The organism is Streptomyces sp. NPDC048106 (assembly GCF_040706415.1).
GTDB lineage: Bacteria > Actinomycetota > Actinomycetes > Streptomycetales > Streptomycetaceae > Streptomyces.
The window spans coordinates 1-54,646 of the sequence record NZ_JBEZND010000002.1; the positions used below are offsets into that span (position 1 = coordinate 1).

Annotated in this window: 55 protein-coding genes; 20 read left to right on the top strand and 35 right to left on the bottom strand. The window is 73.0% G+C overall.

The window, feature by feature from the left end; all coding sequences use genetic code 11:
• Positions 1-174: 174 nt before the first annotated feature.
• The 8 genes from AB0927_RS02080 to AB0927_RS02115 all read right to left on the bottom strand — a co-directional run bounded on the left by AB0927_RS02080 (position 175) and on the right by AB0927_RS02115 (position 11,513).
• Positions 175-1,740, bottom strand: a complete 1,566-nt coding sequence (locus AB0927_RS02080) for an alpha-L-arabinofuranosidase B (protein ID WP_366665543.1) — start codon at positions 1,738-1,740, stop codon at positions 175-177.
• Between the two features lie 167 nt (positions 1,741-1,907).
• A complete protein-coding gene (locus AB0927_RS02085; RefSeq protein ID WP_366665544.1) occupies positions 1,908-2,924 on the bottom strand; it encodes an ABC transporter permease in 1,017 nt (338 codons plus the stop codon).
• Entirely contained in the window at positions 2,921-4,474 is a 1,554-nt protein-coding gene (locus tag AB0927_RS02090; RefSeq protein WP_366665545.1) for a sugar ABC transporter ATP-binding protein, read from the bottom strand. The genes AB0927_RS02085 and AB0927_RS02090 overlap by 4 nt, the downstream gene beginning before the upstream one ends.
• Positions 4,474-5,676 carry a substrate-binding domain-containing protein gene (locus AB0927_RS02095; protein ID WP_366665546.1) on the bottom strand — a complete coding sequence of 401 codons (1,203 nt, stop codon included), beginning with the start codon at positions 5,674-5,676 and terminating at the stop codon, positions 4,474-4,476. Before AB0927_RS02095 ends, AB0927_RS02090 begins: the two co-directional genes overlap by 1 nt.
• Before the next feature lie 651 nt (positions 5,677-6,327).
• The gene (gene araA / locus AB0927_RS02100; protein WP_366665547.1) at positions 6,328-7,833 is read right to left on the bottom strand and encodes an L-arabinose isomerase; all 1,506 of its coding nucleotides are present in this window, start codon (positions 7,831-7,833) and stop codon (positions 6,328-6,330) included.
• A 14-nt stretch (positions 7,834-7,847) separates the two neighbouring features.
• Entirely contained in the window at positions 7,848-8,552 is a 705-nt protein-coding gene (locus tag AB0927_RS02105; protein ID WP_366665548.1) for an L-ribulose-5-phosphate 4-epimerase, read from the bottom strand.
• A 114-nt stretch (positions 8,553-8,666) separates the two neighbouring features.
• On the bottom strand, positions 8,667-10,328 hold the full coding sequence (araB, locus tag AB0927_RS02110) for a ribulokinase (RefSeq protein WP_366665549.1): 1,662 nt from the start codon (positions 10,326-10,328) through the stop codon (positions 8,667-8,669).
• A 123-nt stretch (positions 10,329-10,451) separates the two neighbouring features.
• On the bottom strand, positions 10,452-11,513 hold the full coding sequence (locus AB0927_RS02115) for a LacI family DNA-binding transcriptional regulator (protein WP_366665550.1): 1,062 nt from the start codon (positions 11,511-11,513) through the stop codon (positions 10,452-10,454).
• Positions 11,514-11,864: 351 nt separating this feature from the next.
• Between AB0927_RS02115 and AB0927_RS02120 the strand changes: the two genes are divergently transcribed.
• Positions 11,865-12,722 (top strand): hypothetical protein, encoded by an 858-nt coding sequence (locus AB0927_RS02120; RefSeq protein WP_366665551.1) that lies wholly within the window; start codon positions 11,865-11,867, stop codon positions 12,720-12,722.
• A 205-nt stretch (positions 12,723-12,927) separates the two neighbouring features.
• Here AB0927_RS02120 and AB0927_RS02125 read toward each other — a convergent pair whose 3' ends face one another.
• The 5 genes from AB0927_RS02125 to AB0927_RS02145 all read right to left on the bottom strand — a co-directional run bounded on the left by AB0927_RS02125 (position 12,928) and on the right by AB0927_RS02145 (position 17,119).
• A complete protein-coding gene (locus AB0927_RS02125; RefSeq protein WP_366665552.1) occupies positions 12,928-14,004 on the bottom strand; it encodes a glycoside hydrolase family 11 protein in 1,077 nt (358 codons plus the stop codon).
• Positions 14,005-14,430: 426 nt separating this feature from the next.
• Positions 14,431-14,976 (bottom strand): flavoprotein, encoded by a 546-nt coding sequence (locus tag AB0927_RS02130; RefSeq protein WP_366665553.1) that lies wholly within the window; start codon positions 14,974-14,976, stop codon positions 14,431-14,433.
• Between the two features lie 91 nt (positions 14,977-15,067).
• Entirely contained in the window at positions 15,068-15,286 is a 219-nt protein-coding gene (locus AB0927_RS02135; RefSeq protein WP_366665554.1) for a ferredoxin, read from the bottom strand.
• A 12-nt stretch (positions 15,287-15,298) separates the two neighbouring features.
• Positions 15,299-16,525 carry a cytochrome P450 gene (locus tag AB0927_RS02140; protein ID WP_366665555.1) on the bottom strand — a complete coding sequence of 409 codons (1,227 nt, stop codon included), beginning with the start codon at positions 16,523-16,525 and terminating at the stop codon, positions 15,299-15,301.
• 150 nt (positions 16,526-16,675) lie between these two features.
• A complete protein-coding gene (locus AB0927_RS02145) occupies positions 16,676-17,119 on the bottom strand; it encodes a nuclear transport factor 2 family protein (protein ID WP_366665556.1) in 444 nt (147 codons plus the stop codon).
• Positions 17,120-17,309: 190 nt separating this feature from the next.
• Here AB0927_RS02145 and AB0927_RS02150 point away from each other — a divergent pair, with 190 nt between their 5' ends.
• Entirely contained in the window at positions 17,310-17,759 is a 450-nt protein-coding gene (locus AB0927_RS02150; RefSeq protein ID WP_366665557.1) for a nitroreductase family deazaflavin-dependent oxidoreductase, read from the top strand.
• Positions 17,760-17,825: 66 nt separating this feature from the next.
• On the opposite strand, the gene AB0927_RS02155 is transcribed toward AB0927_RS02150, so the two are convergent.
• A complete protein-coding gene (locus tag AB0927_RS02155) occupies positions 17,826-18,827 on the bottom strand; it encodes a cation diffusion facilitator family transporter (RefSeq protein ID WP_366665558.1) in 1,002 nt (333 codons plus the stop codon).
• Positions 18,828-18,963: 136 nt separating this feature from the next.
• Here AB0927_RS02155 and AB0927_RS02160 point away from each other — a divergent pair, with 136 nt between their 5' ends.
• Positions 18,964-19,980: a glutathione S-transferase C-terminal domain-containing protein gene (locus AB0927_RS02160; RefSeq protein ID WP_366665559.1), complete on the top strand. Its 1,017-nt coding sequence runs from the start codon at positions 18,964-18,966 to the stop codon at positions 19,978-19,980.
• 29 nt (positions 19,981-20,009) lie between these two features.
• Complete coding sequence (locus tag AB0927_RS02165; RefSeq protein ID WP_366665560.1) at positions 20,010-20,351, top strand: DUF4235 domain-containing protein; 342 nt, start codon at positions 20,010-20,012, stop codon at positions 20,349-20,351.
• A 27-nt stretch (positions 20,352-20,378) separates the two neighbouring features.
• Here AB0927_RS02165 and AB0927_RS02170 read toward each other — a convergent pair whose 3' ends face one another.
• Both AB0927_RS02170 and AB0927_RS02175 read right to left on the bottom strand, forming a co-directional pair.
• On the bottom strand, positions 20,379-20,843 hold the full coding sequence (locus AB0927_RS02170) for a pyridoxamine 5'-phosphate oxidase family protein (protein ID WP_366665561.1): 465 nt from the start codon (positions 20,841-20,843) through the stop codon (positions 20,379-20,381).
• Positions 20,844-20,950: 107 nt separating this feature from the next.
• Entirely contained in the window at positions 20,951-21,826 is an 876-nt protein-coding gene (locus tag AB0927_RS02175) for a hypothetical protein (protein ID WP_366665562.1), read from the bottom strand.
• A gap of 124 nt (positions 21,827-21,950) precedes the next feature.
• Between AB0927_RS02175 and AB0927_RS02180 the strand changes: the two genes are divergently transcribed.
• On the top strand, positions 21,951-22,901 hold the full coding sequence (locus AB0927_RS02180; protein ID WP_366665563.1) for an NADP-dependent oxidoreductase: 951 nt from the start codon (positions 21,951-21,953) through the stop codon (positions 22,899-22,901).
• Positions 22,902-23,027: 126 nt separating this feature from the next.
• Positions 23,028-23,408: an anti-sigma factor antagonist gene (locus AB0927_RS02185; RefSeq protein WP_366665564.1), complete on the top strand. Its 381-nt coding sequence runs from the start codon at positions 23,028-23,030 to the stop codon at positions 23,406-23,408.
• Between the two features lie 6 nt (positions 23,409-23,414).
• Here the strand turns inward: AB0927_RS02185 and AB0927_RS02190 are convergent, their stop codons facing one another.
• Genes AB0927_RS02190 through AB0927_RS02220 form a run of 7 tightly spaced genes read right to left on the bottom strand, consistent with a single transcriptional unit; the run spans position 23,415 to position 28,204 of the window.
• Complete coding sequence (locus tag AB0927_RS02190; protein ID WP_366665565.1) at positions 23,415-24,359, bottom strand: ribose-phosphate pyrophosphokinase; 945 nt, start codon at positions 24,357-24,359, stop codon at positions 23,415-23,417.
• A 36-nt stretch (positions 24,360-24,395) separates the two neighbouring features.
• The gene (locus tag AB0927_RS02195; protein WP_366665566.1) at positions 24,396-26,165 is read right to left on the bottom strand and encodes a complex I subunit 5 family protein; all 1,770 of its coding nucleotides are present in this window, start codon (positions 26,163-26,165) and stop codon (positions 24,396-24,398) included.
• Positions 26,165-26,512, bottom strand: a complete 348-nt coding sequence (locus AB0927_RS02200; protein ID WP_366665770.1) for a sodium:proton antiporter — start codon at positions 26,510-26,512, stop codon at positions 26,165-26,167. Before AB0927_RS02200 ends, AB0927_RS02195 begins: the two co-directional genes overlap by 1 nt.
• Positions 26,513-26,520: 8 nt before the next feature.
• Positions 26,521-27,261, bottom strand: a complete 741-nt coding sequence (locus AB0927_RS02205; RefSeq protein ID WP_366665567.1) for an MnhB domain-containing protein — start codon at positions 27,259-27,261, stop codon at positions 26,521-26,523.
• Positions 27,258-27,518 (bottom strand): hydrogenase subunit MbhD domain-containing protein, encoded by a 261-nt coding sequence (locus AB0927_RS02210; protein WP_366665569.1) that lies wholly within the window; start codon positions 27,516-27,518, stop codon positions 27,258-27,260. Before AB0927_RS02210 ends, AB0927_RS02205 begins: the two co-directional genes overlap by 4 nt.
• 42 nt (positions 27,519-27,560) lie before the next feature.
• Positions 27,561-28,013 carry a monovalent cation/H+ antiporter complex subunit F gene (locus tag AB0927_RS02215; RefSeq protein ID WP_366665570.1) on the bottom strand — a complete coding sequence of 151 codons (453 nt, stop codon included), beginning with the start codon at positions 28,011-28,013 and terminating at the stop codon, positions 27,561-27,563.
• Positions 28,010-28,204 (bottom strand): hypothetical protein, encoded by a 195-nt coding sequence (locus AB0927_RS02220; RefSeq protein WP_366665571.1) that lies wholly within the window; start codon positions 28,202-28,204, stop codon positions 28,010-28,012. Before AB0927_RS02220 ends, AB0927_RS02215 begins: the two co-directional genes overlap by 4 nt.
• A 280-nt stretch (positions 28,205-28,484) precedes the next feature.
• On the opposite strand from AB0927_RS02220, the gene AB0927_RS02225 reads away from it, so the two are divergent.
• Positions 28,485-29,741, top strand: coding sequence for a lectin (locus tag AB0927_RS02225; protein ID WP_366665572.1), 1,257 nt, complete (start codon positions 28,485-28,487; stop codon positions 29,739-29,741).
• A 9-nt stretch (positions 29,742-29,750) separates the two neighbouring features.
• Here AB0927_RS02225 and AB0927_RS02230 read toward each other — a convergent pair whose 3' ends face one another.
• Complete coding sequence (locus AB0927_RS02230) at positions 29,751-29,996, bottom strand: hypothetical protein (RefSeq protein WP_366665573.1); 246 nt, start codon at positions 29,994-29,996, stop codon at positions 29,751-29,753.
• Between the two features lie 53 nt (positions 29,997-30,049).
• Entirely contained in the window at positions 30,050-30,856 is an 807-nt protein-coding gene (locus AB0927_RS02235) for an SDR family oxidoreductase (RefSeq protein WP_366665574.1), read from the bottom strand.
• A gap of 158 nt (positions 30,857-31,014) precedes the next feature.
• Here AB0927_RS02235 and AB0927_RS02240 point away from each other — a divergent pair, with 158 nt between their 5' ends.
• Both AB0927_RS02240 and AB0927_RS02245 read left to right on the top strand, forming a co-directional pair.
• Complete coding sequence (locus AB0927_RS02240) at positions 31,015-32,055, top strand: PHP domain-containing protein (RefSeq protein ID WP_366665575.1); 1,041 nt, start codon at positions 31,015-31,017, stop codon at positions 32,053-32,055.
• Between the two features lie 51 nt (positions 32,056-32,106).
• The gene (locus AB0927_RS02245; RefSeq protein ID WP_366665576.1) at positions 32,107-32,766 is read left to right on the top strand and encodes an HAD family hydrolase; all 660 of its coding nucleotides are present in this window, start codon (positions 32,107-32,109) and stop codon (positions 32,764-32,766) included.
• Positions 32,767-33,045: 279 nt separating this feature from the next.
• Here the strand turns inward: AB0927_RS02245 and AB0927_RS02250 are convergent, their stop codons facing one another.
• Positions 33,046-33,906 carry an alpha/beta hydrolase gene (locus tag AB0927_RS02250; protein WP_366665577.1) on the bottom strand — a complete coding sequence of 287 codons (861 nt, stop codon included), beginning with the start codon at positions 33,904-33,906 and terminating at the stop codon, positions 33,046-33,048.
• A gap of 215 nt (positions 33,907-34,121) precedes the next feature.
• Here AB0927_RS02250 and AB0927_RS02255 point away from each other — a divergent pair, with 215 nt between their 5' ends.
• Together AB0927_RS02255 and AB0927_RS02260 are read left to right on the top strand one after the other, a co-directional pair.
• The gene (locus AB0927_RS02255; protein WP_366665578.1) at positions 34,122-35,159 is read left to right on the top strand and encodes an SDR family oxidoreductase; all 1,038 of its coding nucleotides are present in this window, start codon (positions 34,122-34,124) and stop codon (positions 35,157-35,159) included.
• A 23-nt stretch (positions 35,160-35,182) separates the two neighbouring features.
• A complete protein-coding gene (locus AB0927_RS02260; RefSeq protein ID WP_366665579.1) occupies positions 35,183-35,431 on the top strand; it encodes a hypothetical protein in 249 nt (82 codons plus the stop codon).
• A gap of 13 nt (positions 35,432-35,444) precedes the next feature.
• Here the strand turns inward: AB0927_RS02260 and AB0927_RS02265 are convergent, their stop codons facing one another.
• The 3 genes from AB0927_RS02265 to AB0927_RS02275 form a co-directional block, all read right to left on the bottom strand.
• Positions 35,445-36,737 carry an ROK family protein gene (locus tag AB0927_RS02265; protein ID WP_366665580.1) on the bottom strand — a complete coding sequence of 431 codons (1,293 nt, stop codon included), beginning with the start codon at positions 36,735-36,737 and terminating at the stop codon, positions 35,445-35,447.
• 137 nt (positions 36,738-36,874) lie between these two features.
• Complete coding sequence (locus AB0927_RS02270) at positions 36,875-37,756, bottom strand: GNAT family N-acetyltransferase (protein ID WP_366665581.1); 882 nt, start codon at positions 37,754-37,756, stop codon at positions 36,875-36,877.
• 175 nt (positions 37,757-37,931) lie between these two features.
• Positions 37,932-38,813, bottom strand: coding sequence for a DUF3626 domain-containing protein (locus AB0927_RS02275; protein ID WP_366665582.1), 882 nt, complete (start codon positions 38,811-38,813; stop codon positions 37,932-37,934).
• Positions 38,814-38,894: 81 nt separating this feature from the next.
• Here AB0927_RS02275 and AB0927_RS02280 point away from each other — a divergent pair, with 81 nt between their 5' ends.
• The 3 genes from AB0927_RS02280 (at position 38,895) to AB0927_RS02290 (ending at position 42,052) form a co-directional block, all read left to right on the top strand.
• A complete protein-coding gene (locus AB0927_RS02280; RefSeq protein ID WP_366665583.1) occupies positions 38,895-39,389 on the top strand; it encodes an FBP domain-containing protein in 495 nt (164 codons plus the stop codon).
• A gap of 137 nt (positions 39,390-39,526) precedes the next feature.
• Positions 39,527-40,777, top strand: a complete 1,251-nt coding sequence (locus tag AB0927_RS02285) for an aromatic acid exporter family protein (RefSeq protein ID WP_366665584.1) — start codon at positions 39,527-39,529, stop codon at positions 40,775-40,777.
• Between the two features lie 81 nt (positions 40,778-40,858).
• Positions 40,859-42,052, top strand: coding sequence for a lactonase family protein (locus AB0927_RS02290; RefSeq protein ID WP_366665585.1), 1,194 nt, complete (start codon positions 40,859-40,861; stop codon positions 42,050-42,052).
• A gap of 41 nt (positions 42,053-42,093) precedes the next feature.
• Here AB0927_RS02290 and AB0927_RS02295 read toward each other — a convergent pair whose 3' ends face one another.
• Positions 42,094-42,699 (bottom strand): TetR/AcrR family transcriptional regulator, encoded by a 606-nt coding sequence (locus AB0927_RS02295; protein ID WP_366665586.1) that lies wholly within the window; start codon positions 42,697-42,699, stop codon positions 42,094-42,096.
• A 119-nt stretch (positions 42,700-42,818) separates the two neighbouring features.
• Between AB0927_RS02295 and AB0927_RS02300 the strand changes: the two genes are divergently transcribed.
• Entirely contained in the window at positions 42,819-44,312 is a 1,494-nt protein-coding gene (locus tag AB0927_RS02300; RefSeq protein ID WP_366665587.1) for a cytochrome P450, read from the top strand.
• Positions 44,313-44,339: 27 nt separating this feature from the next.
• On the opposite strand, the gene AB0927_RS02305 is transcribed toward AB0927_RS02300, so the two are convergent.
• On the bottom strand, positions 44,340-45,215 hold the full coding sequence (locus AB0927_RS02305; protein WP_366665588.1) for a pentapeptide repeat-containing protein: 876 nt from the start codon (positions 45,213-45,215) through the stop codon (positions 44,340-44,342).
• Positions 45,216-45,428: 213 nt separating this feature from the next.
• On the opposite strand from AB0927_RS02305, the gene AB0927_RS02310 reads away from it, so the two are divergent.
• The gene (locus tag AB0927_RS02310) at positions 45,429-46,583 is read left to right on the top strand and encodes a glutathione-independent formaldehyde dehydrogenase (protein ID WP_366665589.1); all 1,155 of its coding nucleotides are present in this window, start codon (positions 45,429-45,431) and stop codon (positions 46,581-46,583) included.
• Between the two features lie 45 nt (positions 46,584-46,628).
• Here AB0927_RS02310 and AB0927_RS02315 read toward each other — a convergent pair whose 3' ends face one another.
• Positions 46,629-47,930: an alpha/beta fold hydrolase gene (locus AB0927_RS02315; RefSeq protein WP_366665590.1), complete on the bottom strand. Its 1,302-nt coding sequence runs from the start codon at positions 47,928-47,930 to the stop codon at positions 46,629-46,631.
• A gap of 315 nt (positions 47,931-48,245) precedes the next feature.
• On the opposite strand from AB0927_RS02315, the gene AB0927_RS02320 reads away from it, so the two are divergent.
• The 4 genes from AB0927_RS02320 (at position 48,246) to AB0927_RS02335 (ending at position 52,334) form a co-directional block, all read left to right on the top strand.
• Positions 48,246-49,001, top strand: a complete 756-nt coding sequence (locus tag AB0927_RS02320; RefSeq protein ID WP_366665591.1) for a (Fe-S)-binding protein — start codon at positions 48,246-48,248, stop codon at positions 48,999-49,001.
• Positions 48,998-50,473: a LutB/LldF family L-lactate oxidation iron-sulfur protein gene (locus AB0927_RS02325; protein ID WP_366665592.1), complete on the top strand. Its 1,476-nt coding sequence runs from the start codon at positions 48,998-49,000 to the stop codon at positions 50,471-50,473. Before AB0927_RS02320 ends, AB0927_RS02325 begins: the two co-directional genes overlap by 4 nt.
• Positions 50,470-51,114, top strand: coding sequence for an LUD domain-containing protein (locus AB0927_RS02330; RefSeq protein ID WP_366665593.1), 645 nt, complete (start codon positions 50,470-50,472; stop codon positions 51,112-51,114). Before AB0927_RS02325 ends, AB0927_RS02330 begins: the two co-directional genes overlap by 4 nt.
• 65 nt (positions 51,115-51,179) lie before the next feature.
• On the top strand, positions 51,180-52,334 hold the full coding sequence (locus AB0927_RS02335) for a betaine/proline/choline family ABC transporter ATP-binding protein (RefSeq protein WP_366665594.1): 1,155 nt from the start codon (positions 51,180-51,182) through the stop codon (positions 52,332-52,334).
• Positions 52,335-52,365: 31 nt separating this feature from the next.
• On the opposite strand, the gene AB0927_RS02340 is transcribed toward AB0927_RS02335, so the two are convergent.
• Genes AB0927_RS02340 through AB0927_RS02350 form a run of 3 tightly spaced genes read right to left on the bottom strand, consistent with a single transcriptional unit; the run spans position 52,366 to position 54,643 of the window.
• On the bottom strand, positions 52,366-53,298 hold the full coding sequence (locus AB0927_RS02340; protein ID WP_366665595.1) for an ABC transporter substrate-binding protein: 933 nt from the start codon (positions 53,296-53,298) through the stop codon (positions 52,366-52,368).
• The gene (locus AB0927_RS02345) at positions 53,295-53,966 is read right to left on the bottom strand and encodes an ABC transporter permease subunit (protein ID WP_366665771.1); all 672 of its coding nucleotides are present in this window, start codon (positions 53,964-53,966) and stop codon (positions 53,295-53,297) included. The genes AB0927_RS02340 and AB0927_RS02345 overlap by 4 nt, the downstream gene beginning before the upstream one ends.
• Positions 53,963-54,643, bottom strand: coding sequence for an ABC transporter permease (locus AB0927_RS02350; RefSeq protein WP_366665596.1), 681 nt, complete (start codon positions 54,641-54,643; stop codon positions 53,963-53,965). The genes AB0927_RS02345 and AB0927_RS02350 overlap by 4 nt, the downstream gene beginning before the upstream one ends.
• Positions 54,644-54,646: the final 3 nt, after the last annotated feature.

Genomic DNA, 54,646 nt, shown 5'->3' on the forward strand with positions numbered 1-54,646 from the left:
CAGCACCTGCTGGCCACCTGGACCGGCACTTGCCCCACCTGCCGACAACCCACCCCATGGCAGCCCTACGACACGACCTAACAAAGCACTACTAGGAGCATGGACCGCGGTAACAGGCACGGGTGCCGCCCCGGAGTGGGCGGCACCCGTGCGGTGGGTGTCAGGCGGTGCCGGTCACGCCCAGGGCGAGCCCACCACCCAGCTGGTGTCGTCGCTCCAGGACGTGGCACTGTCCCACGTGTTGGAGCCGCCGTTGCTCGCGAGGTAGACGGTGTAGTTGAAATGGCGCAGGTACTTGTCGGTGTAGTTGACGGACTGGAAGGAGTACCCCTGCCCGTTGTGCCCGGTCTGCGGGCAGAAGGTGGCGTCCTGCGCGAACTGCGAGGTGCCGTCGTTGGTGTTGAGCTGGAGTTTGAAGTTGCTGTGGCGCAGGTACTGGCCCGAGTCGTTGGCGGACTCGAAGGACACGCAGGAGCTGTTGGCCAGGCCGGCCCGCACCACCCAGGTCGCGTCGCCCTTGTCGGTGGCGGTGCTGGAGGAGGTGACCGGGGCGATCACCACGTTGCTGTCCGCAGCGTCGTGCTGGATGTAGTCGGAGGTGCAGCAGGAGGTGGTGGCCCGCAGCGAGATCTTCGAGCCGGGGGTCAGTGAACCCGAGCCGGTGGACGAGCCGTTGCCGTAGCCGACGGAGGTGATGTTGGCCTGTACGGCGTTCTCGGTGGCGTCGGAGGGGTAGCCCGAGGTCATCACGCCCTCGTAGAACGTTCCCGCCGCACCCTTGCTGTTGTCGCCGCCGATGCCCAGGATGATCGCCCCCTCCTTGTGCATGGGGTTGTAGCCCGAGACGTTGGGGCGCGCGCCGCTGTAGTAGGTCGACAGGCCTCCGGACGCCGCGTTGCCGCCCCGGATGGCCCACTGGTTCGGGCCGCCCTTGACGATGGCGGTCTGATACCTGTTGCTGACGCTGGGGTCGTTGGCGTTGTAGCCGGCGTTGACGCCGGAGAACAGGCCGTTCTCCAGATCCGCCATGATCCACGGCCCGTTGCCCGAGCCGTAGCCCCAGACCTTGATGTTGCCGAAGTAGATGGCCTCCATGTGACCGTTGCCGGTGTCGTTGTTGCTCGTCTCGGCGTTGCCGTAGTCGAAGCAGCAGCCGCCGTTGTAGTGCGTGCCGTCCAGGACGGCGTACATCCCCTCGGCCGCGTCACCGGTGGCGATCCCGGAGGTGTGGTCGTTGCGGTAGCCCGTGCCGGGGGCCACGAAGACGCCGTACGCCTCGTGGCCGCCGACCGTGGTCGGGGCCGCGGTGGCGTTGGCCAGGTTGTCCGGACCGCCGGCCGCGCCGCCGCCGGGGGCCTGGGTGAGGTTGTTGCCCTTGCCGGACTGGTCGTAGATGACGGTGATGACGCACGTGGTGCCGGAACAGAAGGAGTCCTGCGCCGCGGCGTTGGCGTATCCGCCGGCGCTCAGCACTCCGATGTCCTTGGTGGTGTTGTCGGAGGCGCGCCGGACCTGGTAGAGCGCGCCGTTGTACGAGGAGTACAGCGCGCGGGTGGTGCTGTGGGCGGCCACACAGGGGGTGCCGCCGGAGGCGTAGAGGTCGCAGGGCAGCGATCCGGCGGCCTGGGAGGTCTGGGCGCCGCCGACGAGGACGCCGGCGACGAGCGCTCCGGCGGCGGCGGTGGACAGCGCCCATTTTCTGAGCCTGCGGAGCAGGCGTGACGGTGCGGGTGCGGACACGGGTGTCCTCCTTCAAGGGGGGATGTGGGGGTCCCGGGCCGGTGCTCGGGCATGGAGTGCCGGCCCGGCGGCCGTCAGGGGCCGCCGGACGGCACGTTCTGGGGGTGGCAGGAGGACCGGTCGCGGGCGTGCCGGACGCCGCCCTGGGCGGGCTCGGGGACGGCGGCTCAGCCGCGGCGGGCGACGCCGCGAGCGCGCAGGCGGTCGGCGGTGATGGCCAGGGCGAGCACGCAACCGAGCACGATGTTGGTGTAGTTGGGGTTGATCTGAAGGGTCGTCAGACCGTTGTTGATGAGTTCGAGCAGGATGGTGCCCGCGACGATGCCGATGATCCGGCCCTGCCCACCGACCAGGCTGACGCCGCCGATCACCGCGGCGGCGATCGCCGACAGCTCCCAGCCGACGCCGACGCCGCTGGCGGAGCCGACCCCCATCCGGCCGAGCACGAGGATCCCGGCGAACGCCGACAGCAGCGAGCTGGTGACGTACATGGACACGATGCGCCGGTCACCGCGGATGCCGGCCAGCCGGGCCGCCTCCGGGTTGCCGCCGACGGCGTAGACCTGCCGGCCGGCGTAGGTGCGTTCCAGGAAGAACCAGGCGATCACCGCGACGACCACGAACAGGATGAGCGGGAGCGGCACCTGCGCCACGTACGTCTGGCCCAGGTCGCTGAACGTGCCGCCGACGCCGGTGATCGACGTGCCCGAGGTGATGGCCAGGGTGACGCCCTGCGCGACGGTGTAGGTCACCAGGGTCACCACGAACGGGGCCATCTTCAGCCGGGTGACGGCGAGTCCGTGTATCAGGCCGACGGCGCCGGCGATCAGCAGTGTCAGCAGGATCGCCACCACCGGGGGAAATCCGGCCCGGACGTTGAACCAGGACATCAGGATGACGCTGGTGCCCAGCAGCGCGCCCACGGACAGGTCGATGCCGCCGGTGAGGATCACCAGCGACTCGCCGATCGCGATCAGCCCGTACTGCGCCAGGTCGAAGCCCATGCCCTGGAGGTTGACCGCGCCGGCGAAGGAGGACTTGTCCAGCGCCAGCGCGACGAACACGACGACGCAGGCGGCCACCACCCCGACCTCGGGTGTCTCCAGCAGCAGCCGGACGAACGGCCGGCGTCCCTTGTCGTCGGCCACCGCCGCGGCCGGCACTGCGGCCGTACTGGTGTTCATGTGCTTGCCTTCCCCTGGGGGGCCGCGGCGGGCTGCGTCCCGGCCGCCGCCGTCATGATCACTTCCTTGCCGAACCGGTCGCGCGGGAGGTCGGCGACGATCCTGCCGTGGGCCATCACCACGATCCGGTGGCAGATCCACAGCAGTTCCTCTAGCTCCGAGGAGGCGACGAGGACGGCGAGGCCGTCCTGTGCGGCCTCGTCGATCAGCGCGTAGATCTCCGCCTTGGCGCCCACGTCCACCCCGCGGGTGGGTTCGTCGAGCAGCAGCAGCTTGGGCCGGGCGGCCAGCCAGCGCCCGAAGACCGCCTTCTGCTGGTTGCCGCCGGACAGGTCGGAGATCGGCTGCTCCTGGCTGCGCAGCCGCACTCCCAGGTCCTCGACGATGCGCGCCGCGTGCTCCTTGTCCCGGCGCGGCCACAGCACCCCTCGCCGGCTGATCCGGCGCAGCGTGGCCAGGGTGACGTTCCACCGCACCGAGTGCGCCGGCAGCAGCGACTGCACCTTGCGGTCCTCGGGCACCAGTCCGATGCCGGCCTCGACGGCGTCGGCCGGGTGGCGGGGCCGGAAGTCCGCTCCGTCGAGGACGACCTCGCCCGCGGTCCGCGGCTGGGCGCCCATGACGGTGTGGAGCAGCCGGCTGCGGCCGGAGCCCATGAGTCCGGCCACGCCCACGATCTCGCCGGCCCGCACGTCGAGGTCGACCGGGCCCAGACCGTCCGCCGTCAGGCCGCGCACGGACAGGGTCGTGGCCCGCTCGGTGGAGGAGGGCGGCGCGAGGTCGGCCCGGGCGAGCTCGCTGCCGACCATCTCCCGGATCATCCGCTCCTCGGTCGCCTCGTCCGGGGAGAGGTCGGCCACCAGCCGGCCGCCGCGCAGCACGACGACGCGGTCGGCGATGGCCCGTACCTCGTCCAGGCGGTGGCCGATGAACAGCACCGCTCCCCCGGCGGCGGCGTGCCGCCGGGCCAGGTCCAGCACTCGCTCGGTCTCGACCGGGCCGAGCGAGGAGGTGGGCTCGTCGAGGATGAGCACCACCGGGTGGTGGCCCCACGCCTTGGCGATCTCGATCATCTGCCGCACCGGCACCGGGTACCGCTCCACCGGCCGGTCCACGTCCACCTGCTCGATGCCGACCTCGGCCAGCAGCGCCCGGGCCTCGGCCCGGGTCGCCGAGCGGTCGACGACGACCCGGCCGAGCGGTCCGCCGCCCGCCCGCGCCGGGCGGCGGCCGAGCAGCAGGTTCTCCGCCACGCTCAACCGGCCCACGAGCGGGAACTCCTGGGCGACCAGCGCCACCCCGAGTTCGCGGGCGTGGTCGGGCCGGCCCGGGGTCAGCGGCCGGCCGGCCACCTCGATGGTCCCGGTGCTGGGGGTGACGGTGCCGGACAGCACGCCCATCAGCGTGGACTTGCCGGCCCCGTTCTCCCCCACGACAGCGACGATCTGCCCGCGCGCCAGGTCCAGCCGGGGGATGTCCAGCACCTTCACCGGCCCGTACACCTTGGTGACCTCGCGCAGGGAGGCGGCGGTCTCCGTGCCGGCGGCCATCAGCCGATGCCCAGCTGCTTCAGCTTGGCCTGGTAGTCCGCGAGGTTGGACTGGGTCACCAGGCCCACCCCGGAGCTGAGGGTCGTCCCGTCCGACTCCAGGTAGGGCTGGACGATCTTCATCGTGGCGTCCTTGCCCAGCACCGTCAGCGCGGCCAGCAGGTACGCGCCGGTGTACCCCTGCTGGTACGGCTGCTGGAGCACGGTGGCCTGGATGACGCCGGACTGGATGAACTTCAGCGTCTGCGGGTCGCTGTCATCGGAGATGATCTTCACCTTGCCGGTCTTCCCGGCCGCCTTCACCGCCTGTCCCGCGGACGGGCCGTCATAGGAGTACACGCCGTACAGCCCGTTGACGTTCGGGTTGGTCTGGATGACGGTCTGCGCGTTGGACAGGGCCTTGGAGGCGTCCATCCCGTCGCTCAGTTTCTGCACCACCTTCACGCCGGACCCCTTGAGGGCGTCCTCGAACCCGGCGATCCGCTCCACGGCGTTGGACGTGGTCAACGAGCCGACCAGGACGACCACTTGGCCCTTGCCGCCGAGCGCCTGCTTCATCGCCTCGCCGGCCTTCTGCCCGGCCTGGTAGTTGGGCGTGCCGAGGTAGAGGGCGGCGCCGTCCTCCTTGGGCAGCGGCGAGTCGATCGCCACCACCGGGATGCCGGCCTTGTTCGCCGAGCTGATCGGCGCCTTGATGGCGGTCGGGTCGATCGCGGACACGCTCAGGCCGGTGATCCCCTGGCCCCGGAGCGTCTGGATGATCGACAGCTGCTGGTCCAGCCGCCCGTTGGCCGGGGCCTGGTACGTGCCCTTGACACCGAGCGAGGACAGACCCTTGTTGAACCCCACTTTTCCGGCGTTCCAGTAGTCCACCGCGACGTTCACCACCATCGCCAGGTCCTGCTTCGACACGTCCTTGCCGGCGAGGGCGGCCTTCAGGGCGGCGTCGAGTTGGGCGAGTTTCGCGTCGTTGAAAGCGATGTCGCCCTTGATCGTCACCCCGGACGAGGAGGCCGACGCGCTCGACCCGGCGCCTGACCCCGATCCCGAGGAGGAGCCGCCGCCGGCGCCGCTCTTGCTGCACCCTCCGGTCGCCAGCAGCGCCACGGCGGCGGCCCCGGCGACTCCCCAGCGCACCGGCCGCGCCGCCAGGCCGACGCCCCGTCTCGTACCCGACCGCCGGGCGGACCGCACACCACGCATGTTCGACATCCTCTACAGAAGAGGCCTTGCGGCCTGTTAGCGCTAACATTCGGCCGACGGGAATCTGCCCGCGCCGGCCCCCGCCCCGGCCGCCGGGACCTTCCGCCGACGTACGGGCCCCACCGGAGCACGCCCTTTCCGGCCGCAGGCCGGGCCGGACGGGTCTTTCACCACAGGGCCGCACCGCCACGGCCGGAGCGGGAGGAATTCCTCCCACGCCCCGTTCACCGGGCGCCGCCGGACGCCGTCGCCGGCATTGCGGTCCTGTCCGTGCTCCCTTGCTTGCCAGAGATTGTTAGCGTTCACCGCTGCGACGTCAAGGTGTTACACCGAAGAAAAACGACGCCACTCCGCACCGCCCGTCCGGCCCCCGCGACCATCACCGACTCGACTTGCTCAAAGGCGAGTTGACCACCCGTCGAGCATGCTGACGAACAGTCAGTTCCGATACGCCAGGGTGCTGCCTGGCGGTCCGTCAGGCAGCACCCCAGAGCCCGCCGTCACATGCCCCCAGCGCCCGCCCGCAGCGGCGCGTACGGCGGCTGCGCGCAGGGCTGCGTGCGGCTACGGCTCCGGACAGGCGGCGCACGTCCGTCCCCCTGAGGGCGGCGGTCCGCGAGCCGGTGCTCGGGCAAGAGGGCCGGCTCGGGCTCACAGGCCGCCGGCGAGCCGGTAGTACGCCTGGTTCCAGCGGATCTCCTTGCTGAACTGCCGCGTGTCGGTGCTCTCGTCGATGAGCAGCAGCTCGGTGCGGAGCATGTCCGCGAAGTCGGCCAGTTCCTCCGTGCCCACCGCCGAGGTCAGCACGGTGTGGTGCGGGCCGCCCGCGGTCAGCCATGCCTCGGTCGCGGTCCCGAAGTCGGGCACCGGACGCCAGACGGCCCGTGCCACCGGGAGGCGGGGCAGCGGCTCGGGCGGCGGGACGACGTCGATCCGGTTGGCGACCAGCCGGAACCGGTCGCCGACGTCGACCAGGCCGACCACCGCGGCCGGGCCGGGCTCGGCGTCGAAGACCAGCCGGACCGGGTCCTCGCGCCCGCCGATGCCAAGGGGATGGATCTCGCAACTGGGCTGCCCCGCGGCGATGCTGGGGCACACCTCCAGCATGTGGGCGCCGAGGATGAGCTGCTCGCCGGGGACCAGGTGGTAGGTGTAGTCCTCCATGAACGAGGTGCCCCCGGGGCGGCCGGTGCCGGCCGCCTTGAGGGCGGCCAGCAGCGCGGAGGTCTTCCAGTCCCCCTCGGCACCGAACCCGTACCCGTCGGCCATCAGCCGCTGCACCGCGATGCCGGGCAGCTGCCGAAGGCCGCCCAGGTCCTCGAAGTTGGTGGTGAAGGCCCCGAACCCGCCGTCGGTGAGGAAGTCGCGCAGGCCCAGCTCGATGCGGGCGGCGTACCGCAGGGCGTCGTGCCGCCCACCGCCGCCGGCCAGTTCGGGGGCCATCCGGTAGGCGTCGGCGTACTCCTTGACCAGGGTGCCGACGGCCGCGTCCGTCACCGAGTCGACGGCTTCGACCAGGTCGGTGACGCCGTAGGTGTTGACCGAGACGCCGAACCGCAGCTGCGCCTCGACCTTGTCGCCCTCGGTCACGGCGACGTCGCGCATGTTGTCGCCGAACCGGGCCAGCCGCAGCCTGCGCAGCGCGTCGTACCCGAGGGCGGCGCGCATCCAGGCGTGGACGCGGGGGCCGGTCACCGGGTCGGAGACATGGCCCGCGACGGTCTTGCGGGCCACTCCCAGCCGCGCCTGGACGTACCCGAACTCCCGGTCACCGTGGGCGGCCTGGTTGAGGTTCATGAAGTCCATGTCGATGGTGGACCACGGGAGTTCGGCGCCGGCCTGGGTGTGCAGGTGGAGCAGCGGCTTGCGGAGCATGTCGAGGCCGGAGATCCACATCTTGGCCGGCGAGAAGGTGTGCATCCAGGCGATGAGGCCGACGCAGGCCGGATCGGCGTTGGCCGCCAGGACGAGGGAGAGGATGGCCGCGGAGTCGGTGAGCACGGGCTTCCAGACGATGCGGACGGGGGCGCCGGGTACGGCGGCGAGCCGGTCGCTGACGGACCGGGACTGCTCGGCGACCTGGCGGAGGGTTTCCTCCCCGTAGAGCCCCTGGCTGCCGGTGACGAACCAGACCTCGGAGGCGGCGGGCGGTGTCATGGTCTGACGGCTCCTCACTGAGCGGATGTGCCGGGTTGGCCGTAGGCGTTGCGGTAACGGTCGTGGAGCCGGTCGACGGCTTCGGGGTCGATCGGCAGCGGCCGGCCGAGCTGGTGCGAGATGTGCACGCTGCGGGCGACGTCCTCGCACATCACGGCGGCCTTCACGGCGGCGCGCGGGTTCGGGCCGATGGTGAACGGCCCGTGGTTGCGCATCAGTACGGCGGGCGAGCGGTGCCCGGCCAGGGTCTCCACGATGCCGCGGCCGATCGAGTCGTCGCCGATCACCGCGAAGGGGCCGACGGGGATCTCGGCGCCGAACTCGTCGGCCATGGCGGTCAGCACGCAGGGCACCGGTTCGCCGCGGGCCGCCCACGCGCAGGCGTAGGTGGAGTGGGTGTGGACGATGCCGCCCACTTCGGGCATGTGCCGGTAGACGTAGGCGTGCGCGGCGGTGTCGGAGGACGGCTTGAGTCCCCCGCCGTCGACCACCCGCCCGTCCAGGTCGCAGACGACCATGGACTGCGGGGTCAGCCGCTCGTAGGGGACACCGCTGGGCTTGATGACGAACAGGTCCTCCCCCGGGACGCGCCCGGACACGTTCCCGCCGGTCCACACCACGAGTTGGTAGCGGACCAGCTCCTGATGGAGCTCGCTGAGCTCCTCGCGCAGTGCGGCGACCGCGGTGGCGGTGCCCGGGGAGAGGGACCCTGCGTTCATGACCATGGCGACCTCGGCGTTCTCGGGAAGAGGGAGGAGCGGGACGGGCCGGGAATGCGGTGAGCGCTCGCCGTCAGGGTGCGAGCCGCGCTGTGAGCGCTCACATTTTTGGGTTTACGAGGACAAGGCGGCCGAGCGCAGCGCTCGCAGCCGGTGCATCACGTCGTTGCCGCCGCGCCCGAAGTGGTCGTGCAGCGCGCGGTACTCGGTGTGGAGGCGGTCGTAGGCGGCGGCCCGGGCCGGGTCCGGGGTGTAGGCGTTCTCCTCGCGGCGGCCCATCGCGGCGGAGGCGGTACGGATGTCCGGGTAGGCGCCGGCGGCGACGGCGGCGTGGATCGCGGCGCCCAGAGCCGGCCCCTGCGCGGAGGCGAGCACGTGGACGGGACGATTGAGCACGTCACTGTAGACCTGCATGAGGAAGCGGTTCTTCAGCAGCCCGCCGGCCGCCGTGAAGTCGGTCACCGGGACGCCCGCCGCCTCGAACGCGTCGACGATGGTGCGGGTGCCGAAGGCGGTGGCCTCGACCAGGGCCCGGTAGACGTCCTCGGGCCGGGTGTCGAGGGTGAGACCCAGGATCAGCCCGGACAGGTGGTGGTCGACCAGCACCGAGCGGTTGCCGCTGTGCCAGTCCAGCGCCAGCAGACCGTGCCCGCCCACCGGTTGGGCCGCAGCGCGCTCCGTCAGCAGCTCGTGCACGCCGATCCCCCGCCGGCGGGCCTCGACCGCGTACTCCTCCGGCACGGCGTTGCGCACGGCCCAGGCCAGGATGTCGCCGACGCCGCTCTGCCCGGCCTCGTACCCCCACAGCCCCGGCACCACCCCGTCCCGCACCACCCCGCACATGCCCGGGACCTCGGCGAGGACGTCGGAGTTGAGGATGTGGCAGGTGGAGGTGCCCATGATGGCGAGCATCCGGCCCGGATCGAGGGCCTGGGCGGCGGCGCTGGTGACGTGTGCGTCCACGTTGCCCGCGGCCACGACCGTGCCCTCGCGCAGTCCGGTGAGTGCGGCGGCCCCGGCGGTGAGCCGGCCGGCGGGGGCGCCGAGCGGGGTCAGCGGGTGTTCCAGTTTGGCGGTGAAGCCGGTGAAGCCGGGGTGCAGCCCGGCCAGGAACTCCTCGTCCGGGTAACGGCCGTCCTGGTGGATGCCCTTGTAGCCGGTGGTGCACGGGTTGCGGCTCTCGGCGCCGGTGAGCTGCCACACGATCCAGTCGGCCGCCTCGATCCAGCGGTCGGCGGCGGCGTAGACGTCCGGGTCCTCGCGCAGCACCTGCAGCGCCTTGGCGTACTGCCACTCGCTGGAGATCCGGCCGCCGTAGCGGGCCAGCCACGGCTGCCCGGTCCGCCGCGCGTTCTCGACGATGAGGTCGGCCTCCGGCTGGGCGGCGTGGTGGCGCCACAGCTTGGGGTAGGCGTGGGGGCGGTCCCCGTACTCCGGCAGCTCGCACAGCGGGGTGCCGTCCCAGGTGGCGGGGAGCACGGTGCAGGCGGTGAAGTCGGTGGCGACGCCCACGACCTGCTCGGGACTGACTCCGGCGTCCGCGAGCGCTCGCGGTACGGCGAGGCGCAGCACGTCACGCCAGTCCTGGGGGATCTGGAGCGCCCAGTCGGGCGGCAGCGGGGCTCCGCCGGGCAGCTCCCGGTCGACCACGCCGTGGGCGTACTCGTGTACCGCGCTGCCCAGTTCCGTGCCGTCCTCGACAGCCACGACCAGGGCCCGTCCGGAGAGGGTGCCGAAGTCGATGCCGAGGGTGACCGCGGGGGGGTCGGTGGTCAAGGTCTCCTCCAGTCGTGGCCCGGGCGGGTCGCGTACCGCGCCGGGCGCCGCCGTTTTCCGCGCCGCGGGTGCGGTGCGTCCACCGAGCGGGTCGCCCGGGTGTCGAAGGGTCGTGGAGCGCCGTCAGGAAGGGGTGCTGCTGCCGCGGACGATCAGCCGCGGCTCGATCACCACGCGCTCGTCGTCGTCCTGGGTGGTGCCGGACTCCAGTCGGCTGATCAGCAGCCGGATGCTCGCCTGGCCGACCGCGGCGAAGTCCTGCCGGACGGTGGTGAGCGGCGGGGTGAAGAACTCGGCCTCGGGGATGTCGTCGAACCCCGCTATGGCCACCTGGCCGGGGACCGACAGGCCGGCCTCGCGGAAGGCGCGCAACACCCCCAGTGCCATCTGGTCGTTGGCGACGAAGACGGCGGTCACCTCCGGGGAGCTGCGGCCCGCCGCTCCCGCGGTCACCCGGCCGGCCAGTTCCTGCCCGGCCCGGTAGCCGGACAGCGGGGTCCAGTCGCCCTGGATCGGCGGCGGTACGACGGCGCCGGCCTCCTCCAGCACCGAGCGCCAGCCGTTGGCCCGCGCCTCCGCCTCCAGCCAGCTCGGCGGGCCCGCGACGTGCCAGACCGTGCGGTGGCCGGCGGCCAGCAGATGGCTCGTCGCCATCCGCGCCCCGAGCCACTGGTCCACCGAGACCACCGGGATCGGCAGACTGTGCCCGCCCTCCACGGTCACCACGGGGAAGGGCAGCCGCAGTTCGGCCAGCGCGCTGACCGCCTCGCGGTGCGGGACGATCACCACGATGCCCTCCACCCCCCAGTCGCTGAGGTAGTCGATCGCCTCCCGCAGGGCGGCGGCCGAGTAGCGGCGCAGGGTGACCGTCGAGACCATGTATCCCTCGTCGCGCGCGGCCTTCTCCAGGCCGAACAGCGTGCTGGAGGGGCCGAAGAGCGTCGGATTGCAGGCCACCACCCCCAGGGTGAGCGTGCGCCGGGTGACCAGCGCCCGGGCCGACGAGTTCCGCCGGTACCCCAGTTGCCCGATCGCCCTGAGCACGTCCGCCCGGGTCGACTCGCGCACATTGGGGTGGTTGCTCAGCACCCGCGACACCGTCTGGTGCGACACGCCCGCGAGTTGCGCGACGTCCGCCATCGTGGGTGCCTTGCGGGGGCCGGTGCGGCCAGCGGTCTGCGACATGAGTCTCCGATCCGTGATGGGCATCATTGTTAGCGCTCACAGGTGAGCACGTCAAGGGACGTGCGCGGTAGGTCCCGGGCGCCTAAGTCGCCTGCGCCGAACCCGAGTTCAGCGGTCACGAAAGACCCTCCGGCCGTGCCCGCGCCACCGGACGGACCAGGCGTGGAGGCGGCGGAGGACCGGGAGCCGCCGGTCGGTATCGCCCAGGTCACCGGGAGCCGCCCGGGCGGTTTTGTTGCTGCCGCCAGGTGACCTTCCGGCGTGGGAGGCGGGGGGTGGTCGTACCGTCGGACGATCCTCGACGGCAGGCGACCGGTGCCCCGCCGGTCATGGCCGCCCGGGAGGAACACGGTGCCGACCCGTCAGACCACTCTGAGAGCACTGACCGGAGCGGCGCTGCTGCCCCTGGCCCTCGCGACCCCCGCCCGGGGCAACCCGGCCGCGGCCCCGGTCCCGGAGGCCGAGGAGCCGGCCACCCTGTGCGCGGTCGCCGGGACGCTGCGCGGCGAGCACGGACAGCACGCACTGGTCAGCCTGTGCGCGGGCAGCGGCACCCCGCAGTTCACCGTCTCCGCCCCGGCCTCCTGCGGCCGCGCCGGCACCCGGGTGCGCTACAGCTGCCGGACAAGCGGCACCTGGACCGCCAGGCGCGCCGGGAAGAGCGTGGCCGGCGGCCCGCTGCCCGGATCGGGCGACTACCCGGGGCCCGGGACGTACGACATCACGGCCACCGTGCGGGTCCGGTCCGCGCCCGCCGCGGTGGACCTCACGGGCCAGGTGCGGGCCACCCTCACGCTGACCGCGCCCAAGCCCCGGCCCACCCACGCCATCACCGTCGACCGGACGACGCTGCGCCGCGACAGCACCACCACCCTGACCTACACGGTGCGCCGGGACAGCACGGAGGGCGATGACAGCGCCCGGTTCGGGCTGATCGGCGAGGCGGGCAGCGGCGTCCGGATCACCACCTCCGACACCCGCTGCGTCAACCCGCTGGTGGGCCGGTACCCGTCGAAGACCCGGCTGCCCTACTCCCTGGACTGCGCGCTGACCGGGCTTCAGCCCGGCCACCCGGACCAGGTCGTGGTCCGCGTCACCGTCGGCGCCACCTGCTCCACGGTGGTCTCCAAGCTCGGCTACTGGATGCCGGACGGCCAGACCCTCTACACCGGCGGCATGCTGGAGGGGCCGCGACTGACCTGCGTCTGAAAAGGGACCGAGGGTCGCGGTGAGCCGTCCGATCGCACCCCCTCGGTCACGACCGGACGGACCCAAGCGGTAGCGCGGCCCGGCCGCACGAGGCGAGAGACTCGCCATCGACTGCCAGGCCGCGCCCCGCCCCGCCGCCGGACCGCCACGCCGGTCAGGACCGGTTCAGCGGCGGGTCGACTTCGGGCTGCGGTAAGGCGGTTGCTCAGCCGACGGTGCAGGACACCGTCGGAGCGCCGTTGCTGCCCGAGTAGTTGGCGTTGAACCCGAAGGTGGTGCTGGCGCCGGCGGCGATCGTGCCGTTGCTGCTCGCGTTCTTCACGGTGACCGTGTTGCCGGACTGGGTGTAGCTGCCGTTCCAGAGGCTGGTGACCGTCTGGTTGCCGGGGAAGGTCAGCTTGACGGTCCAGCCGTTGATGCTGGAGGAGCCGTTGTTCTTGACCGCCACCGAACTGGTGAAGCCGGAGCCCCAGTCGGAGGTGTTGCTGAAGGTCGCGGTGCAACCGCTGCCGCCGCTCGGCGGCGGGGTGGTGGTGGGAGGCGGGGTGGTGGGAGGCGTGGTGGTGCCGCCACCGTCGCCGCTGGTGACGGTGATGTTGGAACTGCCGCTGCTCTGGTAGCCCTCGGTGGCCAGGATCTCGTAGTTCGCGGTGCCCATCTTCAGGCCGAGGTTCTTCCAGGCGTTGAAGATGTTCGACACGGTGATGGTGCCGCCGGTGCGCTTCGCCTGGCGGACCGCCCAGTACTGGTCGAACGTCGAGCTGTCGCCCTCGATCGACGGGGCGTTGACGCGGGTCGTCTTGTACAGGTCGTACGTGCTGCCGTCACTGCTGACCGAGCCCAGCTTGGTGGCGCCCGAACTCGGGTTGTAATTGCCGTAGTTGTCGACGATGTACCACTCGACCAGCGGGTTCTGGAACCAGCCGTACAGCGACAGGTAGCAGTTGCCGTTGCAGTTCCACGTGCCCGAGTACGAGACGGGGTTGGTCTGGTTGCCCGGGTTCCAGCCGGTGCCGGCGACGACGTTCTGCGAGGCCGTGTTCCAGGTCAGGCTGTAGTTGCTGCCCGAGCCCAGGGTCATGGTGGCGCCGCTGGACTGCTCCCAGAACGAGTAGAAGTAGCCGTTGTTGGTGCCGGTGCTGTTCGAGGTGATCGTCGTGGCGGCCTGGGCCGAGCCGGGCGACGCGAAGGCGGCCAGGGCCGCCGCCGCCGTGAGGACGAGCCCGAGGATGGCGGCCACGAGGCCGCGTCTGCGGCCCATCTCGTGGGTCAGCGTGCTCATGGGGGGTGTTTCCTCCTTGTGCGGGTGTGGAGGGCCTGCGGTGCGCCAGGCCCGGGTCATCACCGGCCGAGGACGGCCAGTGGTGACATGGGCATGACATGCCCGGTCGCCGAGAGAGCCGCGACCGGGAGCCGGACCGGCGTGCGGTCCGGACCGCCGGCGACGGGCACCGGCGATGGCGAACAGTCTGGACGGCGCCCGACGAGTGTCAACAGTTTCGGTAGAAGTTTCGAAATCTTTCTGTCCGCCAGAATTCACCCGCCAGAACATTGTTACTGCTCAGAGGCATGTTCTAGCGATCCACCCGCTGAAATCTTCCGAGTCAGGTCAGGACTCGCGCATCTGACGGACCGACAGGCGGCTATCCGCTCGAAAGTTTCGAAAGCTGATTCGGCCCTCCTGCGGCTGCCTGGAGCCCATGCCGGTTCAGCCGCGCCGCTCCAGCAGGTCCAGGGCCGTCGTCCACCGGAATTCCGGGCGGCCGCCGTCCGGGCCCGGCTCGCCGGAGTACGGGTCGCCGAAGCGGACGCCCATCCCGCGCAGCCTGGCCAGGCTGTCCTGGTAGGCGGGGTGGGTGGCCAGCGCGTCGGCCACGCAGGGCAGCACGGCGATCGGCACGCCGAGGCCCGCGGCCTCGCACAGGGTGCCGAGGACGAGGGTGTCCGCGATGCCCGCCGCCCACTTGTTGACGGTGTTGAAGGTGGCCGGCGCGACCACCACGGCGTCCGGCGCCGGGAACGGGCGCGGATCGGCCGGGGAACGCCACGCCGACCGGACGATCCTGCCGGTACGGGCCTCGACCGCCGCGGTGTCGAAGAAGCCGCCCATCGCGACCGGCGTGGCGAAGACCCCGACCTCCCAGCCCCGTTCCTGCGCGGCCGCGATCAACTCGCCGACGCCGGCGGCGATTCCGGCCGCGCAGACGACGACGTACAGGAACGGCTTCTCGGGTGTCCCGGTGTGTTCGGTCATCCGGGGAGCCTATCGACCGGCCACCGTCCGGCCGTGTGCCGTGAGCAGGCCGGGCGGCGGCTCGCACCGCCGCCGCCCGGCCGCTCCCCGGTCAGTCCGCCGGCGCGTCCGCCGGGGCCGGTTCGGTCACGGTGATCGCGCCCACCGGGCACGCCCGCGCCGCCTCGCGGACATTCGGGTCGCCCGCGCCGTCCTCGCGGCCGGGGACCAGCATGCTGAACCCGTCGTCGTCCTGGGTGAACACGCCCGGCGCGGTCAGCGCGCACTGGCCCGCGCCGATACAGACGTTCCTGTCGATCTCGATGTGCATGAGGTGAGCCTCTTACCAGGTCACGGGGAGTTCCAGCATCCCCTGGATCGTGTCGCCGGGTTTGAAGGGGATCTCCTCGGCCGGTGCGGCGAGCCGCAGTCCCGGCAGCCGGGCGAACAGCGCCCCGAGGGCGATCTCCAGCTCCGCGCGGGCCAGGTTCTGGCCCAGGCACTGGTGGATGCCGAAGCCGAACGCCAGGTGGTGGCGGGCGGGGCGGTGGAAGTCCAGGGCGTCGGGGTCGTCGTACTGGCCGGGGTCCCGGTTGATCACCGAGGTGGAGAAGAAGACGCCCTCGCCGGCCCGGATGGTGGTGCCGTCGGTCTCGATGTCCTCAAGGGCCACCCGCACCAGCCCGTCGGCGATGGACAGCATCCGCATCAGCTCCTCGACGGCGGCGGGCAGCAGCGCCGGATCGGCCCGCAGCTCGGCCAGCCGGCCGGGGTTGCGCAGGAGGGTGAAGGTGCCGAGGGAGATCATGTTGGCCGTGGTCTCATGGCCCGCGACCAGCAGGATCACGGCGAGCGAGACGACGTCGGCGCGGTCCAGCGTGCCCTGGCGGAGCTGCTCGTGGACGAGGCCGTCGAGGACGCCGTCGCCGGGCTCGGACTGCCGGGCCTTGGCGTCGACGAGGTCCCCGAGGTACTCCTCCAGGCGGGCGCGGGCGGCCTGGGTGTCCTCGGCGACCGGGCCGCGCAGCAGCCGCCGGGACTGCTCCTCGAAGAACTCGTGATCGGCGTAGGGCACGCCGAGCAGGTCGCAGATCACCATCGACGGCACGGGCAGCGCGAAGGCGGAGACCAGCTCGGCGGGCGGGCCCTGGTCGGTCATCGCGTCCAGCAGTCCGTCCACGATCCGCTGGATGGCGGGGCGCAGTCCGGCGGCGCGCTTGACGGTGAACGACGGGATCATCATCCGCCGCTGCCGCTGGTGCTCGGGGTCGTCCTGGCCGAGCAGGGCCACCCGGCGGTCGCGGACTCCCGCGAAGCGCGCCGAGGGCATCGGGAATCCGGGGCGGCGGCGGTCGCTGGACAGCCGGGGGTCGGCGAGCAGCGCGCGGGCGGTGGTGTGCCCGGTGACCAGCCAGACCTGGCGTCCGTCGTACAGGGTGACGCGGGCGAGGGGCCGCTGCTCGCGCAGCGGGGCGTATCCGGTCGGTGGGTGGTAGGGACAGGTGCGGTCCTGGGGGAAGGCGACGGGGTCGGCCGGGATGGGGCCGGTGATGTCCGTCAGTTCCGTCATGGAAAGACCTCGCAGACGAAGAGGTGCGTCGTGCCGATCTTCATTAGATGCCTCGGGCATCTATGGGTCGACGACAAGTTCAGCCATTTCAAGGATCCTCCCGATCCACCCCTTTCGCCCAGGTATGGGCAACCGGTTCCGGCCAGCCGCTCACTCCTCGCGCGGGGCGAAGGCGCGGGCCACGGCGAGGCTGTCCTCGTACACGTGGTGGCGTACGACGACGCCGTCGCGGACCGTGAGGTGCAGGGCGAACCGGGCGGCGTAGGAGCGGCCGGTCGGTGCCGCCGTCTGCCGTATGACGCCGAGGACGACCGCGTCCTCGCCGTCGACCAGGACGCGCTCCACGACGGTGTCCGCCTCCCCGGGCACGTGGTGGGCACCCAGTTCCCGGAAGTGGGCGGCCGCGTCGGCCCGGGTGGCGCGGTGCCGGATCCAGGGGGTGTCCGGGCGGCCGTGCTCCTCCTCGGGCCAGTCGAAGCGCCAGTCGCAGTCGTCGGCGTACAGCTCGGCGATCCGGCCGGGGTCGCCCGCGCCGATCCTGGCGAGGAGTTCGCTGACGGTGGCGCGGGTGCTGGGGGCGGGGTCGGTCGTCATGGCGGGCGCTCCCGGAATCGATGTCGGTCTCGGACGGCGACCACTGTGCCAAGACCGGTGGGGTGACGCGATGACGTCCGGGGTAATGATCGCGACGGGGCGGGGAAGCACGGTACGGATGAAGCATGCGGGCACCGGTGTCGAAAGCGGTGCCGGCGCATGCGTCGGAGCGACGAAGGGGACGGATCCCATGCCTCTTGAGGGTGAGTACGAGCCGAGTCCGGAGCAGTGGGTGCGCGAGCAGGTGGAGTTGTACGAGAGTTCCGGCGGGACGAAGGGCAACACCCTGCTCGACACCGGGCTGCCGGTCATCGTCCTGACGACCCGGGGCGCGAAGAGCGGAAAGATCCGCAAGACGCCGCTGATGCGGGTGGCGCACGAGGGCTCTTACGCGGTGGTCGCCTCGCAGGGCGGCGCGCCGAAGCACCCGGTGTGGTACTTCAACGTCAAGGCCGATCCGCGCGTCGAGCTGCAGGACGGCCCGGTGCGGCAGGACATGCGGGCGCGTGAGGTCACCGGGGACGAGAAGGCCCAGTGGTGGGAGCGGGCGGTGGCCGCGTTCCCGCCGTACGCGGAGTACCAGCGCAAGACCGACCGGGAGATCCCGGTGTTCGTGCTGGAGCCCGTCGGGGGAAGCTGACCGGTCTCCCGGCCGGAAGTTCCGCCCGACAGGTGTGAACCGCCTCCAGGGCGGGCAGTCGTGCCGTCAGGCCCCGCCGCGTTCCCCCGTCGCGGCGGGGCTCTGCCGTGCCTCGGCGGCCGGGCCGTCGGTGACGTCGAGGAAGATCTGGTCGGCGGCCGGGAAGGTCGCGGCCAGCGAGCGTTTGACGCGGTCGGCGACCTCCTCGACGCGTTCGCTGTCCAGCCCCGGCGCGAGGTCGATGCGGGCGGCCACCAGGGTGGAGTCGAGGCCCAGTTTCATGGTGAACAGCGCCTCCACGCTGTCGATCTCCGGCTGCGCCCGCAGCAGCGCGCGGATGCGGCCGCTGAGCTCCGGGTCGGCGGCCTGTCCGATGAGCTGGTCGCGGGCCTCGCGGCCGAGCCGGTAGGCGACGTACACCAGCAGGACCCCGATGGCGAGCGAGGCGGACGCCTCCCAGACGACCTGCCCGGTGACCATGTGCAGGGCCATCCCGGCGATCGCGAACAGCACGCCGAGCACCGCCGTGCCGTCCTCGGCGACGACGGTGCGCAGCGCCGGATCGCGCAGCGCCGCCCGGCCGCCCCGGCGGCGCACCTGGTGCAGGGCGCGCAGCAGCGAGACGCCCTCGGCGAGCAGCGCCACGCCCAGCACGATCAGGCCCGTCACATAGCCGCGGGAGGTCTCCCGGGTGCCCTGGCGCAGGGCCTCGAAGCCCTGGAAGAAGGAGAAGCAGCCGCCCATCACGAAGATGCCGACGGCCGCGAGCAGCGACCAGAAGAAGCGCTCCTTGCCGTAGCCGAAGGGGTGCCGGGCGTCGGCGGGGCGGCGGCTGCGGCGCAGGGCGGCCAGCAGGAAGACCTCGTTGAGGGAGTCGGCGACCGAGTGCGCCGCCTCCGACAGCAGCGCGGGCGACCCCGCGACGGCGCCGCCCACGGCCTTGGCGACGGCGATCAGCAGATTGGCGGCGAGGGCGACGAGGACGGTGACCCGGGTGCGCCGGTCGGTGCGGGCGCTCGCCGGGGCGGCCTGGTGCTCCTCCTGTCGTTCCGGTGATGTTCCGCTCACGGAGGCCGACTGCCCGGGGCCGGGGGAATCACACCGTGCGCACGCCCGGAAACGGGGAAGTCGGTGCTCTGACGGAGAAGTCGGTGCTCCGGGGACCCGGCGATGAGCGTCCGAGACCCGGGGTCGAGGAGGAGACATGGGCGGTGACGGCAACCGCGCCTACGGCCACAAGACGTTCAGCCGTTCGCGCAGCCACTTCCAGGACCGGATCACGGCGGACGGCCGGGACGGCTGGCCGGTGGAGGCCGGGCGCTACCGGCTGGTGGTGTCCCGCGCGTGCCCCTGGGCCAGCCGGGCGGTGGTCTCCCGCCGGCTGCTGGGCCTGGAGGACGCGCTGCCGATGGCGGTCGCCGACCCGATCCAGGACGACCGCAGCTGGCGGTTCACGCTGGATCCGGACGGCCGGGACCCGGTGCTCGGCATCCGGTACCTCAGCGAGGCGTACGACCGCCGGGAGACCGGCTATCCGGGCGGGGTGAGCGTGCCCGCCGTGGTGGACGTGCCCAGCGGACGGCTGGTCACCAACGACTACCAGCAGCTCACCCTGGACCTCGCCACCGAGTGGACGGCTCTGCACCGCGCCGGCGCCCCCGACCTGTATCCGGCGGACCGGCGCGACGAGATCGACACGGTGATGGCCGAGGTGTACGAGGACGTCAACAACGGCGTGTACCGGGCCGGGTTCGCCACCGGCCAGAAGGAGTACGAGAAGGCGTGCGCGGGCGTCTTCCGGCGGCTGGCGCTGCTCGCCGAGCGGCTGGCCGGACAGCGGTACCTGGTCGGCGACACCCTCACGGAGGCGGACATCCGGCTGTTCACCACGCTGGTCCGGTTCGACCCGGTCTACCACGGCCACTTCAAGTGCAACCGCTGGAAACTGGCGGAGGACCCGGTGCTGTGGGCGTACGCCCGGGACCTGTTCCAGACGCCGGGGTTCGGCGACACCGTCGACTTCGACCACATCAAACGGCACTACTACCAGGTGCACACCGGGATCAACCCGACCGGCATCGTGCCGCTCGGTCCGGACCTCGCGTCCTGGCTGAGCCCGCACCACCGCGAGGAGCTGGGCGGCCGGCCGTTCGGCGACGGCACGCCCCCGGGCCCGGTGCCCGCGGGCGAACGGGTGGCCCCCGCGGGCCGGCCCGCATGAGGAACCCCCTGACGAGCAAGGAGTCGTCCATGTCCAAGTCGAAGAAGAACAAGCTCCCCTTCGTCTACCAGCCGATCGGTTTCGCGCTGAGCTGGGTGAGCGGCGCGGTCGCCGGTCTCGCCTTCAAGCAGGCGTGGAAGGCGATGCGGCACGAGGACGACGCGCCCACCGCCCTGGACGAGGACCGCCGCCTCGGCGAGATCCTGCTGGCCGCCGCCCTCCAGGGCGCGATCTTCGCGGTGGTGCGCAGCGCCGTGAACCGCACCGGCGCCAAGGCCATCGCGCGCTCCACGGGGGTGTGGCCGGTGGCCGAGGGCAAGGAGGACGAACCGCACCACGGCGGCGAGGGGGGCGGCCGCGGCCGGCACTGAGGGCGCCGGCCGCGTGCCCGGCCGGGGTCAGTCGGCGAGCAGCCACCGGCCGTCGCGCATGAGGTCCCGCCCGTCGAGCTCGTTCGCCTCCCGCCAGGCCTGGATGCGCTCGGGGAGCACCCGGAAGTACAGGTAGCGGGTGGCGAGCTGCCGGGGGTCGAAGCCGGTCTTGCCGGCGAAGACCTCGGCGTCCTCCTCGGGCAGGTCCTCCGGGGTCACCGCCTGCACGCTGCCGTCCACGAGGACGACGTCCCGGGTCGGCCCGATGCCGAGCCGGACCCGGCCGCTGTCGACGAGGTTGCGGCCGGTGGGGCTGTCGGCCGGGGTGGCGAACAGCAGGAGGGCACCGTCCCAGACGAACGACAGCGGCACGAGGTAGGGCGCGCCGCCGTCGGGGCCGGCCGTGGCCACCCAGGCGTCTTCGTCGTGGACCAGCCGGTGCAGGGTGTCCTTCTTGCGCTGTTCGGCGGTGCGGGCGGGCGGCGGGGTCATCGCGTTCGGCCTCCTGTCGGGTGCGAGTGCGCTCCAGTGTGCCGCCGGGGCCGTGCCCGCGCACGGGGCGTGTCCCCGACGGCGCGTCTCCCGCCGGCGCCGGGACCTCACTGGCAGTTGACCCCCGCCTTCAGACGGGGCCACGCCTCCACCCCGCGGGGCGTGCGGACGTAGGCCGTAGCCCGGCCGGGGGTGAGCCACAGCCGCTGGTCGCGGTAGCGGTACCCGGTGTCGTACGCCTCGGCGGGCAGGGCGCGCAGCCGGCCCCGGTACGGCGCGGCGAGGAGGCCGTCGCGGGCGAGGACGCCCTCGGGGTCGCGGGCGTAGATCCGGCCGCCGAGGTCGAGGAAGCGGGCGGACGCCCAGCCGCAGTGGTCCGGTCCGGGCGAGCTGCTGAGCCGGGTCACCGGCACCCTGCGGCCGTCGCGGCCGGTCCAGATCTCCCACTCGGTGGTGGCCGTGAAGCTCTGGGGCAGTTCGGCCGGGTCGCAGGAGGCGCTGGTCTCCGGTCCCCAGCCGGGCCGGTTCGGCTGGTCCTCGGCCACCACGACGGCCACCTTGGTGCGGCCGCCGACGTCGAAGGAGTACAGCACCCGGCCACGCTCCCGGCGCTCCACGCGGTAGCCGTAGGCGGGCAGCTCCGGCTTCGCCATGTCGAAGTAGAGCGCGAGCCCCTCCTCGGGGGTGGCGCCGCCCTCGGACGCGCTCCAGCCGTCCTCGGACCCGCTGCCGTCGAAGACGTCCCCGTCGCACTCCAGCGCCCGGCCGGCCGCCCCGGAGACCGCCCGCGGCGTCTGTGAGCTGCCGTCGCGGGCCTTCTCGGCGGGGAGGCGGAGCGGTCCGGGGTAGGGCGTCGCGGGCGGGGTCCCCCGCACCACCAGGCCCGGCCCGGGGTCCGCCACGGACCCCGGGCCGTCGCACCCCGCCACCGTCATGGCCGTCACCGTCGCCGCCAGCACCACCGCGACCGACACTCTGCGCATGTTCGAGCTCCCCGTCCTTCCCGGATCCTTACGACTCCTGGACGCGGGGGCGGGCCCGAACGTTCGGAACTCCGTCATGGTGTCGTTTTTCGCCGACGGGCACGGCGTGGCAGGCTGGGGGATCATGAACGATGTGACCACCATGCGAGCCATCCGCCAGGACGTCCTCGGCGGTCCCGAGGTGTTGAAGGAAGTACGGCTGGAGCGGCCGGAGCCGCGGCCGAACGAGGTGCTGGTCCGGGTGCGGGCCGCCGGGGTGAACCCCACCGACTGGAAGCACCGGGCGACCGGCCACTTCCTGGGCGAACCGCCGTTCGTGCTCGGCTGGGACGTCTCCGGCGAGGTCGCCGCGACCGGGGTCGGCGTGGCCGAGTTCCGGCCCGGCGACGAGGTGTTCGGCATGCTGCCCTACCCCTTCGGACACGGCTCGCACGCCGAGTACGTGATCGCCCCCGTGCGCGCCCTGTGGCACAAGCCGGCCTCGATCGACCACACCCAGGCGGGCGCGCTGCCGCTGGTGTCGCTGACCGCCTGGCAGGCGCTGACCGAGCGGGCCGGCCTGCGTGAGGGACAGCGGGTGCTGATCCACGCGGCGGCCGGCGGGGTCGGGCACGTGGCCGTGCAGATCGCCAAGGCCCACGGCGCGTACGTGATCGGCACGGCGAGCGCGGCCAAGCACGACTTCCTGCGGGAGATCGGCGTGGACGAGCCCGTCGACTACCGCTCCACCGACGTCACGGAGACGGTGCGGGACGTGGACGTCGTCCTGGACACCATCGGCGGCGAGACGGCCCTGCGCTCCCTGCGGACGCTGCGGCCGGGCGGAATCCTGGTGTCGATCCTGCCGGTGGGCTCCGGCGACCTGTACGACGAGGCCGAGCGGCTCGGCGTACGGGCGGTACGGATGCTGGTGGACGCCGACCGGGCCGGAATGCGGTCGATCGCGGAACTCGTGGAGTCGGGGAAGCTGAAGGCGACGATCGCCGGGACGTACCCGCTGGCCGACGCCGCGAAGGCGCACGAACAGGGGGAGACCGGGCACACCACGGGGAAGCTGGTGCTGCTGGTCGACTGAGCGGCCCGCGAACACGCGTCAAACCCGAAGACATATGTCAATCGAACATGCTCAAATTCCTTCCATCGAGGGTAACTTGACGGTCGGAGATCCGACGTCCGGGCGCGGGTGGGAGGTGATGCCGAGGTGCGACGGGAACCCGTGTCCCTCACCCGGCATCTGCGCGTGTACACATACCGTGCGCACACCGTCCTGGAGTTCCGGGGCGAGATCGACATCATCGCGGCGGCGGAGATCCTCCCGCTCCTGGACCGGATCACCGGCCGCCCCGGCGCCCAGGTCGTGCTCGACCTGCGGCCCGTGGAGTTCTTCGACTGCTCGGGGCTGCGCCTGCTCTACCGGGCGCGGGCCCGGGTCCTGGCGCACGGCGGGCGGCTGCACCTGGTGTGCACCCACCCGCTGACCCTGCGCGTCCTGCGGGTGACGGGCCTGTCCCGGCTGCTGCCGCCGCATGCCACACCGGACGCGGCCCTGGCGGAGGCCGGGGCGGCGTCCGGCTCGTGGTGAGGGGGCTCAGGCCCCCTCGAAGAGGGCGCTGACGGACTCCCCGTCGTGGATGCGGCGCACCGCCTCGGCGAGGGCCGGGGCGATGGACAGGACGCGCAGCTTGTCGGTGTGCTCGTCGGCGGGGACCGGCACGGTGTTGGTGCAGACGATCTCCAGCACGTCCGGCTGCTCGCCGAGCCGCTTGAGCGCACCGGCCGCGAACAGCCCGTGCGTGCACGCCACGCGGATCGACCGGGGACCCAACTCGCGTAGCCGGTCAAGGAGTTCGAGCACGGTGCTGCCCTTGGCGATCTCGTCGTCCAGCACGATGACGTCCCGCCCGGCGATCTCGCCGATGACGGAGCTGATGCTCACCTTGTCGTCCGCGTAGCGCTGCTTGGCACCGGCCGCCACCTGCGCGCCGATGAGCCGGGCGAAGGCGGCGGCCTCCTTGGCGTTGCCGAGGTCCGGGGAGACCACCGTGGTGCGCGACAGGTCGTACTGCCGGAAGTGCGCGGCCAGTTCGCGCAGGGCGTGCAGATGGTCCACCGGCACCGAGAAGAAGCCGTGCACCTGCGGGGAGTGCAGGGTCATGGCGAGGACCCGGCTCGCGCCCGCCGCCACCATCAGGTCGGCGACCAGGCGTCCGCCGATGGAGATGCGGGGCGCGTCCTTCTTGTCGGAGCGGGCGTAGGAGTAGTGCGGCATGACCACGGTGATCCGGGAGGCGGAGGCACCCCGGGCCGCGTCGCACATCAGCAGCAGTTCGACCAGGTGCTCCTGCACCGGCCTGACCAGCGGCTGGATCAGGAAGACGTCCCGTTCCCGGCAGTTGGCCTGGAGCTGCACCTCCAGGCAGTCGTTGGCGAACCGGCTGATCCGCGTCGGGCTCAGTGGCACCCCCAGATGGGCGCAGACCTCCTCGGCCAGTTCGGGGTGGGCACTGCCACTGAAGACGGCGATGTCTCGCACGATCTGCTCCTCGCATGATCATTCCGGCTGCCGCGCTCATGCTACTGGCACCCCGGGCAGGGCCAGCGCCGCCAGCACGGTCGCGCCCACCAGCAGCCAGGCGACGTAATCGCCGACGTGCCCGGACTGGAGGTGGCGCAGCGGCGCCGTCCACCCGGGGGCGGCCGGCCGTCGCCGCCGGGTGACGGCGGCGGTGGCGAGACCCACGGCGAGGGCGGTGGAGACCAGCCCGAGCAGCACGCCGTGCGGTGTCCACCCGGCCGAGGCCCGGGCGCCGCCCCAGCCCGCCTCGTTGACCGAACGGGCCACGAGTTCACCGAAGCCGGGCACGGTGCCCACGGCGAGCGCGGCCGCGAGCAGCACGGCCGGGACGGTCGTCATGGTGTCCGGGACCCGGCCGAGCAGCCCGGACGTCTCGGGCTCCTCCGCCGAGCCGCTGGTCTCGTACGGGTCGGTGTCTTCCGGGGGCGGTCCGAGGCCGAGGAACACCCGGGCCGTGACCCGCAGCACCGCGCCCGCCGTGACCGCGGAGACGGCCACGAACACCACGGTGAGCGGCCCGCCGACCGCCTCCTCGCTGACCGCCTTGCCGAGCCCGGTGCCGAAGGGCGGCAGGCCCGCGAGGGCGAGTCCGCCGAGGGCGAACAGCACGGCGGTCGCCCGCAGCCGGCCCGCCCGGCCGTGCAGCGCGTGCTCGTCCACGCTGCCGAACCGGTCCAGCAGCGCGCCCGTGCAGGCGAACAGGGCGGCCTTCACCCCGGCGTGCCCGATGATGTACAGGGCGGCCCCGTCGTCGCCCTCGGGGGTGAGGACGCCGACGGCGACGAGGAACAGACCGGTGTGCGCGATGGTGGAGAAGGCGAGCAGCCGTTTGATGTGCCGCTGGTACCAGCACATGACGGCGCCGGTCACTGCCGTGAGGACGCCGAGCGTCAGCAGGGCGCGGGTCAGGCCGGCGGCCGGGATGCCGCCGGGCCCGGCGAAGACGGTGCCGTAGACGCGCCAGACGCCGTACACGCCGAGTTCGACCATCACTCCGGACAGCAGCATGCACACCGGGGTGGGGGCGACGGCGTGGGCGTCGGGGAGCCAGAAGTGGAAGGGCACGGCGGCCGCCTTCACCAGCAGTCCGGTCAGCACCAGCACGAAGGCGGCGAGGACCAGCGCGTCCGGCCGGCCGTGCCCGGCCGGACCGGCCAGGCTCCGGCCGATCCCGGCCATCGACAGTTCGCCGGTCCGGGCGTAGAGCAGGGCGATGCCGGTCAGCATGCCGTACGCGCCAAGGGAGTTGACGACGCCGAAGGTCAACGCGCCCTGGACGGCCTTGGCCTCGTCGATGCGGTAGCCGGTCAGCGCGTACGCCACCACGCTCATCAGCTCGAAGAACACGAAGGCGTTGAACAGGTCGCCGGCGAGGGCGAATCCGCACATGGCGCCCTGGAAGACCAGTATCAGCGCGGGGAACGAACCGGCGTGGCCGCGCGGCGGTTCGTCGAAGTAGCGCCAGGAGTAGGCGAGCGCGGAGAGGGTGAGCAGGGAGACGAGGGCCGCCATGCCGAGCGAGGGGCCGTCCCCGATCACCTCGATGCCGACGCTCTCCCCGCCGACGGGCACCCAGCCGCCGACCCATTCCACCATCGGCGGCGAGGAGTGCGTCAGCAGCAGGAGGGCGAGCGCGGCCGTCGCGGCGGAGACGGCGAGGCCGGTCAGCTCGGCGGCGCGGCGCGGCAGCCTCCGGCCGGCGGCGACGAGCAGGGCGGCCCCGAGCAGCGGCACCGCGACGAGGAGCGGAAGCAGATGGCTCATCAGCCGCGCAGCTCCCGCAGCTCGTCCGGGTCGGCGGTGCCGTGCCGCTTGACGATCTGGAGGACCAGGGCGAGCAGCAGCGCGGTGACGGTGGCGCCGACGACGATGTCGGTGAGGGTGAGGGCCTGCACCACCGGGTCGACCACCGGCCGGGCGCCGGGCTTGATGTCCGAGAAGACGGGCGCGGTGCCGCCGGAGCGGTAGCCGACCGCCAGCAGCAGGACGTAGGTGGAGACCTGGCACACGGACAGGCAGCCGACGGCATGGATCAGATCGCGGCTGGTGGCGAGGCCGTAGCAGCCCGTCAGGAAGACGTAGACGGCGACCAGGTACGGCAGCACCTGCATCAGGGTGCTCATCCTCCGTTCTCCTCCTCGATCTCGACGGCCTGGTCCAGGAAGTTGGCGAGCAGGACGACGACCGCGCTCGCCACCTCCATGCCGACGGCCGCGTTCAGCAGCGGGACGGTGCCCCCCGAGGACAGCGTGTTGAACGTGCCGTACGGCAGCAGCGTGTTGGCGAGGAACGCGGTGCCTGCCAGGACCCCGGCGAGGCCCAACACCAGGTAGGCGCTGACGGACAGGGCGTCGGTGGTCTCGAAGACGCCGAGGGGGCGGACGCGTTCCAGCGCGCCGTAGTCGGCCCCGAGGTACAGCAGGTGCAGGGCGGTCGCGGCGACCACGCCGCCCTGGAAGCCGCCGCCGGGGCTGAGCTGGCCGTGGGCGACGACGTAGAGGCCGCACACCAGGGCGACGGGGACCGTGAGGAGGGCGTAGCGCCGTACCGGCCGGGCCACCTCGGCGGGTTGGGGCCGCTCCCGGTGTTCGTCGCGGGCCTGGCGCAGCAGCACCACGCAGCCGAGGACGGCGGCGAACAGGATGCTGATCTCGCCGAGGGTGTCGTAGGCGCGCTGGTCGAAGTTGACGGAGGCGATGGTGTTGGCGGTGTGCCGGGCGAGGGAGGCGTGCACGGCGCGGGTGCCGTAGGGGTGACGACGGCCGCCGAAGCCGGGCAGGTCGAGGCAGGCGGCGGCCAGCAGGGCGGCGAGACCGGCGCCGCCCAAGGCCAGCAGCCACAGCCGCAGCCGCCGGCTCATCGCGCGCCGTCCCGGTCCCGGCCGCGCCGCCGGATCTTGCGGACCGACAGCATGATCAGCAGCGGGGTGAGGACGGCCCCGACCGCGAGCTGGGACAGGCCGACGTCGGGGGCCTGGAGCACGGTGAACAGCACGGCCAGCAGCACCCCGAGCACGGACAGCACGAGCGCCTGCCGTGCGGGGTCGCGCTGGGAGACGGCGGCGGTGGCGCCGGCGGCGACGAGGAGCAGGGCCACGAGGATCAGGGCGTCGTCCACACGGCACCTCCCGCGACCCGCAGGGCACCGTCCCGCCCCGGATCAGCCACCCCGCACCCCCCGGAAGCCGCCGGACAGCGCCCGGGAGGCGATCAGGTTGCCGCCGATCAGCAGCGCGCCGATCACCAGCAGCTTCACCATGGCCCGCCCCGGCCCGGTGGCCGCGCACACCGCGATCACGACCGCGGCGCCCACCCCGGCCACCGCGTAGGTGAGCCCCCAGGCGCTCGGCCGCCGGCCCTCCAGGTCCTCGTGGAGCAGCCGGGCGAAGACCAGGGTGCCGACGGGTCCGAGGAGGGCGAGCAGCAGCGCGAGGTCGACGTAGGCCGGACGGTCGTACCCCTGGGCGAGCAGCAGCAGGGCCGGGCAGAGGGCGGCGGTGGTGAGGTTCTGGGCGATGACGCGGCGGGCGGTCGGGCCGGTGGTCACGCCCCACAGGGCGGCCGCCCCTCCCCCGCCCAGGTCGACGGTCGCCGCGACGATCCAGCCGTTCACCGCCAGGTCACCGCCCGTCGGCCGGCCCGCGCGAGCAGCGCGCCCACGGCGGCGACGCTCGCGCCCACGATCCGCTCCAGGGTGTCGACGGTGGTGATCAGCACCAGCCAGAGCAGGGCCAAGGCGGCCCACCAGGCGAGGAGTTCACCGGCGACGAGGAGGGCCGCACGAGGTGTCGCACGCCGCTCCATCCACCGCCTCCTCTTTTCCCGTTCTTTTCCTCTTTTTTATGGTTTGCAGCTATATGCCCGCTTCGCCGTCCGCTCGGTGCATCCAAGCACCGCCGAAGCCCGGGCGGAGTGGCGGCGCGCTGGTCCGCGGGCGGAGTGCCCCGGGAGCGTGAACGGAAACCGGCGGAGGCGCGGACCCCTCGGCAACTGGTCTGTACCAAGACCTTGACGCCCCCTTATCTCACTCCTTAAATCAAGAGGCATCGCTCCATCCGGAAGTCCCCCCACCGATCGGAGAGCCATGGCCTCCCCCCGCCTGCTCCGCAGATGTCTGTTCGCCGCCCTGTCCGCCGCGCTGGTCGGCGCGGCAGCCGTCGGCCCCGCGCACGCGCGCCCCGCCGACCGGGCCGCCCCCACCGCGGCCGCCCCCGCCGCGGCCGTGACCACCTTCTCCGACACCTTCGACGGGCCCGCGGGCTCGGCGGTCGACTCCTCGAAGTGGACCCAGGAGACCGGGGACAACGTCAACAACCACGAGCGGGAGTACTACACCTCGGGCACGAACAACGCGGCCCTGGACGGCCAGGGCCACCTGGTGATCACGGCCAGGAAGGAGAACCCGGCCGGATACCAGTGCTGGTACGGCAGTTGCCAGTACACCTCGGCGCGGCTGAACACGGCCGGCAAGTTCACCGCGCAGTACGGGCATGTCGAGGCGCGGATGAAGATCCCGCGCGGGCAGGGCATGTGGCCCGCGTTCTGGATGCTCGGCACACCGGTGAACTGGCCGGACTCGGGCGAGATCGACGTGATGGAGAACGTCGGCTTCGAGCCGTCGACCGTGCACGGCACCATCCACGGGCCCGGCTACTCCGGCTCGGGCGGCATCGGCGCCGCCTACAGCCTGCCGAACGGGCAGGCCTTCGCGGACGGCTTCCACACCTTCGCCGTGGACTGGGCGCCCGACTCGATCACCTGGTCGGTCGACGGCACCGTCTACGAGCGGCGCACCCCGGCCGACCTGGGCGGCAAAACCTGGGTGTACAACGACCGGCCGTTCTTCCTGATCCTGAACCTCGCGGTCGGCGGCTACTGGCCCGGTGACCCGGACGGCAGCACCCAGTTCCCAGCGCAACTGGTGGTGGACTCGGTCTCCGTGACGACCGGCGCCGGCGCGGCGGGGGTCCCGATCCGGGGGCTGGCCGGCAAGTGCGTGGACGTGGCCGGCGCGAACTCCGCGAACGGCACCCCGGTCCAGCTCTACGACTGCAACGGCACCGCCGCGCAGTCCTGGACGGTCGGTTCGGACGGCACGATACGGGCGCTCGGCAAGTGCCTGGACGTGACGGACAGGGGCACGGCGGACGGCTCGACCGTCCAGCTGTGGGACTGCACCGGCGGCACCAACCAGAAGTGGACCGTCACGGGCGCGCACGACATCGTCAACCCGCAGGCGAACAAGTGTCTCGACGTCACCGGGAACAACTCGGCCAACGGGACGCGGTTGCAGATCTGGTCCTGCACGGGTGGCGCCAACCAGAAGTGGACGGTCGGCTGAGCCGACGGCTCAGTGCAGCTTCCAGGTGTACTTGCCGCCGCCGACCCAGCGGACCACGTCCGGATCGTCGAGGTCGTGGATCGTGATCCCGCAGGCGGCGGCGACCTCCAGGACATCGGTGACGGTCCTGGCCGCGCCGCTCACCTCGCCGTCGATCTCCACGATCCTGAAGGGCGCCTCACCCGGCTTCCCCGGGCTCAGGCCCAGCACCATGACCCGTGGCCGGGAGATGTGGGGGGCTGCTTGTTCGGTCATGCAACTCAGGTTAGGACGGAACGCCCCGCGACGGGTCGGCGGACGCCGTCCGGTCAGGGCCGCCGCCAGTCGTCGCTGGTCAGGTGGGAGCCGGCCTGCGGCCCCATGCGGAGCATGCCGCCGTCCACGCTCCAGGAGGCACCGGTGACGTAGGAGGCGTCGGGGCTCGCGAGGAAGGCGATCACAGCGGCCACCTCGCGGGCGTCCCCCGGCCGCCCGAGCGGCACGCCGGGCCGGCGCACGGTGTGCACGTCGGTGTCCTCCTGCCCGGTCATCGGCGTGGCGATCTCCCCCGGCGCCACCGCGTTCACCGTGATGCCGTACTCGGCCAGCTCCAGCGCCATCACCTGGGTGAGCAGCCCGAGGCCGCCCTTGGCCGCGCAGTAGGGGGCGGCGCCGACCCGCGGCTGGTGCTCGTGCACGGACGTGACATGGACGATCCGGCCGCCGTCCCCCTGCCGGATCATGTGCCGGGCCGCACGCTGCCCGCACAGGAAGGGGCCGACGAGGTCGACGTCCAGGACGCGGCGGACGTCCTCCAGGGACAGGTCGAGATACGGGGTCATGGTGCCCGTACCCGCGTTGCCGACGACCACGTCGAGCCGGCCGAGCACGGCACACAGCTCGTCCACGGTGTCCGCCGCCGCTGGCAGGCGGGTGAGGTCCAGCCGGGCGACGGCGGCGCGGCGGCCCTTCGCGCGGACCTCCTCCGCCGTCTCCTCGGCGCCCTTCTCGTCCGTGTGCCAGGTGATGCCGACGTCCAGGCCCGCCTCGGCCAGCCGTACGGCGGTGGCCCGGCCGATGCCGGAGTCCGCACCCGTGACGAGCGCCGTGCGGCGCCCGGCCGGCGTCGGGGACATGGCCTGCCTCCTCGAAGGGGGTGGGTAAGGGGCTCGGACGAGTCACCGCAGTACCCGGGGGCCGGGCGGGCAAACGACACGGGCCGGGCACGGGTGGGCCCCGGCCGGTCACACGGTTCCCCGCGCCCCCGCGAAGTGCCGGTGCGAGCCTTGGTCCTATGGAACCCGTCGCCGCCCTGGAGCGGATCGCCTTCCTGCTGGAGCGTGCGCTGGCGCCCGGCTACCGGGTGCGGGCGTTTCGGACGGCGGCCCGGGTGATCGGGGAGCTGACCCCCGAGGAGGTGGCGGCGCGGGTGGCGGACGGGTCGCTGGAGGGGCTGAAGGGGGTCGGGCCGAAGACGGCACAGGTGGTGCGGGAGGCGCTGGACGGGGCGGTGCCGGGGTATCTGCGCAAGCTGGAGGAGGAGGGTGGCAGCGCCGGACGCGAGGGCCCGGGGGCCGCGCTCCGGGACTTGCTGCGGGGGGACTGCCACACCCACTCGGACTGGTCCGACGGGGGCAGCCCGATCGAGGAGATGGGGCGGGCGGCGGCCGCGCTCGGGCACGAGTGGACCGTCCTGACCGATCATTCGCCACGGCTGACCGTGGCCCGGGGCCTGTCCCCGGAGCGGCTGCGCGAACAACTGGACGTGGTGGCGGAGCTGAACGCGCGCTGGGCGCCGTTCCGGCTGCTCACCGGGATCGAGTGCGACATCCTGGACGACGGCTCGCTGGACCAGGAGCCGGAGCTGCTGGAGCGGCTGGACGTGGTCGTCGTCTCGGTGCACTCCAAGCTGCGGATGGACGCCCGCGCCATGACCCGCCGCATGGTCGCCGCCGTACGCGATCCGCACGCCGACGTCCTCGGGCACTGCACCGGGCGCCTGGTCACCGGACGGGGACGCCCGGAGTCGGAGTTCGACGCGGACGAGGTGTTCGCCGCCTGTGCCGAGTCCGGCACGGCCGTGGAGATCAACAGCCGCCCCGAGCGGCTGGACCCGCCGCGCCGGCTGCTGCGCCGGGCCGTGGCCGCGGGGACGCTCTTCGCCGTCGACACCGACGCGCACGCGCCCGGCCAGCTCGACTGGCAGATCCTGGGCTGCGCCCGTGCCGAGGAGTGCGGGGTGCCTGCCGAGCGGGTGGTCACCACGTGGTCGGCGCCGGAGCTGCTGGAGTGGACGCGCGAGGGGCGGGTGCCCGCGCGCGTGGCGGGGGCCTGACGTGGTACCCGGGACCGGATCGGGAGAGCCGGAGCCAGAGAGAGGGCCGGGATGGAACAGCGCGCCGCCGTCTTCGATGTCGACGGGACCCTCGTCGACACCAATCACCTGCACGTCGTCACCTGGTGGGAGGCCTTCCGGCAGGCCGGTCACACCGTCCCCATGCACGCCGTGCACCGGGCCGTCGGCCTCGGTTCGTCGGACCTGGTCGCGCACCTGCTCGGCGAGGACCGCGACCGCGACGAGGACGCCGCACTCGGCGCCGCGCACAAGGCGCTGTACGGCCAGTACTTCGACCGGCTCCCCGCCCTGCCGGGCGCCGGCGAGCTGCTGCGACGGCTGCGCCACGACGGCTGGACGGTGGTCCTCGCCACCTCGGCGAGCGGTTCGGAGCTGGGCGCGCTGCGCCGGGCGATCGACGCGGACGACGCCATCGAGGCCACCGCGAGCAGCGAGGACGTGCGGGAGGGCAAGCCCGCCGCGGAGCCGGTGGAACACGCGCTGGAGCTGGCCGGGGTGCCGGCCTCGCGGGCGGTGTTCGTCGGGGACACGGTGTGGGACATGCGGGCGGGCGCCAAGGCGGGGGTGCGGTGCGTGGGGGTGCTGTGCGGCGGGATCCCCCGGGCCGATCTGGAGGAGGCCGGTGCGCAGGCGGTCTACGCGGACCCCGCCGACCTGCTCGCCCGTCTGGACACCAGCCCGCTGACCTGAGCGTTCCGCCGTGTGGCGCAGCTCACGGAGGGTGGTGGAACAGCGGAGGACCCTCGCCCGTTGAACCATCCGTGGGTACGGACGGGACAGTGTCCCCGGGCCTCACCTTCTGCACACAGGGACGATCGTTCGGCTGAAGCCCTGTGGAGCGTCTCGCCGAGAGGCGACCGCCGTTCGCACCCACCTCAGACCGCCCCGGCCGTGCGTCCCCCCGTCACGGCCGGGGCTTTCCACGTGCGCCCGGGCCCGCGCGGGGCTCACCGCCGCGCCCGGCGGCCGTCAGACCCCGGCGGTGGCCGCCGTGGCCCCGACCGTGCCGAGGAACTCCCGCAGATCCGCGGTGAGCCGTTCCGCGTGCGTGAAGAACAGGCCGTGGCCGCCCCTGTCGTACACCTTCAGCGCGGCGCCCGGCACCAGCCGGGCCAGCCGCTCGCCCGTGTGGGCCAGGGGCGCGGAGGTGTCGTGGGTGCCGTGCACGACGAGCACCGGTACGTCCACGGCGGGCAGCTCGTCGGTGAGGTCGAGGCCGGTCACCAGGGCCCGAAGGCCGGTGGAGGCGCGGGGCGTGGCCCTCAGGCAGCGGTCGATGAGACGGCTGACATAGGCGTCCGAGACCTCGTTTCCCGCGCTGGAGACGGCGAAGAACGCGTCCGCGGAACGGGCGAACCACGCGGGCCGGTCGCGCCGGAAGAGCTCGTCGTCGGCGCGCGCGAGCGCCGGATCCACGCCGTCGGGCAGCCGCTCGGAACGCAGGATCCCGGGACTGACGCCGCAGACCAGGACGGCCCCGGCCACCCGGTCCGAGCCGTGCCGGGTCAGACAGCGCACCACCTCGGCGGTGCCGACGGAGTGCCCGATCAGGGTGACCTCGCGCAGGCCGAGATGGTCGAGCAGCCCCTGGAGGTCGTCGGCGAGGGTGTCGAGGTCGTACCCCCGCCAGACGTCGTCCGAGCGCCCGTGACCGCGCCGGTCCAGGCCCACACAGCGGTATCCGGCCTCCGCGAGCGGCAGCATCTGGTGCTCCCACATCTCGTGGCCCAGATAGGCGCTCGCGACGAAGACGGCGACGGCGCCGGAGGCGGGACCGTGGTCGGCGTAGTGCAGCCGGGTGCCGTCGACAGGGCTCTCGTAGTACGGCATGGGGGTCCTCCTCGGGATGCGGCTCGGATGCACCGGCGGGCCCACGGACCTCGGCCGGCCGGTGATCCCGATCGTGCCCGGAACGGACCCCGGGGTCGATTACCCGGCACGTCAAGCACGTGTGTCCGGGTGGGTGGCATGCGTGTGCGGGCCGGTCGCCCGGGTACCCGGCCGGTCGTCGCGGGACCTTCGCCCGAGGACGGAAGGAGCCGAAGGTGAGCAGCTCAGCGGGCAGCACGGTGGTGGTCACCGGGGCCACCGGAAATGTCGGAACGAGCGTGGTGCGCCTGCTCTCCCAGGACCCCGGGATCGCCTCGGTACGGGGCATCGCGCGCCGTAGGCCCGAGTGGTCGCCGCCGAGGACCGAGTGGTCCGCCGTCGACCTCTCGTCGGACCGGGCGGACCCGGACCTCGCCGAGCGGTTCGCGGGCGCGGACGCGGTGGTCCATCTGGCGTGGGCGTTCCAGCCGACGCACGATCCGGCGACCACGTGGCGGACCAACGTGCTCGGCAGCATCCGGGTGTTCGAGGCGGTCGCCGCGGCCCGGGTGCCGGTCCTTGTGCACGCCTCGTCCGTGGGGGCGTACTCGCCGGGGCCCAAGGACCACGCGGTGGACGAGTCCTGGCCGACGCACGGCTGGCCGGACGCGGCGTACTGCCGGGAGAAGGCGTATCTGGAACGCACCCTGGACGTGTTCGAGCGCGACCACCCGGAGGTGCGGGTGGTGCGGATGCGGCCGGCGTTCCTGTTCAAGCGGGAGTCGGCGAGCGAGCAGCGCCGGATCTTCGCGGGACGCTTCCTGCCCGGCCCGCTGGCCCGGCCCGAACTGCTGCCGTTCCTGCCGGACATCCCCGGGCTGCGCGTCCAGGCCCTGCACACCGACGACGCCGCCGAGGCCTACCGGCTCGCGGTGCACTCGGAGACGGCCCGCGGCGCCTTCAACCTCGCCGCCGACCCCCCGCTCGACGCCGCGGTCCTCGGCACCCTGCTGGGCGCCCGCCCGGTACGGCTGCCCCGTACGGCCGCCCGCTCGGCCATCGCCACGGCCTGGAGCCTGCGTCTGCTGCCGGCCTCGCCGCACCTGTTCGACGCGGTGCTGCGGCTGCCCCTGATGGACTGCGCGCGAGCGCACCAGGAGCTGGGCTGGCAGCCCCGGTGGACGGCGACGGAGGTGCTGGAGGAGTTCCTGGACGGGCTGCAGCGGGGCAGCGGACTGGACACCGCGCCGCTGCACGGCAGCAAAGTGGGCTGAACGGGGAGGAAGGCGAGAACATCATGGCCGCACAGCGCGAACAGGAACCCGGCAGGTCCCCGGACCCGGTGCCCAGGGACATGCCCGACCAGCAGACCCAGTCCGACGACCCCTGGGAGGTCCCCGCGGACGGCTCGCCGGGCGCCTCGGGCGAAAGCCCGGACGAGGACGGCGTGCCCGACACCGACGAGGCCGGCGCCGGCCCCCGCGGCGCGCCGCGCACGGGCACCGTGCACCCGGAGCACCCGGGTCCGGACGAGTCGCCCGACTGACGGCCGCGGTGGGTTACCCGCCCGGCGTCCGCTCCCGCAGCGCCGTCCGCCAGGCGGGCAGCGGGGTCTCGGGGGCCGGGGCGGGGCGGTGGCCGCCGCCGGCGAAGAAGTCGGCCAGGGGAAGGATCGCCGCGCCGACGGTCACGGCGTCCGGACCGAGGCGGCCGAGTTCGATGGTGACCTTGTCGGCGGGGTGGCGCAGGGCGTACGTCGTCGCGTGCCGGCGTACGGCGGGCAGGAACCGGGAGCCGAGCTGGAGTCCGGCCCAGCCGCCGACGATGATCCGCTCGGGCTGGAAGAGGTTGATCAGGTCGGACAGGCCCGCCCCCAGGTATTCGGCGGTCTCCTCCAGCACCGCCAGCGCCACCGGGTCCGCCGTGCCGCCCTCCGCCGGGTAGGCGGCGGCGAGCATGGCGGTGAGCGCGGTCTCCTCGTCGGCGTCGGCCGGCGGGCACCCGCCCGCCTCGCGCCAGCGGGCGAGCAGCGACTCGGCGCCCGCGTACGCCTCCAGGCAGCCCGGGGCACCGCAGCGGCAGCGGCGCCCGCGGACCCGTACCGTCAGATGGCCCCACTCGACGGCCCGTCCGCGTTCCACCTCGGGGGTCACCAGACAGGCGCCGACACCGGAGCCGAACAGCACGACGGCCGCGTTGCGGGCGCCCCGGCCCGCGCCGAACCACATCTCGGCCTGGCCGAGGGTCTTGGCGCCGTTCTCTATGAAGTACCGCACCGCCCGCGGCAGTCCGGCGGCGGACCGGAGCAGCTGCTCCAGCGGGACCGCGTCCCAGCCGATGGTCTGCCCGTGCACGACGGCGCCCCGGTCGGCGGTGTGCTCGACGATGCCGGGGACGCCGACGCCGACGCCCAACAGCCGTTCGGGATCGGCGGCTTGGGCGGCGAGGACCTCGGCGACCCCGTCGCGGATGTGCCCGGCGATGACGTCGGCGTCGTAGCGCTGCGGGGTCAAGGGCCGTTCGGTGCGGGCCAGTTCGGTTAGGGCGAGGTCGAACAGCTCGACCCGGACGCGGGTTTCGCCGACGTCGACGCCGATCATCTGTCCGCTGTCCGGGGCGACGCGCAGCAGGGTTCGGGGCCGGCCGCCGTCGGAGTCGACGCTGCCGGCCTCCTCGACCAGTCCGTCGGCGGCCAGGTCGGCGACCACGTTGCTGACCGAACCGGAGCTGAGACCGGTGGCCGGGCCCAGCTCGAAGCGGCTCAGCGGGCCGTCGAAGTACAGCCGCTGGAGTACGGCGGTACGGTTGCCCCGCCGGAGGTCACGCACCGTGCGCCCGTTCCGCCCCGCCATGCGGCTCCTTTCACGAACCATGCCCGACCTGCAACATACTCCTTCGGGCGACCGGAACGCGACTTTCCACCAACCCTTAGTTCATGCTGTGAGCTAAGGGACGGTCGCGCCCCGTGGTCCGCCGGGCGGGGCGGGGCTCAGAGGTCCAACTGGAACTCGTACGTGGTATGCGTCGGTATGTAGCCGAACGAGTCGTTGATGCGGCTCATGTAGGGATTGTTGTCGGCGGTGTCGGTGAGCAGGCCGCCGAGTTCGGGGTACCGCTCGCGGGCCTGAAGGATCGAGGCGGCCTTCATCCACCGGCCCAGGCCGTGCCCGCGGTGCTCCGGGAGCACTCCGGTGCCGTAGTGCTGCGCGTCCCCCTGGCCGCTGCCGGGGACGACCAGTTCGGTGAAGCCGACGATCGCGCCGTCACTCTCGCTGATCGCGACCACGGTGTGCAGGAGGTCGCCTCGCTTGGCCACGGCCGCCGCGGCGTCCCGGACCCGCTCCAGGTCCCAGGTGATCGTGCCGATATCGGTGCTGCCCATCGGCGTGTCGTCCATGGCGTGACGTGACAGGACGAAGGTCTCGGCGAGTTCGTCGGGGACCGTGCCCTCCCAGGACGCCAGCCGGTACCCGGGATGCGGCCGTTCGATGATCCCGGTGAGGGCCTCGGTGTCCGCGTCGGCCAGCGGGAGCCGGGTGTAGGTCAGGGTCAGGACCTTGCGGAAGTCCCGGGCCGCCAGGAACTCCTCGCCGGGAGAGCCGGCCTCCGCCTGGGTGATCATGGACCTCCGGCCGTCGGCGCGCGCGGCGGCCACGGCCGCCCGCAGCAGGAGGGAGCCGGTCCGCCGGCGCCGCTCGGCGGGATGGACGTGCAGTTCCAGCTCGGCGAGGTGGTCCTGCCCGGTCCGGGCGAACAGACGGAGGAACGCCGACCCGACGGGGACGCCGTCGGCGCCGGACGCCAGCCATGCCAGGCGGCGGCCGGAGGAGTCGGCTTCGGGATCGGTCAGCGCGGTGACGCGGACGGACAAGAGATCTCCTTGGAGAAGAGAAGCGGGGGGTACCTGGGCCCACTGCCGCTCACGACGGGGCAGCGCCTGACGGCGACGTGCGAACGCCGCCTGCCGAGCCGGTCGGCGGCCCGGCGAAGTCAACCGCGTCGGCCCGGGAGCGGCAAACGGATTTCCGGTACGTCGGCGGCTTCGCTCAGGACGCCGCCGCCGCGCTCGTCTCGGAGGTGCCCGCGCCCGCCGGGGCACCGAAGCGGGCCAGGGTGTGCCAGACCATCTTCAGGTGCTGAAGGTCGTAGCGGCCGGTGCGGGCGGCGTCGCCGAGGAGACGGGGGGTCAGGACGCCCGCCGAGGCGACGCGGGCGCCGAGGGCGGCGTACTCGGGGCCCCGGTAGCCGGCATGGTGGCGGAGCCGGTCGACGGTGAGGACGTAGCCGGGGTGCCATTCCACGGGGAACGGGAGGCGCCGGGCCGCCGTCTCCACGGGGGTGCCGCGGTAGCTCGCGTCCAGGACCAGTGCCTCGATGTCCCGGGCGAGCAGGACTCCCCCGTGCACGTGGCTCTCGATGTAGTCGTCGAGCGCGTCCCGCTCGTCCGCCTCGGCGAGGGCGATCAGCGGCATCGCGCCGGCCACGCCGAAGGCCGTCGGTTCGGCCGCGCTGTCCGGGTAGCAGAAGGTGGCGCGGGCCGTGACCGGCGCGGTGAGCCGTAAGTGCGAGGAACCGAACCGAGGTGCGGCGCCCACCACTTGGCGGCGGAAGTCCAGCGCGCCGTACACCGGCCGCTCCACGGGGTCGGCGTCGTCGTACACGCCTCCGAAGATCCGGCTCTCCCAGCGCCACCGGTCGCCGCCCCGGTGCGCGGTGAGCCCTCCGTTGCCGGTGCCGGTGACGAACTGCGAGTGGTAGGCGCCGTCCCGGGCGAGCGAGGTGAGGATCGACAGCCCGCCCGAGTGGCGGTCCGGGTGGAAGTTGAGGGTGATGCGCGGGCCGGGGGCCAGCGGCGGCCCGGACGCGTGGGCGGCCACGTGCCGCAGCGCGCGCCGGGCCCGTGCCGGAAGCCCGTCGGGGAAATCCATTGGCTCGCCCTCCCGTGGGATATCTAGGCTGCTCAGGGACCCATCCTCCGGGTCCGGCACACGCACGACGAAGGAATTTCCATGAGATCGCTCACCGAGCAGGACATCCGCGGCTCTTTCGTGAACTGCTCGAAGGGTGAGGCCAAGCGACTGGCCGTGCCGCGGGACCTTGAGGAACGGCCATGGGACCAGCTCGACTTCCTCGGCTGGCGGGATCCGGGCGCCCCCGACCGCAGCTACCTGGTCACCGAGCGGGCGGACGGGCTCGTCGGGGTCGCCCTGCGCTTCCCCTCCTCCCAGCACGGTTTCCTGCACCGCAGCATGTGCTCCCTGTGCCTGACCACGCACCGCGGCGGCGGGGTGTCCCTGATGACCGCGCGCAAGGCGGGCACCGCGGGCCGCGAGGGCAACTCGGTCGGCCTGTACATGTGCACGGACCTGGCCTGCTCCCTGTACGTGCGCGGCAGGAAGGTCCCCGACTCCGGGATGCGGATCGAGGAGAGCCTGACGGTGGAGGAGCAGATCGTTCGGACCACGGGCAATCTGTCCGCGTTCCTCGACAAGCTGTACGACTGAGCCGTCCCGGGCCCCGGCCCCGCCGCCACCCGCCCCCGGCCGGCGCCCCCGCCGTATGGCCCAACCCGCTCCTCCTGCCCCGGCCCCCCTCGAACCGGCACGTTCGACGCACCCGAGGAAGGGGAACAGGCCAAAGGATGCACGACGTACGCAAGGGGACCGAGGGACTGCTGCGCCTGGCCAAGCGCCGCCGGGAGCCGGTGGTCGTCCAGACGCTGCGGTCGGCCGCGGCGGCGACGATCGCCTATGTGATCGCGCTCCGGCTGAGTCCCGAGCCGGCCCCGCTGACCGCGCCCCTGACCGCGCTGCTGGTCGTCCAGGTGACGTTCTACGCCACGCTCACCAACGGCATCCGCCGGGTGAACTCGGTGGTGGCCGGCGTCCTGGTCGCCATCGCCTTCAGTGTGCTGGTGGGCCTGACCTGGTGGAGCCTCGCGCTGCTGATCGTGGCCTCGCTGGGCGTCGGCCATCTGGTACGGGTGGACGAGTACGTCGCCGAGGTGGCGATCAGCGCCATGCTGGTGCTCGGGGTGACCACGGTCGGGTTCACCGCCTGGGCGCGGATCGTGGAGACACTGATCGGCGCGGTCGTCGGCACCGCCTGCAACCTGCTGCTGCCGCCGCCGGTGTGGGTGGACAAGGCGGGCCAGTCGGTCGAGGACCTGGCGCGCCGGGTGCGGCAGTTGATGCTGCGGATGGGTGAGGAGGCCGCGGACCGCATCCCCTGGGAGCGGGCGGCCGAGCGGCTGCACGAGGCGCGCCGGCTCGACCAGTACATCGCCGAGGTCGACGCGTCGCTGCGGCAGGCCGAGGACAGCCTGCGGCTCAATCCGCGGGTCAAGGAGGGCCTGCTGCACCGGGTGGTGCTGCGCACCGGTCTGGACACGCTGGAGATCTGCACGGTGGTGCTGCGGGTACTGGCCCGTTCCTTCACCGACCTGGCGAAGGCCCGCGACTCCGACTACCTGTTCCCGCCCAGGGTCGGGGCGACCGTGGAGGAGCTGCTGTCCCAGATCGGCGACGCGGTGGTCAGCTTCGCGGTCCTGGTGACCGCCCATCTCAGCGCGGACGCCGAGTCCGCGGAGTCCCGGCTGACGGCCGAGCTGCACACCGCGGCCGGCACCCGCGACCGGCTGGCCGAGCAGCTTCGCGAGGAGATCCGCAAGGACTGGGCGCACTGGCAGCTGCTGGGCGCCGTGCTGACCGAGACGACCCGGATGATCGACGAGCTGGACACCGAGCACCGCACCGAACGCCTGCTGGAGGAGCTGGACCGGGTCTCCCGCGAGCAGCGCGCCAAGCTGCCCCGGATAACCCGGCTGCGCGAGCGGCTCGGCGTACAGGAGGAGCTGTGGCGCCGTACGGGGTTCGGCGACCGCACCTCGTGAGCGGGCGGGACCGGGTTTGCCTTGAGGGGCCGGCTCGGGCGAGGGTGACTGTTCATGACCGGGGCGATCCGAGGTGGGCGAATGGGCACGCGGGCAGGGGCGGGCGGCCGCTGGAGCCGACGCCGGTTCATCGGGATGGGGGCGGGTGCGGCCGCCGTGGTGGCGGTGCCGTCACCGGCCGCCCCTCCCCCGGGCGCCGCGCCGGCCGGCGCCCCGGGCCGTGCGCCCGCCGGCCGTTCCGCCGGGCCCCGCCCGCTGTACCTGGGCACCTACACCTCCGCCCCGGGCGGCGGCACCGGCATCGGGCTCGCGTCGTACGACCCGGAGTCGGGGCTGATCACCGGCTCCGGCACGCTCACCGGGGTCCCCGACCCGTCGTATCTCACCGTTCACCCGGACGGCCGGACGCTGTACGCGGTGGACGAGCGCCAGGACGGCGGGGTGACGGCCGTACGGCTCGGCGACCGGCGCGTCCTCGGCACGCGGAGCACCGGCGGCGCGGGCCCCTGCCATCTGTCGGTGCACCCGTCCGGGCGGTGGCTGCTCAGCGCGAACTACGGGTCCGGCAGCGTCGCCGTGCATCCGATCGACGCCTCGGGCGCCCTGGGCGAGCGCACCGCCCTGGTCACCCACACCTCCCCGCCGCCCGGCCCCGGCCAGGAGGGGCCGCACGCGCACCAGTTCCTCGCCGGGCCCGACGGCCGCCATCTGCTCGCGGTCGACCTCGGCACCGACACCGTGTACACCTACCGCCTGCACGCCACGAAGGGCACGCTCACCGAGGTGGGCCGGGCGCACACCCGGTCCGGCGCGGGGCCCCGCCATCTGACCTTCCATCCGGGCGGGCGGCACGCCTATCTGGCCAACGAGGTGGACGACACGGTCGTCGTCTGCGCCTACGATCCCGCCACCGGCCGGCTGACGATCGGCGAGCCGCAGTCCACCGGCGCCTCCGGGGACGTCACCAACTACCCGGCGCAGCTCCTGGTCACGGCGAACGGCCGGTACGCCTTTCTCGCCAACCGCGGCGACAACAGCCTCGCCCGGTACGCGGTCGAGGCCGGCGGGGCCGGGCTGCGACTGCTCGGCACGGTGCCGGTGCGCGGGGACTTCCCACGGCAGATCGCGTTCTCTCCGGACGGCCGGCTGCTGTTCGCGGCGAACCAGCGCTCCGGCACGGTCACCGTCTTCCACGTCGACGCCGACCGCGGTGAACTGCGGCCCGCGGGCGAGCCGTTCGCCTCGCCCGTCGCCGTCTGCGCCCTGCCGCTGTAGCGCCCGCGAAGCGTAGGCCGCGAGGCGCGCACTCCCGCGCCTCAGGCGATGGCGCCCAGCAGGGCCCGCGCGCACAGGTCGCGCACCTGTTCCCGGCTCAGCTCGCCGTCGCGCAGCCACTCCAGGCAGACGGCGGTGGTGAAGGCGAGCCAGCCGCGCACGGCGACACGCGGCAGCGGGGCGCGCTCGAAGAGGGGCCCGAACTCGGGGTCGGCCGCGAGGGCGGCCAGGATCTGCTTCTCCTGCGCGGCGAGCGCCCGCTGGTAGACCCGGCGTACGGCCTGGTCGCCGGCGGCGTCGGCGCGGTGGAAGGCGCGGAAGCCGTGGGCGTGGGCCTGGACGTAGCCGAGGTAGGTGTCGAGCCCCGCGGTCAGTTGCTCGCGCGCCGGCACGCCCGGCTCGGCCGCCGTCATGCGCAGCATCCGCTCGCTCTCGCGCTCCACGACCGCCGCGAAGAAATCCCGCTTGGTCGGGAAGTAGTGGTACAGGAGCCCCCGGGAGACCCCGGCGAGGTCGGCGACCCGCTCGATCCACACGTCGTCGTACGGACTCTCCGAGAACAGTCGCGCGCCGACCGACAGCAGTTGCTCACGGCGTTCGCCGGTGCTGAGTCGGCGCCGGACGCGTTCCCCCTGGTTCGCGGGCATGGCGTCACTTTACTTGACGTCGGTTCAACAAGCGGATCACACTGAGGACCGTTATTGAATCCACGTACAACAGGCGCCGGCGGGCTCGACGCCCCGCCTGTTCAAGGGAGATCGGCGTCATGGCGGAGACGGCGGAGGGTTCCCGGACCGCGGGGTCCACGGATGCGGCGGCTCCGGCGCTGCCGAAGGGTTTCCGGAGTGCCGAGCTGGGCTGGCCCGAGCTCGACCGGATCCCGCATCCGCCGCACCGGCTGCCGCTGCTCGGCGATGTGGTGGGCGTCGACCGGCGCAAGCCCGTCCAGGACTCGATGCGCTTCGCGCGCCGGCTGGGACCGGTCTTCCGGCGCCGGATCTTCAACAAGGAGATCGTCGTGGTGTGGGGGGCGGCTCCGGCCGCCGACCTCGCCGACGAGTCCCGGTTCGCCAAGCACGTCGGGCTGGGCGTGGCCAACCTCCGGCCGATCGCCGGGGACGGGCTGTTCACCGCGTACAACCACGAGCCCAACTGGCAGCTGGCGCACGACGTCCTGGTGCCCGGGTTCAGCCGGGAGGCGATGGAGGGCTACCACGGGATGATGCTGGCGGTCGCCGGGCGGCTGACCGACAGCTGGGACCGCGAACTGGCCGCCGGGCGGGCGGTGGACGTGCCCGGGGACATGACCAAGCTGACCCTGGAGACCATCGCGCGGACCGGGTTCGGGCACGACTTCGGTTCCTTCGAGCGGGACCGGCCGCACCCCTTCGTCACGGCGATGATCGGCACGCTGACCTACGCCCAGCGGCTCAACGCCGTGCCCGGTCCGCTGGCACCGCTCCTGCTGCGCGGCGCCGCCCGGCGCAACGCGGCCGACATGGCGCTTCTGAACCGTACGGTCGACGCGCTGGTCGAGGAGCGGCGCGGGTCGGGCGGCGGCGAGGGGGACCTGCTGGACCGGATGCTGGCCACGGAGCACCCGGTGACCGGCGAGCGGCTGTCCGCGGAGAACGTCCGCCGGCAGGTCATCACCTTCCTGGTCGCCGGGCACGAGACCACCTCCGGCGCGCTCTCCTTCGCCCTGTACTACCTGGCCCGGCACCCGGACGTCGCCGCGAAGGCGCGCGCCGAGGTGGACCGCGTCTGGGGGGACACCGGGCGTCCCGGCTACGACCAGGTGGCCAAGCTGCGCTACGTGCGCCGGGTCCTCGACGAGTCGCTCCGCCTGTGGCCGACCGCCCCCGCCTTCGCCCGCGAGGCACGCGTGGACACGGTGCTGGCCGGGGACCACCCGATGCGCCGGGGCGCGTGGGCGCTGGTCCTCACCCCCATGCTGCACCGCGATCCGGAGGTCTGGGGCGCCGACGCGGAGGACTTCGACCCGGACCGCTTCAGCCCCCAGGCGGTCCGCGGCCGACCCGCGCACACCTTCAAGCCCTTCGGCACCGGGCTCCGCGCCTGCATCGGCCGCCAGTTCGCGCTCCACGAGGCCACCCTGGTCCTCGCCCTCCTCCTGCGCCGCTACGCCTTCCACGCGGACCCCGCCTACCGGCTGACGGTGACCGAGCGCCTGACCCTGATGCCGGAGGACTTCCGCCTGCGGCTCGAACGCCGTACGACACCGGGGCGGGCGGAGTAAGGGGTCAGCTCCCGGCCGGTGCCCCGCTCACGCCCAGTGCGCCGGCCGGCTCAGCGACCGCGGCAGTCTCGTGCCCGCGTTCCCCCGCGCCGCGTTGAGCTGGGGCTGGGTGAGGAAGAACGCGCCGGTCAGGTCCGCGTCGCGCAGGTCGGCGTCGCGCAGGTCGGCGCCGATCATGTCGGCGTCGCGCAGGTCCGCGCCCGTCAGGTCGGCGGCGATGAGGTACGCACCGCGCAGCGTCGCCCCGCGCAGGTCGGCGCCCCGCAGCCGGGCCCCCATCAGGTCCGCGCCCCGCCGGTCCTTGCCCTTGCCCTTCCCGCCCTTGCCGCCCTTCCCGCCCTTGCTGCCTTTCCCGCCCTTGCGGTCGGCCGCCCCGGCGCGGACCAGTTCGCTGGTGCGCAGGAGGAGGACGTTGATCTCCTGGCGGTGCGCGGCGACGTCCAGCACGGCCAGCTCCTCGGCGGGCCGCAGGCTGAGGCGCTCGGTCTCCGCGAGCGCCCGGCGCAGATCGGCGTGGACGGGCCGGGCGGCCGGCAGGGACAGCGCCTCGGTCAGGTACCAGAGCAGCTCGTGCAGCTGTCGTACGACGGGGAACACGTCGAACATCCGGCGGGCCTGCTCCTTGGGCGCCGTACGCCAGTCCTGCCCGTCGAAGGTGTGCCGCGAGACCTTCTGGCCCGCGCCGAAGCAGTCGTACACCGTGCAGCCGGTGAAGCCCTTGTCCCGCAGCCGGGCGTGGATGCCGCAGCGGTGGTCGTCGGCGAGGTTGGGGCACGGACTGCCCGCGGGCTTGTCGAGCGCGAAGTCGGCGGACGCGGCGAAGGGCAGGGCGACGCAGCACAGCCCGAAGCAGTTGCCGCAGTCCCCGCGCAGTTCCGGAGACCCGGCTGGCTGATCTGGCATGAGCACAGCCTACTGGGGCCGTCCGGCCGGAATCCCGGCCCCCCGAGCCGGGGTTGCGACCCCCGCCGTACGGGAGTTACCTGGAAGTACGGGCGGTGAAGCGCGCGCACGGGGGCTCCGGCACGTACCGAGGGCCCGGGTCGACGCCTGCTCCCCCGGCCCCGGCTCCACCTCGCCGCCGTCGTCCAGCGTTCCCCGCGGAGGTGACCCAAGGTGAAAGCCGTCGTCTACGAAAAGCCGTTCAGCGTGACGGTGCGGGACGTCGATGACCCGCGGATCCAGCACCCCAACGACGTGCTCGTACGCGTCACGTCGAGCGCGATCTGCGGCTCCGACCTGCACATGTACGAGGGCCGCACGGCGGCCGAGCCGGGCATCGTCTTCGGACACGAGAACCTCGGGGTGATCGAGGAGATCGGGGACGGCGTGACCTCGCTGTCCGTGGGGGACCGCGTCGTGATGCCGTTCAACGTGGCCTGCGGATTCTGCAAGAACTGCCTCGCCGGCGAGACCGGCTTCTGCCTCACGGTGAACCCCGGCTTCGCGGGCGGCGCGTACGGATACGTGGCCATGGGCCCGTACAAGGGCGGTCAGGCCGAACGTCTGCGGGTGCCCTTCGCCGACTTCAACTGTCTGAAACTGCCGCCGGGGGAACAGTTCGAGACCGAGTTCGTGCTGCTCGCGGACATCTTCCCGACCGGCTACCACGGCTGCGAGCTGGCCCAGGTGTCCCCCGGTGAGAGCGTGGCCGTCTACGGCGCCGGTCCGGTGGGCCTGATGTCCGCCTACTCGGCACTGCTGCGCGGCGCGTCCAAGGTGTTCGTGGTGGACCGGGTGCCCGAGCGGCTGGCCAAGGCGGAGCAGATCGGGGCCATCCCCATCGACTTCACCAAGGAAGACCCGGCCGAGCAGATCAGGGCGCAGACGAACGGCGAGGGCACCGACAAGGGCGTGGACGCCGTCGGCTACCAGGCCCAGGCGCACGACGACACCCACCACGAGGAACCGGCCATCGTGCTCAACGCGCTGGTGGAGACGGTGCGGGCGACCGGCAGGCTCGGCGTGCCGGGTCTGTACGTGCCCTCCGACCCGGGCGGACCCGACGAGCACGCCAAGCACGGCCAGCTCCTGGTCTCGATCGGCAGGATGTTCGAGAAGGGCCAGAAGGTGGGCACCGGGCAGTGCAACGTCAAGCGGTACAACCGCCAACTGCGCGATCTGATCATCGCCGGGCGGGCCAAGCCCGGCTTCGTGGTCTCCCATGAACTGCCGCTGGACCAGGCGCCGCAGGCGTACGAGAAGTTCGACAAGCGGATCGAGGGCTACACCAAGGTCGTCCTGCACCCCGGTCACGCGCTCGCTGCCTGAGGCTCGGGGTCCGGGTGCCCGGCGCGGGTGCCCGGACCCCTTGTGTCACGCCTCGTCCCGGACCACCGCGAGGAGCCGGTCCAGCACCCGGGGCGCGCCGGTGCGCAGCCCGTCGTGCTCGTACTCGTTGGTGACCCAGGCGCGCAGCCCGCGGATGGCGTCGGCCGTCCGCAGCGAGTGGCCGGCGTCGACGTACATGTCGTCGTGGTAGACGGCCGCGGCGACGGGGACCTCGTTGCCGGCGAGACGGTCGCGGTCGTACAGCGCGGGCCAGTCGGTGCGGGCGGCGAGCAGTTCGGCCGTCTCGCGCAGCGGGCGCAGCGCGGGATCCGTGTCGAACATCCAGGGGTGGACGGTCTCGCCGGTGAACAGCACCGGCGCGTCGCCCGCGAGCGCCTTCGCCGCGTCGAACTGCGGGAACTCGGCGCGCACGCGTTCGGCGGCCCACGCGGTGGGGCGGGTGTCCTGGCCGTAGATCGCCTCGTGGACGAGGGCGTAGAGGGGGTGGCCCGCGTACGACAGCAGGTTCTGGACCTGTTCCTGGAAGGCGTCCGCCAGCTCGTGTCCCGCCGGGGTGCGGACGAAGGCGTCCTCCAGCAGGTGGTGGAGGCGGTGGCTGCCGTCGCTGGTGCCGAGCATCAGGCCGAGGGACTGGAAGGCCTCGACGGTGAGGCGGTAGCCGTTCGGCAGGACCACGTCGTGCGTGAGCAGGTGGTCGGCGATCCGGCGGGCCCGCTCGACGTCTCGCGGATACCGGGCGTAGTGCGCGGTGACCTTGCGTTCGACGCGGGGGTAGGCGGCGCGGTAGACGTCCTCGGCGTGGGCGTCGAGGGAGGGCAGCCCGCCGGTGATCAGGGCGGTGTCCAGGCCCTCGGGGGCGAGCGAGAGGTACGACACCGTGCAGAACCCGCCGAAGCTCTGCCCGAGCACGGTCCAGGGCGCGCCGCCGGTGACCTCGGCCCGGACGGCCTCGCAGTCGCGCACGATGGAGTCGGCGCGGAAGCGGGCGAGGTAGTCGGCCTGCGCGGCCGGTCCCCCGCGCAGCGGCAGCGTCTGCCGGGTGGCGGGCGTGGAACGGCCGGTGCCGCGCTGGTCGAGCAGCAGCACCCGGTACTCGTCGAGCGCCCGGCCGAGCCACGCCTGCCGCCCGACGAAACGATTCGCCCCGAAGCCGGGACCGCCCTGGAGATACAGCAGCCAGGGCAGCTCCTTGTCCGCCTTGTCCCCCGCGACCACCTCCCGCGCGTACAACTCGATGCTCTCGCCGCCCGGCTCGGCGTGGTCGAGGGGCACGGTGAACCGGCGATCGGTCAGGACGACGCCGGGCTGGCGGTAGCTGGTGCTCAACGGGTCTCCCGGGAGGCGGTGGGACGGACGGGTCAAGTTCAGCACATGGGCGGGGACGCCAGACGAACAGGGGACAGTCTCCCCGCGGCGGCCCGCGCCGAAGCGTCGGCGACCGTTCCCGCCGCCTTCCGCGCGGGACGGCCCGCGCCGCGCGCCGGGGTCCGGTCCACTCCGGCGCGGCGCGGCGATTAGGGGGTGCCCGGCGGATCTTGGTGGAGGGAAGTCACGGCACGGTTTTGACCCCGCGTCTGCGCCAAGACCCGCCGGACACCCCCTAGGCTGCGATGGGCCCGTGACCGACCCCGAGGAGCCGCGATGCGTGTCGCCCTGTTCCTGACGTGTGTCAACGACACGCTCTATCCGGAGACCGGAAGAGCCGTGGTGAAGCTGCTCACGAGGCTGGGGGTCGAGGTCGATTTCCCCATGGGGCAGACGTGCTGCGGACAGGCGCACTACAACACCGGGTACCGGCACGAGGCGGAGCCGCTGGCGCGGCGCTTCGCCGAGGTGTTCGGGGAGTACGAGGCGGTCGTGACGCCCTCGGGCTCGTGCGGGGCGATGGTGCGCGAGCTGTATCCCCGGATGGGCGAGCGGGCCAGGGCGGAGGGGCGCGGGAACGCACTCGCGCGCGCCGTGGCGCCGGTGGTGCCGAAGACGTACGAGCTGACCGAGTTCCTGGTGGACGTGCTGGGCGTGACGGACGTGGGCGCCTGGTATCCGCACACGGTCACCTACCACCCGACCTGCCACAGCCTGCGCGGCCTGCGCCTGGGTGACCGGCCGCGCCGGCTGCTGGCGGCCGTCAAAGGGCTGGACCTGGTGGAGTTGCCGGGTGCGGACGAGTGCTGCGGGTTCGGCGGCACCTTCGCGGTGAAGAACGCCGCGGTGTCGGCGGCGATGGGCACCGACAAGGTGCGCAACGCCGAGTCGACGGGCGCCGAGGTGCTGTGCGCGGCCGACAACTCCTGTCTGATGCACATCGGCGGCACCATGAGCCGGCTACGGGTGGGCATGCGTCCCGTCCACCTCGCGGAGATCCTGGCGAGCACGGAGGAGGACCCGGCGGTATGAGCAGCACGTTCGTCGGCATGCCGGCGTTTCCCGAGGCCGCGCGCGACGCCGTCGGCAACCCCACGCTGCGCGCGAACCTGCGGCACGCCACCCACACCATCCGCGCCAAACGGGCCGGTGCGGTCGCCGAGTTGGCCGACTGGGCCGAGCTGCGCGAGGCGGGCCGCCTGATCAAGGACCACACGCTGCGCCATCTCGACCGCTATCTGGAGCAGTTGGAGGCGTCGGTGACCGCGGCCGGCGGCACGGTCCACTGGGCCGCCGACGCCGACGAGGCCAACCGGATCGTCACCCGACTGGTCAAGGAGACCGGCGAGTCGGAGGTCGTCAAGGTCAAGTCGATGGCCACCCAGGAGATCGGGCTCAACGAGGCGCTGGAGGCCGAGGGCATCCGTGCCTACGAGACCGATCTCGCCGAGTTGATCGTGCAGTTGGGCAGGGACCGCCCCTCGCACATCCTCGTCCCGGCCATCCACCGCAACCGCGGCGAGATCCGCGACATCTTCGCCCGGGAGATGGGTGCCTGGGGCCGCCCGGCGCCCGAGGACCTGACCGACACGCCCGCCGACCTCGCCGAGGCGGCACGGCTGCACCTGCGGGAGAAGTTCCTGCGGGCCAAGGTCGGCGTCTCCGGCGCCAACTTCATGGTCGCCGAGACCGGCACCCTGGTCGTGGTGGAGTCCGAGGGCAACGGGCGGATGTGCCTGACCCTGCCGGAGACGCTGATCTCGGTCGTCGGCATCGAGAAGGTCGTGCCCACCTGGCGCGACCTGGAGGTCTTCCTCCAGACCCTCCCCCGCTCCTCCACCGCCGAACGGATGAACCCCTACACCAGCACCTGGACGGGGACCACCGGCCAGGACGGCCCGCGCGCCTTCCACCTCGTGCTGCTCGACAACGGCCGCACCGACGTCCTCGCCGACCAGGTCGGCCGCCAGGCGCTGCGCTGCATCCGCTGCTCGGCCTGCCTCAACGTCTGCCCCGTCTACGAGCGGGCCGGCGGACACGCCTACGGCTCCGTCTACCCCGGCCCCATCGGCGCCATCCTCACCCCTCAGCTCCGGGGCACCGCGAGCGAGATCGACGCCTCGCTGCCGTACGCGTCGAGCCTGTGCGGGGCCTGCTACGAGGTGTGCCCGGTCGCCATCGACATCCCCGAGGTGCTGGTGCACCTGCGCGAACGGGTCGTCCAGGGCGGCCCCGCGGTGCGGCGGGGCAACAAGGTGGTGCTGCGCCCGGCCAAGGGGCACGCGGCCGAGCGCGCCGCGATGCGCGCGGCTGCCTGGGCGTTCGGGCACCCGGGCGCCCTGCGCACCGGCCAGCGGCTCGCCTCCGGCACCCGCCGGCTGCACCCCCGTACCCTGCCGGGCCCGGGACGGGCGTGGTCCGGCACCCGGGATCTGCCGACGCTGCCCGCGGAGCCGTTCCGCGACTGGTGGCAGCGCACGCGCGGCGGAAAGGACGCCAAGTGAACAGCAGGGAGCGGATCCTGGGCCGGGTGCGGCGCGCGCTCGCCGACGTCCCCGCGGACGAGCGGCCGTACGAGGAGGCCGTGCCGCGGGACTATCTGCGCGAGCACGGCGAGCGGAGCGCCGAGGAGACGGTCGAGCTGCTGGCCGAGAACCTCGCGGACTACCGGGCGGTCGTGCACCGCACCGCCGCGGAGGAACTGCCGCTGCTGGTCATGCGGTTGCTGGCCGCGCGCGGCTCCCAGGAGGTGCTGGTGCCGCCCGGGCTGCCGCCCTGGTGGCTGGCCGCCGCCGACCCGGCACGGATCCTCGACCGGGCCGCGCTCACCCCGCGGCGCCTGGACCGGGTCGGCAGTGTGGTGACGGGCTGCGCCGTGGCGATCGCCGAGACCGGCACCCTCGTCCTGGACGGCTCCCCCGACCAGGGCCGGCGCCGCATCTCGCTCATCCCCGACCACCACATCTGCGTGGTCCGGGTACCCGGCCAGGTGGTGGCCTCGGTGCCCCAGGCCCTCGAACGCCTCGACCCCGGCCGCCCGTCGACCTGGATCTCCGGTCCCTCGGCCACCAGCGACATCGAACTGGACCGGGTGGAGGGCGTCCACGGACCGCGCACCCTGGAAGTGATCCTGCTGGACGAATGACCGCCGGTACGGCGGCCGGCCGCCCCCACCGCGCGTCGTGCCGAAGCCGCCCCTAACGTGAGGGCATGATCCGGTTCGAGCACGTCACCAAACGCTACCCGGACGGTACGACGGCGGTGGACGACCTCTCCTTCGAGGTGGCCGAGGGCGAGCTGGTGACGCTGGTCGGCCCCTCGGGCTGCGGCAAGACCACGACCATGATGATGGTGAACCGGCTCATCGAGCCGACCTCGGGGCGGATCCGCGTCGCCGGCGAGGACATCGCCGGCGTCGACCCGGTGCGGCTGCGCCGCCGCATCGGATACGTCATCCAGCAGGTGGGACTCTTCCCGCACCGCACGGTGCTGGACAACACGGCGACCGTGCCCGCGCTGCTCGGCTGGAAACGGGCGAAGGCACGGGCCAGGGCCGCCGAGCTGCTGGACCTGGTCGGCCTGGACCCGAAGACGTACGGGCCGCGCTATCCCGAGCAGTTGTCCGGCGGGCAGCGGCAGCGGGTCGGTGTGGCACGGGCGCTCGCGGCGGATCCGCCGGTGCTGCTGATGGACGAGCCGTTCGGCGCGGTCGACCCGGTGGTGCGCGAGCAGTTGCAGGACGAGTTCCTGCGGATGCAGGCGGCGGTGCGCAAGACGGTGCTGCTGGTCACCCACGACATCGAGGAGGCCGTCCGGCTGGGCGACCGCATCGCCGTGTACGGACAGGGACGCCTCGAACAGCTCGACACCCCGGGGGCGGTGCTGGGGGCGCCCGCCACGCCGTACGTCGCTTCCTTCGTGGGCGCGGACCGGGGGCTGAAGCGGCTCTCGGTGACCGCGATCGAGCCGGACGACCTCCAGCAGCCGCCCGTGGCCCGGCCGGACGAGCCCGCCGCACGGGCGCGGGAGCGGCTGCGGGAGCGGGGCGCGCGCTGGGCGGTCGTCCTGGACGCGCACGGCGACCTTCGCGGCTGGGTCGGCGTCGAGGATCTCGCGGCGGGCGGCTCGGTCGGGGCTCTCGCCCACCGGATGACCGCGTGGGTGCCGGTCGGGGCGCCGCTGAAGCAGGCGTTCGGGATGATGCTCCAGTACGACGCCGGGTGGGTCGCGGTGCTGGACGGGGCGCGCTTCCTCGGCGTGCTGACCCCGGCGAAGCTGCACGAGGCGCTGCGCCGTTCGGTGGACGCGGACGCGCGGGGCGTGGCGCGCGCCCAGGTGCCCTTCGACTCCGTGTCGGACGCGTGACGCGGGCCGGACGGGACTTTCGGCACACGCTCTACAGCAGGCCCTTGTCCCGGAGGTAGGCGCGGGCCACGTCGGCGGGGAGCCGGCGCCAGCTGTCGACCCGCTCGTTCAGGGCCGCCAGGTCCCCGGTGGTGAGGACGTCGCCGAGGCGGCCGAGGGCCCTGGCCACCGCGGGGCCGCCCGCACGGGCACGGTTGACGACCGGGACCACGTAGTCGGCGTTCTGCAGATGCCGGTCGTCGGCGAGCAGGACCAGGCCGAACTGGTCGAGGGTGGCGTCGGTGGTGGTCGTCAGCACCATCTGGTCCCGGCCCTCCTGCACCGCCCGCTTGGCCGGGGTGGTGCCGACGCCCTTGGGGTCGACCCCGGTGACGTCGATGCCGTACACCTTCCGCAGCCCCGGTGCGCAGTAGGGCCGTTGCACGCATTCGTCGCCCGCGGCCAGCCGTACCCTCAGGCCCGACGCGCCGAGATCGCCGAGCGTCCTCAGCCGGTGGCGGCGGGCGTAGGCGGCGCTCACCGCGAAGGCGTTCTGATCGACGGCCCGGCCCGGCGGCAGGACGGTGAGCCCGCGGGGGGCGGCGAGCGCGCGCAGGGCCTTCATCGTGGTGCCGAGGTCGGGCGAGCCGACCGGTTCCGCCCCGGTGCCGTGGGTCCTGGCGTTCAGCCAGTCCGCGAAGGTGGCCGCGAACTCGGGCACCACGTCGATCTGGCCGGACTCCAGAGCCGGTTCGTACAGCTCCCGGTTGGAGACGGTGAGGATCGAAGTCGTGTACCCGGCCCGGTTCAGCAACTGGGCGTACATCTGCGCGAGCAGATCGCTCTCGGTGAAGCCGGCCGAGCCGATGGTGAGGTGACGGCTGTCCCCGGGCGGCCCGATGACCTGGCCGCGTTTCTCCAGGGAGGGTCCGACGGCGCAGGAGGTGAGCGCGCAGAGCGCGAGCACGCACAGGGCCTTTCTCATCGCCCGCCCCGGGCCCACGCCGGTCCCAGCCGCTCGGCGGTCTCGAAGACGCCCTCCACGAGGAGCGCGAACACCGCGACAAGCAGGGCACCGGCGACCACCTGGGGCGTGCTCGCGAGGTTGAAGCCCGCCGTGATGATCCGGCCGAGGCCCCCGCCGCCCGCGAGCGCCGCGATCGTCGCGGTGGCGACGAGCTGTACGGCCGCGATCCGCACCCCGTTCAGCAACAAAGGGAGTGAAAGGGGCAGTTCCACGTGAAACATCAGCTGCCGACCGGTCATCCCCATGCCCCGGGCCGCCTGGACGACGCCCCGGTCGACCTCGCGCATCCCGACGTAGGCGTTGGTGAGCAGCGGCGGCACCGCGAACAGCACCAGGGCGACGACGGTGGGGCCCTCGCCCCAGTCGCCGACCGGGGTGAGGAGCAGCAGGACGAGCACGGCGAAGGTGGGAACGGCGCGGCCGACGTTGGAGATGTTCACGGCGAGGGCCCCGCCCCGGCCGAGGTGGCCGAGGACCACCGCGACGGGCAGCGCGATCAGACAACTGAGCACGAGGCAGACGACGGTGAGGACGAGGTGCTGGAGCAGCCGGTGCCACACCCCGTTGTCGCCGGACCAGTGCGCGGGGTCGGCGAGCCAGTTCCAGGTGGCGGCGAGCGTGCTCACCGGCGCGCCGCTCTCGTCCACGGCGTGATCAGCCGCTGCACGCCCAGCAGCAGCAGATCGGCCGCGATGGCGATCAGCACGCACAGCACGGACGCGGTGAGCACCTGGGCCTTGAAGTAGGTGTTCATGCCCGCGTAAACGAGGTTTCCGAGGCCGCCGTAGCCGACGATCGCGCCGACCGTGACCAGGGAGACCGCGGAGACGGTGGCGATGCGCAGCCCCGCCATCGCGGCGGGCAGGGCGAGGGGGAGTTCGACGGTGAGCAGCAGCCGGACCGGGCCGTAGCCGAGGCCGCGCGCCGCCTGCCGGGTCTCCTCCGGGACCGCGCGCAGGCCCGCGAGGATGTTGCGGACCAGCAGGGTGAGCGAGTAGAGCACCAGTCCGGCGACGACCAGGGTGGCCGAGAGGCCGTAGAGGGGCAGGAGCAGGGAGAACATCGCCAGGGACGGGATGGTGTAGAGGACCGTCGTGACGGCGAGTACCGGTCCGGCCGCCCAGCCCCAGCGGCGGGCCAGCACCGCGAGCGGCACCGCGACGGCCAGGCCGATCAGGACCGACAGGGCGGTCAGCTGGAGGTGCTGGACGACCGCGTCGAGCAGGATGTGGCGGCGGCTGCTCAGATAGGCGCCGCAGATCCACTCGTTGCGCGCCAGGCAGTCGTCGGGTGCCGCGGTCACGGG

What these genes read in the sequence shown, in the direction of transcription:
- AB0927_RS02085 (WP_366665544.1), bottom strand. Translation starts at nt 2,924, where the DNA reads ATGAACACCAGTACGGCCGCAGTGCCGGCCGCGGCGGTGGCCGACGAC.
- AB0927_RS02090 (WP_366665545.1), bottom strand. Translation starts at nt 4,474, where the DNA reads ATGGCCGCCGGCACGGAGACCGCCGCCTCCCTGCGCGAGGTCACCAAG.
- AB0927_RS02095 (WP_366665546.1), bottom strand. Translation starts at nt 5,676, where the DNA reads ATGCGTGGTGTGCGGTCCGCCCGGCGGTCGGGTACGAGACGGGGCGTC.
- araA (WP_366665547.1), bottom strand. Translation starts at nt 7,833, where the DNA reads ATGACACCGCCCGCCGCCTCCGAGGTCTGGTTCGTCACCGGCAGCCAG.
- AB0927_RS02105 (WP_366665548.1), bottom strand. Translation starts at nt 8,552, where the DNA reads ATGAACGCAGGGTCCCTCTCCCCGGGCACCGCCACCGCGGTCGCCGCA.
- AB0927_RS02115 (WP_366665550.1), bottom strand. Translation starts at nt 11,513, where the DNA reads ATGTCGCAGACCGCTGGCCGCACCGGCCCCCGCAAGGCACCCACGATG.
- AB0927_RS02125 (WP_366665552.1), bottom strand. Translation starts at nt 14,004, where the DNA reads ATGAGCACGCTGACCCACGAGATGGGCCGCAGACGCGGCCTCGTGGCC.
- AB0927_RS02130 (WP_366665553.1), bottom strand. Translation starts at nt 14,976, where the DNA reads ATGACCGAACACACCGGGACACCCGAGAAGCCGTTCCTGTACGTCGTC.
- AB0927_RS02135 (WP_366665554.1), bottom strand. Translation starts at nt 15,286, where the DNA reads ATGCACATCGAGATCGACAGGAACGTCTGTATCGGCGCGGGCCAGTGC.
- AB0927_RS02140 (WP_366665555.1), bottom strand. Translation starts at nt 16,525, where the DNA reads ATGACGGAACTGACGGACATCACCGGCCCCATCCCGGCCGACCCCGTC.
- AB0927_RS02145 (WP_366665556.1), bottom strand. Translation starts at nt 17,119, where the DNA reads ATGACGACCGACCCCGCCCCCAGCACCCGCGCCACCGTCAGCGAACTC.
- AB0927_RS02150 (WP_366665557.1), top strand. Translation starts at nt 17,310, where the DNA reads ATGCCTCTTGAGGGTGAGTACGAGCCGAGTCCGGAGCAGTGGGTGCGC.
- AB0927_RS02160 (WP_366665559.1), top strand. Translation starts at nt 18,964, where the DNA reads ATGGGCGGTGACGGCAACCGCGCCTACGGCCACAAGACGTTCAGCCGT.
- AB0927_RS02165 (WP_366665560.1), top strand. Translation starts at nt 20,010, where the DNA reads ATGTCCAAGTCGAAGAAGAACAAGCTCCCCTTCGTCTACCAGCCGATC.
- AB0927_RS02170 (WP_366665561.1), bottom strand. Translation starts at nt 20,843, where the DNA reads ATGACCCCGCCGCCCGCCCGCACCGCCGAACAGCGCAAGAAGGACACC.
- AB0927_RS02175 (WP_366665562.1), bottom strand. Translation starts at nt 21,826, where the DNA reads ATGCGCAGAGTGTCGGTCGCGGTGGTGCTGGCGGCGACGGTGACGGCC.
- AB0927_RS02180 (WP_366665563.1), top strand. Translation starts at nt 21,951, where the DNA reads ATGAACGATGTGACCACCATGCGAGCCATCCGCCAGGACGTCCTCGGC.
- AB0927_RS02195 (WP_366665566.1), bottom strand. Translation starts at nt 26,165, where the DNA reads ATGAGCCATCTGCTTCCGCTCCTCGTCGCGGTGCCGCTGCTCGGGGCC.
- AB0927_RS02200 (WP_366665770.1), bottom strand. Translation starts at nt 26,512, where the DNA reads ATGCAGGTGCTGCCGTACCTGGTCGCCGTCTACGTCTTCCTGACGGGC.
- AB0927_RS02205 (WP_366665567.1), bottom strand. Translation starts at nt 27,261, where the DNA reads ATGAGCCGGCGGCTGCGGCTGTGGCTGCTGGCCTTGGGCGGCGCCGGT.
- AB0927_RS02220 (WP_366665571.1), bottom strand. Translation starts at nt 28,204, where the DNA reads ATGGAGCGGCGTGCGACACCTCGTGCGGCCCTCCTCGTCGCCGGTGAA.
- AB0927_RS02225 (WP_366665572.1), top strand. Translation starts at nt 28,485, where the DNA reads ATGGCCTCCCCCCGCCTGCTCCGCAGATGTCTGTTCGCCGCCCTGTCC.
- AB0927_RS02230 (WP_366665573.1), bottom strand. Translation starts at nt 29,996, where the DNA reads ATGACCGAACAAGCAGCCCCCCACATCTCCCGGCCACGGGTCATGGTG.
- AB0927_RS02235 (WP_366665574.1), bottom strand. Translation starts at nt 30,856, where the DNA reads ATGTCCCCGACGCCGGCCGGGCGCCGCACGGCGCTCGTCACGGGTGCG.
- AB0927_RS02240 (WP_366665575.1), top strand. Translation starts at nt 31,015, where the DNA reads ATGGAACCCGTCGCCGCCCTGGAGCGGATCGCCTTCCTGCTGGAGCGT.
- AB0927_RS02245 (WP_366665576.1), top strand. Translation starts at nt 32,107, where the DNA reads ATGGAACAGCGCGCCGCCGTCTTCGATGTCGACGGGACCCTCGTCGAC.
- AB0927_RS02250 (WP_366665577.1), bottom strand. Translation starts at nt 33,906, where the DNA reads ATGCCGTACTACGAGAGCCCTGTCGACGGCACCCGGCTGCACTACGCC.
- AB0927_RS02260 (WP_366665579.1), top strand. Translation starts at nt 35,183, where the DNA reads ATGGCCGCACAGCGCGAACAGGAACCCGGCAGGTCCCCGGACCCGGTG.
- AB0927_RS02265 (WP_366665580.1), bottom strand. Translation starts at nt 36,737, where the DNA reads ATGGCGGGGCGGAACGGGCGCACGGTGCGTGACCTCCGGCGGGGCAAC.
- AB0927_RS02275 (WP_366665582.1), bottom strand. Translation starts at nt 38,813, where the DNA reads ATGGATTTCCCCGACGGGCTTCCGGCACGGGCCCGGCGCGCGCTGCGG.
- AB0927_RS02280 (WP_366665583.1), top strand. Translation starts at nt 38,895, where the DNA reads ATGAGATCGCTCACCGAGCAGGACATCCGCGGCTCTTTCGTGAACTGC.
- AB0927_RS02285 (WP_366665584.1), top strand. Translation starts at nt 39,527, where the DNA reads ATGCACGACGTACGCAAGGGGACCGAGGGACTGCTGCGCCTGGCCAAG.
- AB0927_RS02290 (WP_366665585.1), top strand. Translation starts at nt 40,859, where the DNA reads ATGGGCACGCGGGCAGGGGCGGGCGGCCGCTGGAGCCGACGCCGGTTC.
- AB0927_RS02295 (WP_366665586.1), bottom strand. Translation starts at nt 42,699, where the DNA reads ATGCCCGCGAACCAGGGGGAACGCGTCCGGCGCCGACTCAGCACCGGC.
- AB0927_RS02300 (WP_366665587.1), top strand. Translation starts at nt 42,819, where the DNA reads ATGGCGGAGACGGCGGAGGGTTCCCGGACCGCGGGGTCCACGGATGCG.
- AB0927_RS02305 (WP_366665588.1), bottom strand. Translation starts at nt 45,215, where the DNA reads ATGCCAGATCAGCCAGCCGGGTCTCCGGAACTGCGCGGGGACTGCGGC.
- AB0927_RS02320 (WP_366665591.1), top strand. Translation starts at nt 48,246, where the DNA reads ATGCGTGTCGCCCTGTTCCTGACGTGTGTCAACGACACGCTCTATCCG.
- AB0927_RS02325 (WP_366665592.1), top strand. Translation starts at nt 48,998, where the DNA reads ATGAGCAGCACGTTCGTCGGCATGCCGGCGTTTCCCGAGGCCGCGCGC.
- AB0927_RS02335 (WP_366665594.1), top strand. Translation starts at nt 51,180, where the DNA reads ATGATCCGGTTCGAGCACGTCACCAAACGCTACCCGGACGGTACGACG.
- AB0927_RS02340 (WP_366665595.1), bottom strand. Translation starts at nt 53,298, where the DNA reads ATGAGAAAGGCCCTGTGCGTGCTCGCGCTCTGCGCGCTCACCTCCTGC.